Source organism: Rhodopirellula halodulae, from assembly GCF_020966775.1.
Classification (GTDB): domain Bacteria; phylum Planctomycetota; class Planctomycetia; order Pirellulales; family Pirellulaceae; genus Rhodopirellula; species Rhodopirellula halodulae.
The window spans coordinates 2,037,728-2,095,398 of the sequence record NZ_JAJKFV010000029.1; the positions used below are offsets into that span (position 1 = coordinate 2,037,728).

A 57,671-nucleotide genomic window follows, 5' to 3' on the forward strand; every position below is an offset into this window, starting at 1 on the left:
CAGGAATCCAACGAGCCATCGTTGGTTTCGAAATTTGGTTGCCCAATCGCAAAGCCGCCTCGGAAATTCTGCTGGGATTGCAACAGGAAGGTTTCGTCCGCTTGGTTCTCAAAGGAGAAACCTTTCAGTTGTCGGACGACGACCGGTCGAAAATGGCCAAACGGATCGGCACCAAAGGAGCCACTGCATTGGTCGTCGTGGACCGTTTGTCCGCCAGTTCAGAAATTTCGCGTTGGACTGAGTCCTTGGAAACGTCCATGACCGAAGGCAACGGTCGCGCGGTGGTGCTGTTCCAAGCGGAAGATGACGGTCCACATTCGTCGCTGTCAACGCAAACAGTGGATGGCCGCGAAATGCGGCAACGCGTTGCCAGTGATCGGCATCGTTGTGATCGGTGCGACATTGATTACCCCGATCCGGTTCCGCGAGCGTTCAATTTCAATCATCCGATGGGCGCTTGTCCCGAGTGTGAAGGGTTTGGGGATGTGATCGGTGTGGACATGGATCGAGTGGTTCCAGACAAGTCCAAAACGCTTCGTGAAGGAGCCATCGCACCATGGAACGCACCGTCCTATCAGCATGAATTGCATGAACTACTTGCGCTGGCGGATGATTACGATTTACCGGTCGATGTGCCGTTTTCAAAACTAAAAAAGAAACACCTCAAACTGATTCACCACGGCGTGCCTGAACGCAAGTTTGGCGGACTGGACGGCTTCTTCGCTTGGTTGGATCGCAAGAAGTACAAGATGCACATTCGCGTCTTTGCCTCGCGATATCGCAGCTATCGGACTTGCCCGGCTTGTGAAGGAGCGAGACTGAAACCCGAGTCGCTGGCGTACAAAATCGGTGGGAAAAGCATCTCTGAATTGTTGGCGATGCGATGCGACGAGCTGGACGGGTTCTTGGCCCACTGGTTCCCGAGCGATGTTTCGTCCAATTCGGAGGAAGCATTTGCGGACGAAGACAATACGGTGGACGAAGCCCAGGCGGTGGGGGAAGCCCTGATCGGCTACCAAACGCGAGCGGAACTCGCCGCAGCGGACCAACAACGTCGCAGCACCATCGCACATGAACCCGTTCGTCAAATTCGCGATCGATTGCGTTACCTCGATCAAGTCGGGCTGGGCTATCTGCAACTCAGTCGGACGCTTCGTACATTGTCGGGAGGCGAAACACAACGCATCGCGTTGACGTTGGCTCTGGGCAGCACATTGGTTGGCATGTTGTATGTGTTGGACGAACCCACCGCGGGACTTCACCCGGCTGATGTGGAGCAATTGGTGCGGGCAATCGCCGAGCTTCGTGATCGCGGCAACACGGTGGTCGTGGTCGAGCACAACGATGCGTTGATCCAAATGGCGGACCGGGTGGTGGAGGTTGGCCCGGGCGCCGGTGTGGGCGGTGGTCATATCACGTTTGAGGGAACGCCCAAGCAATTGATCGCCAATCGGAACAGCTTGACGGGGCGATACCTCGGCAAGAATCGAAAGAAGACTCTCGCATTTGACCTGGAAGACGGACGTGCTCCGTCGGGCGAGATTGCGTTGCACGGTGCCAGTGGACACAACCTGCAAGACATCGATGTTGCGTTTCCACTGGGGTGCTTGACCGTGGTCACCGGTCGATCCGGCAGTGGCAAGAGTTCGCTGATTCACGACACCTTGTTCGGTGCCGTTTCGATTCGATTGGCCGAACGTCGTGGGGAAGTCCCCTCGGCCGACGTCGTCGCGGGGACGCTGCCGTTTCGATCTTTGAAAGGCGAGCACGCGGTGGATGACTGCTTGCTGGTGGATCAATCACCCATCAGTCGCAGTCCACGAAGTTGCCCCGTCACCTTCGCCAAGGCGTTTGATCCGATTCGACAAGCCTTCGCGGCAACGGTGGACGCGAAGATAAGGAATTTCAAACCGGGGCATTTCAGTTTCAATTCCTCCGCCGGCCAGTGTTCCACATGTGAGGGCGCGGGAGTTCAGACGATCGACATGCAGTTCATGGCCGATGTCTCCATGCGATGTGGCGAGTGTCGCGGCAAACGATATCGCGAAGAGGTGCTGCAGGTGCGTTATCGCGATCGAACGATTGCGGACGTCTTGGAGATGACCGTTCGCGAAGCCAGCGACTTTTTTCGTGAAATGCCGAAGGTTCAGAACAAGCTGCAGCGTTTGATCGACGTCGGGCTGGACTATGTGGCTTTGGGCCAACCGGCGACGACTTTGTCCAGCGGCGAGGCACAGCGGCTGAAGTTGGCGGCATTCTTAGCGGGATCGAGCAAAAAGCGAACGCTGTTTCTGATGGACGAACCCACGACCGGATTGCACTTCGACGATATTCAACGCTTGCTGAAATGCTTTGATGCGTTGATCAGCGAGGGACATTCGCTGATCGTGATTGAGCATCATCCGATGTTGATGGCAGCCGCCGACCAAATCATCGAAATTGGGCCCGGTGCGGCCGAGGACGGCGGACGCATCGTCGCCGCTGGAACCCGCGACGAAGTTGCCTCGGTCAACGATAGCCTGACCGGTGAAATTCTTCGCGGGATGTTGAGCTAGAGGATTCGTCCGTTGCAACCAAAACGGCAACGGCAAACCTTGGCATGGTGGTTCCAGACGATGGACGCTGAGTTTCCGACTAGAGACGGCAATTGTTCAGCGTCATCTCAAAGATGCCCGATGCACCGATGTCTTTGAGCTTTTCCATCACTTCCACGACTTCTTTGCGACGGACCATGACTTGGACCGCACACCACTGTTGGTCTTCCAAAGAGTTGATCGTTGGTGAGTTGTAACCGGGCGTGATCTTTTCCGCTTCGCTCAGCTTCGCACGCGGCACGTTGTACTCGACCAACGAGTAATCGCGGGCGAGCACGACACCCTCCAAGCGAGACACCAAACGATCCGCGACGTCTTGGCAACGATGGGAATCGTTCTGCACCAAAACTGTTTCGTAATGACCGATCTCTTCCAAAATGCGGAGTCGATTGGCGGCGAGCGTGCTGCCGGTTTCCACCAAGTCAACGATGGCGTCGGCGACGCCCAGACGGATCATTGCCTCGACGCTGCCGGACAACGAAACCAGATGTGCTTTGGCATTTTTCTTCGCCAGGTATTGCTCGGTGACATGCGGGAAGCTGGTCGCGATCCGTTTGCCATCGAGCTGCGAAGCATCCGTGATGTCGGCGTCGTCGGGAACGCAAAACGCCAACCGGCAACGTCCCACCCCAAACGCCATTCGTTGCTCGACGTCCGCGCCGGCTTCCTCGACCAAGTCGCTGCCGGTGATCCCCATGTCGATCGCCCCTTCGGCACACAGCGTCGGGATGTCGTCCGTACGCAGGAAGATCAGGTCGATCGGCAGACCGCTGACGCGTGCGAACAAGCCGCGGTTTTGGCGGCGAAAGCTCAAGCCCGCTTGGTTCAGCAGTCCGGTGGCCAGTTCACTCAGCCGTCCTTTGCTGGGGACACCCAAACGCAGGAAACTGTTCGAGTCCGTTTGATTGCCGGGGGGGGCCAAGGTCGTCATGGAATGTCAGGAAGATCGAGATCCGAAGCGGGGAGAGGCGAAAATCGTAATCGCTCGTCCTGATTTTTGGCAGGTCCCTGCCGCAATCCCCGCGAGATCTGGTCTAAGAATCGGTGGAGTCAGAATCCTTTTTCGCGGGTCGCGAAGCTTTTTCGACCAATCCAGACGTGCCCTCACGGCGGGCGAGTTCCGCGGCGACTTCGTCCAGCTCGATGCCTCGCCACGCCATCAAGACCATCGCGTGGTAGATCAAGTCGCCGGCTTCGTAGATCGCGTGTTGACGGCCGGCTTCATCGGGTTCGTCCGCCGCTTCGATCAGTTCCTCGGCTTCTTCGCGAATCTTCTTGCCAATCGCTTCGGCACCGCCATTCATCAGCTTGGTGGTGTAGGAGCCTTCCGGTCGCTCGGCCGCTCGCGTTCGCAGGGTGGACATCAGGCGATCCAGTGGCAGCAACGAGTCAGGCATGGGGTTCCCAGAGGTCGGCGTGGGGCGAGTGAACGTCGACAACCTTACTCAGGCAAACGAAGAATCGGAACCCACCGGTCGTGACGACCCGAGGATTCCGATGGTTGAGATGCGAGGTGAGTCGCAGGCGGTTAGCGGAGACTTACGCAAAAGCTGAGCTCGCCAACCCGTTCGCTTTCGGATGATTGGATCACCAAAGCCTGTCTCACCAAGGAACGATGGGGTTCTGCGTTGGTGGGCAGTACGGTTGCGGCTGAGGCACCCAGCGGCGATCGACGGCCTTCGCGTGACTATGGCTCGACTGGCCGAACCACGAATTCGCGGTCGAGTCCGATCGGGCGTTGGCCCAGTTGCCAAGTGCCTTGGCCGTGCTGCTGCTGTTGGAGTAGCCACCGAAGGTTCGAGCGGTGGAATTGGCGTGCGATCGAGCACCATAGCCGTTGGCGATCGAACGCCCGTTGCTGATCGCAACGCCGCCGTTTGCGAAGGCGGAACTGTTTCCGCTGGCGAAGCCGCCGTTGCGACCGCTACCTCGCATGTCGGCTCGGGCGAAGCCGCCGTTGGTGGCGTAGGATCGGGCGTTCAGTCGCGTGTTGCCGCGGCCGCTGGCGGTTGAAATCGCCGTGCCTCCGTTGGAATAGCTGCTGGCGGTGACCTGGGCGTTGGCTTCGGCGGTGAACAAGCAGATGGCTGCTACTGCGACGGCGATGAGACGAGCGGACATGGTTGGGTTCCTCAGTCAGAGAGTTTCAAAGAATTTTCAAGACGTTGTTGTCTTCACCGGACCCTTGCGAGAAACCCGCGGATTGCCCCTCACTCAATCAAAATGTTTTTCCACTTTTTTCCTGACGAGATCTTCTGGGGCCGCGATGGACGACGCGAAAAGTTGGGTTTCGGGTAAGCTTCCTTCAAGCCAGAAACGACGGTTTCCGCCCATCTGCGAAGGTGCGGCCAGTTGCCACCGAACGAATGAGGACCCGTTTTGTCGAATGAGAAGCAAGCGATCGCGGAGGACATTTTCTTCGACGCCATCGAATTGCCCTCCGAGAAACGCGAGGCTTTCTTGCAGGAACGATGCGGCGACGATGCGACGCTCCTGGCAATCGTTCGCGATTTGATCGCGGCGGACGAGGCCGCCCAAGGAGATCCGTTTTTGCAGTCTCGGTTCATGCCGGCGTCGCCATTGATGCAGATGCGGGGCGAGGAGTTCGGGGATACGAGCGATGGCGTTCCAACGGAGTACGAGGCCGTTCGTGAGACCGCTCGTTTCGAGATTCTCTCTCGCCACGAAGAAGGCGGCTTGGGTGAAGTTTTGGTGGCACACGATCGACAACTCGATCGGGAAGTGGCGATCAAGCAGATACGACCTCAATGGAATGGCCACGAAGAAGCCAACGCTCGGTTTCTTCGCGAAGCCGAATTGACTGGAAGGTTGGAGCATCCCGGCATCGTCCCCGTCTACGCGATGGGAACATGGAAGGACGGACGGCCGTTCTACGCGATGCGTTTCATCGAGGGAAAAACGCTCCGCGAAGTGATTCACGAACATCGTGAAAAGTTGACTGCTTTGTCACCGTCAGATGTTTCATCGGTGAACGAACCGACTCGTGCGTTGCGAGATTTGCTGAATCGCTTTGTCGACGTTTGCAACACGATCGAGTACGCCCACAGTCGCCGGATCATTCACCGCGACATCAAACCGGCCAACATCATGATCGGGCCGTATGGCGAGACGCTGGTGGTGGATTGGGGGTTGGCCAAGCAATTGGATGTACCGGAAGTTGATGGTCAAACCGGGGTGACGGATCAGAGCATCGCAACCGACAGTTCCACCGGTAGCGGTTCGCGAAACGGGTCCAATCACACGCGTGTCGGCGGCACAGTGGGGACGCCTCAATACATGAGCCCTGAACAGGCTCAAGGAAGAACGGACGAAGTCGGTATCGCGACCGACGTGTATCTGCTGGGGGCAACGCTCTATCAAATTTTGACAGGCTCGCCGCCTCATCAAGATGATTCCGTCAGCCAGATTTTGCATCGGATTGAACAAGACCAAATTGTTCCGCCGCGTCAGATCGATTCGAATGTGCCGGAGCCTTTGCAGGCGATCTGTCTGCACGCGATGGCGACTCGGCCGGCCGATCGGTACTCAAAGGCATCTGAATTGGCCGCGGATGTGGAACGATGGCTCGCTGATGAACCCGTGTCGGTTTTTCATGATCCGCTTCCAGTGCGGATGGGGCGTTGGGGGCGAAAGCATCGAACAATCGTGACCAGTGGGGCGGTTGCCGCCTTGTTATTGATGATCGGTTCCGTGGTCGGTGCGGGTATCTGGAGCTACGAAAGTTCTCGCAGAATCGCGGTCGAACGCGAACGGAACTTGAAGGAATTGGAGCTGCGAATCGCACGATCCAATCGGCTCAATGAAATTCGCAACGCCGTGGATTCGGCGTGGCAGGTCGCGACGCGAGAGATCGAGGTGAACCGATTTGAATCCGCGTTGGGTGTTTTGCAGCGGGCCCTGGTGACGCTGGAGGACCAAAGCGAAATGGAGTCGGCACGCGAACGCATCGCCGCGAAGGCTTCGCGATTGCAGCAACTGGTGACGTTCTATGACCAAGCGGAAAAGTCCGAGCAATTCGGCATCATGAGCCGCGATACTCAGGGCATCATGGCCGCCTCGGCGGCACTCAAGTCGTTGAATATTTGGCATCAGCGAGATTGGTGGAATCATTTGCCCGATGAAGACTTGTCACCACTGCAGCAGGAACAATTGCGATGGGACGCTTACCAACAATGGATCGTCTTGAATGGTTTGTTGGTGAAAACCATTGGCACGCGATTGTTTGGCGTGATGCAGGCATCGGAATCGAACTCCGAGTCCAACGATCGGTTGTGGAAAGCGGTGTTGGCGATGCAGACCAAAGCCGGAATCGCGGAAGCGGAAGCTTCCAAAGTCGTGAGTCAACGAATTGATTTGTTCCGGCAGGCCGAAGCGGTTCGCTGGTATCGTGGGATCGCGAATTTTCGTTTGGGCGAAGGCAAGTGGGTCAAGGCGGAGGAACTCAATACCGCTCGCAATGCGGCTGACGCGCAGAAGATCGGCATGATGTGTTTGTTGTCGGCGATGGACCCGTCCTTTCGAGTTGTCTTTCAAGACTACAAACACCGTGACGCGGTGACGGCGGGGTTGGAGCTTTTCGAGCGTTCCGCTTCGCTGCGCCCCAATCACTATTGGACGCAATTGACGCTCGCGCATATGCAGTACTTTTCGGCGATCCAACAACCGAAACTCGATTGGACGAGTTACTCGTTGGCCATTCAAACGTTTGGGCGATGCATCGCCATCAATCCGGAAAACTGCTTTGGCTACGCGGACCGCGCGGCGTTGTACCGCATGCAAACGGATTTGCTGCGAGACGACGAGACATTGGACGAATCAACCCGCGACGAACGGGTGGAAGACCTGTTGCTATGGAGCATGCAGGACGCGGAGAAGGCTTACCGATTGGCCGATGAACAGCCTTGGGTCGGTTGGGTGTATGGAATGACGCTAGCGGCGATCGATCAAAACGAACGTGCGATCGATGTGTTTTTGGAAACGTGTCGGCAGTCGTTGTCGTTGGTTCCTGTGATGGATTCATCGCTCGTTGCGGCGGAAGATTTGCGTGGACGATCGGACGCGGTTCGATACGCCGAGCGGATGGTTGAGCTGCATCCGAACGAACCGATTTATCGAACGTTGTTAGCATCCATTCATTTGACTCGTCAGCAAAACGAGTTGGCGGAGGAAGTCCTTCAAACACTGTTCGACAGCCAATCAATTCAACAACTCACACCGCGTTTGATGGCACACACCTACGCGGTCCGAGGAATGATTGAACTTTCCCGAGAGGCGATCGGAAACGCGGCGGACGATTTCGAAAAGGCGATCATGTTGGATGCGCACCATTTGTGGGCGGTTTATGGATCAGCCGTTTGTCATGATCGGTTGAGGCAACAACAAAACGCTTTGCAACTGTATCAACGAGCGTCCAAGCTGGCGACGATCAGCGAACACCAGGCGGCATGTTGGTTGGGAATCGGTCGGTCACAGGCGTTCTTGAAGCAATACGACGAAGCCGCCGAATCCATTCGCAAGGCAGTCGAGTTGCAACCAGGTTGCGAAGTGGTTGCTGCGATTCGTCCGCTTTACGAGCAACTAAAGCAATGGTCCAAGGCGTCTCATTCAAAGGATGAAATGAGACAGCTTGCCAATTGGATCAAGGAGATCAACGAGTTGCCCCGAGCGACTCGGGTGTTGATCGCGAACCAACAAATGGATGAGCCCTACCACGCGGCTTTGCTCAACGGTGGATTCGAACAGGGCGGATGGAATCATTGGGCCAACGATCGTGGCATCGCTTGGATCAATTCGCCTGGTTACCAGGGCCTCGCCAGCATCACGTCCTCTCTGTCGCACGGTGGCGATCACTCGCTGCGGATCGTTGGCGATCGGTTGCCAGATGAAGCGAAGGCAACAACCGATGCCACGATTGGTGGACGCACGCGGCAGATTTTTCCCATCCCAGAAAATTCACGATGCGTGGTTTCCTTGTGGGCCAAGGCGGATGGGTTGGCGGAGGATGCTTTGACCGTGGTGGTGGGCGGCTCGGAAGTGCCTGTTTCGTTGACGCTTGATGCGGGGACCTATGACTGGAAGCAATTCTCAACGGAAATTTACTTTGATCGGTCCCCCGATCCGACCCTGACCAGTTTCGCGATGGAGATTCAAATTCGGTCTCAGGGCGAAGGTGAAATCTGGTTGGATGATTTTGATGTGATGGTTTTCGATGTCGATTGAGCGAGAGAAACACGGGGTTTTTGCGTTTTCTGAAATTTTCACTTTCCGTGAGGGGATGGATGACGGGATCTCGCATGGGTTGGTGAGGCGGCAAGAGTCAGCCGCACAAATCACCTCTTAATCTTTTCAAGCGAGAAAACCCATGTCCAACGTCATCTCTTTCAAAGTTCTCTCCGGTGTCGCCGCTTTGCTTTTCGTGGTCGCCACCAGTCAGTCCGCCTCCGCACAGCGAGCCGGTTCATTCGTCGATTTTCTGGGCGGCGGAGCGGGAGCTGGAGCGTCGGCATCCGGACAGTGGAAATTCGCGAAATCGAAGGCGAGTTCCAAGAACGGCATGAACTTCGGTCATGGTTTCGCGGTGGGGGCGGGGCCGAACGGCATCGCTTTGTCCAATTCAATCGGTGCGGGCGGTGCACCCGGTGGCGTTGGCCATAACCTGAATCTGACCATCGGCCGCAACGGCACGCATGTCAGCCACGGCGGAGTGGTCTCGCAGGGGAACGGACGAATCTACACCGGAGGTCAAACTGGAATTCGCAATGGAGGACCGCAGAATGGCCAGATCTACGGCGGAAGTACGTCCACCGGATTTGGTAGTCGAACACGAGCGTGGTCAAACAGCCGCACACGCTATTGGAATCGCTGATCGCGTTCTACCTTCCGCCGGCTGAATGCTGGTGGTCATATCGACGGACGAAGTCACTCGTCTGTTTTAATTGCGATCGCCGGAGGATCCAGCGATCGTTTTCGACGCAATCAACCACTCAATAATTTCGAATAGGTCTCGCCATGTTCATCTCAGTCAAAAGCATCACCGTTGCCGGCTTAATCGCTCTCGGAGTCTCTATCGGGCGAGCCGACGAACCCAGATCCGAGAGCCAAGCAGCGACGGCAGATCCCACGGTTCAGTCAGAAGCCCCTTCTCACTCACAATGGAAAGTTCAGTTCACTCGTGTGCCTCCGTTGCTGGCGATGCACCTACCGATGCTGGCTGGCGACCGCGGTTTGGTCGTGAAGGAAGCGGCAGACGAAAATGCCGACAACAGCCTGTTGCAGGAGGGAGACGTGTTGTTGGCGGTGGACGGTCGACCCGTCGTCGCTGGGCAAGGTGTTCCGCCCATGGCCCAAGCGAACATCGTAGTGCTACGTCGTGGTCAAACGGTCACGTTGCCTGTTCATTCCTTGGATAGGCAGATGCGTCAAAGTCACGGCCCGCAACCCGGCTTCGCTCCGTATCCATGGTTGCAGCCTCGTTTCGCGGCTCCGAGTGTCACCGCGTCTGCCTATGCGGGTGGCAACGAGAGTGTTTCGGTCAGTCAGAACGGTGATCAGATTCTGATTGAGATGGATCTGCCACAACTGCACAACGGACCACTTCGCTACCGAGGAACACGCGAGCAAATTGAAGAGGAGGTTCGCAACAGCAACCTTGCTCCCGCGGTCCGACGCCGTGTGATGGAAGCGATCGGTCAGTGAGCTTATGCGAGTTTCGAACGGCCAGCCAAATTGAGTCACCAAGCGTTATGCTAGGGCAGCCTGCCAAGAAGCCTTGGCGAGTTCAAACTGTTGTCCCGACTGATTTGATGCAGTCATCTACACCAACTTTCATCGAGATCAATTGCGTGAACCAGCCTGAAACCGAAGTCTCGATGTTGTTGCAGCAGGTCAAAGGCGGTGACGAGGCGGCCCGTGAAAAATTGTTTGTGACGTTGCAGTCGGAACTGCGTGACATGGCGGGGGCCTTGATGCGAGGCGAACGTCCCGATCACACGCTGCAGGCGACCGCACTGGTCAATGAAGCTTGTATTCGATTGCTGGACACGGAAGCACTGAAGAATGTTTCTGACCGGCGATACATGTTCGGCATGGCCAATCGGGCCATGCGACAGATCTTGATCGATCACGCTCGTCGCCGTCGAACCAACAAACGCGGTGGCGAATATCAGCGAGCATCCTTGGATGTCGTGCTGGACAACTTCGAGGCCAGCAATCGTTGTCAATACGAGGATCTCGAGTCGGCGTTGGATGCTTTGGAACAGGACTCACCACGCCAACGCGAAGTGGTCGAACTGCGTTTCTTTTCTGGGCTGACCAACGAAGAAGTCGCGAAGGTGTTGGAGATCAGCGTCGCAACCGTCGAACGTGATTGGCGAATGGCTCGGGCGAAGCTCTTCAATCAGCTTCGAGGCGAGTCTAACGATTGAAAAGGTCTTGGGGCGATGCGAGCGCTTGCTCCGCGTCCGGCGTGATGCGTGGAAGTTCGTCGTCGTGGGTTTGTTCACGTGGTGGTTGCCCATAACGTCGACGCAATTCGATCTGTTTGGAACGAGCTTCCTCCAAGTTGTGGCTCATCTCCGAGGTGCTTTGACGCGCGTTGGCGAGCAGTTTCGAGACAGATCCCAATCGAGGGTCAGCACGATTCGGCGAGACGGTGGCGATGGATTCGAGTTGCGATTGAGCCAAGGCCAATTGCTGCTCCAGCTCATTGACGCGAGCTTCTGCGTTCTCGACCTCTGCCAACGTCGTTTCATCAAATTCGACGCCCGCGAAAGAACGAATCCCCGCGTCCTGCAGCACTTCGCGAACGGTGCTGGGCGTGAGGAACAACGCCAACATCGCCAAGACCAAGATCAATTCACGAATGGCGGCGAAGCCGTCTCGGACGGACGCGAAAGACGAAGTTTGCGGTTCTTCCATGGAAGATTTCTCGATGAGACATGCACTGGAACACATTCTTTCTTTCGCGATTTTTGCGCGATTGCGTCTAGACCGAATTCGCACTTTCCAAGGTTGCCACGGACGCGGATGTCTCGCCGACGAGTAGTTGCGGTGAAGTTCCAGTGAAGCTTTGAAGGTTCAAACGCAAAAAACTTTACGGTGTGATCAGCACCTCCTACCGTGGGGGTGACGGAGAGTGTCATGAACCAGCGATCCAATCCACCGGCCCACGAGTCGACTCGCACACAGGCGACGTCCATACAGTCGACTCCCACACTACCAACTTCCACACAGGCGAACAGCCAGCCTCGGCAAACACCCATGATCGTTCTGAAATGGGACGAACAGATCAATGGTCAGTTGCCCAGGGGCAGTTTGGAGCAATTAAAAGAACGCTTGCGGCGAGGGATCGATCACGCCGAGGGAAAAGTCATCCTGGATCTACGTTCAGTCAGTGGGGTGCCATCCAAGCTGCTGTTATTCCTGGATCATGTGGTTGCCTACGCAAAAGGGCGGCGTGTCGACATTGCCTTTCGTGCGACCGATCCCGATATGCGGCGAATGCTGCGACGGTGGAGCGGGCCCAGTGCGATTCAAGAACCCGCGGAAGTGCTTTCGATCTATGACCTGCACTCGTCGACAATCGACGCAGCAACCAACGTCATCCGCAGTTCGCTAGAAAAGCGTTCCGAAACGAAGGTGGCGGATCCTCGACCGAAAACCGCCGCTTCGGTTTCCAATCCTGATCCTGCTAAGAAACGTCGCCGACGAACTCGGAAAGACTATGCCGTTTTCGCCGGAGTGATTTTGGCGGGAACCACTGTGGTCGCGACGGTGGAATACTGGATCATCTTCCACGATTCAGCACCCACCCTGGCGTCTCCCATCAAGTCGTTTGAAGGAGACAAGAATGAGATGCTGAAAGAAAGGGACAACAAGATTCGGCAACTCGAACGCGCGTTGGCCAAGGCTCAGCGCGAGCGAGACGATTGGAAGAAAGCGGCGAATGAATCTCGGTGAAACGTGCTGACAATCGTGTCAGCGTTCGATCCATTCGTTTTCGCTTTCACTGACCGGCACGTTGTCCTTGATGAACTTGGCGATGTCCGACGTGACGGAGGGGACTTCGTAAATCAATGCCGGGCCGCTGAGGCTGGTGTTGGCCATCTTCAATTCGGGGCCATCCACGCGTGCTCGTTTGCGCAGCGCCGAGAGGCGACCCTCGAGACGTCTCGCCTCGTCGCTTTCGGGGCTCTCGCTGCCCGCGACGATCATCGTCGGCAACATGCCAACGTTGCGATCACGCATGGTTGAATCGATGGTCAAACCGTGAAAGTTTTTTAGCGGCGAGATATACACCAACGCTTTGACGTCTTGCCCTTGCTTCATTCGGCCAACGCTCGGGAATCCCCAATCGCGAACGGCCCAGTGGGAAGCCATGATGGCACCTTGCTGAATGCCGACGACGGTGAGCGCGTTCAGATTTAGGCGACCTTCATTGTTCTCTTGTTTCAGAAACTGTTTGGCTTCTTCCATGTCGTACTGAATGATCGACTGGATGTCTCGTTTGCCCATGCGGCTGACATTGAAGTCTTCTTTTTCGCCGGACGGCGTTGTGTATTGCTTGCTGTTGCCGTGGCCGCGGTACTCCAGGAACAAAACTGCGAAGCCGGCACCATTCAGCGAAACGCAGAATTTCTTGTAAGGAGATGCTTGCCCTTTCCACTCGTGAACGACCAAGACAGGAATCGCGTTCTTGCCTTCCTTGGATGGAAAGTAAAACGCATTCAGCTCCACGTTGTCCTTGCTCTTTAGCTTCACAGGACGCGGTTTCAATGCCGGATCGTCTTTCCTTTTGTCACGTTGCGCGAAAGCGTTTGGGGCGAGGAATGCCAGCGAGAAGAATGCTGCGCATCCGATCAAAGTCCAGCGTTGAATGGACGAGCGTTGAGAGTGCATTGCGTGAGTGTTCATGGAATGCGGGGCTTGGGTGGGATGAGAAGAGGAGCCAATGATTTTGATTGACCAACGGCTCCATTTCATTTTAACCCAAGCGATCTGTCGATGCACTCATTCCGAGAACCGGTCCGCGTCTGACGAAGGATTGGTTCGGTTTACGCGGCATGTAACCACTGCAACAAGGCGTTCGGGCAAGTGCGAAAACGCATCGCCGAGGTCAAAGCAGATTCAGAATGTCGTTGGTGAACACGAAGATCATCAACGCCAAAAGTGCGAGCACGCCGACGAAGGTCAAACGCATTTCCATCGCTTCGTCGACCCGTTTGCCGCGAATGAGTTCGGCGGTCAAGAAGACCATGTGGCCGCCATCGAGTGCTGGAATGGGCAAAAAGTTTAGGATCGCGAGGTTCATGCTCAACATGGTCAAGAACATCAGTTGAGCCGACAGACCTTTTTCAGCTTGGTGGCTGGCCATTTGTGCGATGCGGATCGGCCCGCCAACAAACTTGGCTTTGACTTTCCCGCGAACCAACATGCCGAGAAAGCGTCCCACGTCAGCCATGCGACGTTTGCCTTCGCGAACACCAAGCGACAACGCCATCGCCAACGAGTCCGCCTTTTGAATGGACTCGACGGGGGCAAAGTTCAGGCCGCGGTCATACCAGTAACGATCCGATTCACGGACGGTCAGCGTTTGTTCCACCACGGTTCCGTTGGGCGGCCGGACGGCGGTGACCATGATCTCGGTACCCACCGGCAGCAGTTGAACCGTGTCGACGAGGTTGCTGAGCGGTTTGTTGGGGCCAATGTCCCAGCCGGTGGTCAAAGCTTCCATGGCGACATCGGACAGTTCGTTCTCGATGGCTTCGCGGTCTTTGGAGCTTTTGAACTTCACGCGAATTTCGCGGATCTCGTCACCGGCGAAAAGTTGCTTGGTGTTCTTGTTTGGTTGCTCGGTTTCTTCGCCATCGGTCGATTGCCCGACCACTTCGGCGATTTTGACGGAGGGTGCGTAGGCGAAACCCAACGAGTCGACGGCCATCATCTCGCCAAAGGCGGACACGGGTGTGACGGTCTGTTGAACCTGCTGTGGTTGGATCGACAGCTCGACTTCCTCCGCCGAATCGCCTTCGCCGCGGGAGACGGTGATTTTGACAGGCTCGTCGTATTGGACGTCTGAGAGAACCAATTGGTAAGCGTCCAAATCGCGATTGTCATTGATCGCAACGATTTGATCGCCGACTTTCATTCCTGCCTTTTCCGCAGGACCGTCGCTAATTAAGGCTTGGATTGGACCGACGCCGAATTGCAGTCCGAAGTCCTTTTCTTTCTGCGGTGGGACCGAAAGTGACGCGGTGCTTCCGTCGTTTCGTTTGAGCTTTAGGTCCAGTGGCTTTGATGGTGAGGTGTGAATGAAGGTGAGCAATGGAGTGATCGGCATGATCGAATCCGAGTCCAATGACTGACCGTTGAATCCGATGACTTGGGCACCAGCGTCCGCATCCGTCACCACATCCGCCGCAACGCTGTTGGGCATCGCCGGCAATTCTTTGAGCAACGTATCACCGGTGGCGCTTTGGATGCCGATCATCTTGCGATCGGGTTCGATGGGGCTGGCGGCCGGTACGAGGTCGTAGTTGCGCGTGTCATCAGCGTATTGAAGACGCACGGGGACCGCGGTTTCCGATGACTCCAACCCGGCTTCCATGATTTTCATCTGCATTTCGCTGAAGTGCAGTTGATTGTCATCCTCGAGCGAGCTGACCGACACGACGCGACCGCCGGGCTGGATGCCGGCCTGCCATGCTGGACCGCCGGGCGTTACTCCGCCAACGATCGCGGGTGTGTAGCCGACTCCGTTGAAGAACGCGAAGGCGGCAAAGAGGACTCCGGTGATGACGTTCATCACGACACCGGCGCTGATGATGATCATTCGCTGCCAAACCGGTTTGGCAGGGTAGCTTCGTGGATCGAGTTTTTCTGCTTCGTCGGCCGCGCCACCGGATTGGCGGATGCGTTTGGCTTCTTCTTCCGCTTTTCGCGGATCGTCGTCTTGGCCCAGCATCTTCACATAGCCACCAAGAGGCAAAATGCCGATGCCGTATTCGGTTTCGCCGTAGGTGAACTTGCCCAGCGTGCGAGGGAATTTGATCGGGCCAATGCTGATCGGCACGTCGAAGCCCACATAAAACTTCTCGCACTTCACGCCAAAGGTCTTCGCCGCCAGAAAGTGCCCGAGTTCGTGGACAAAAATCACCAAGCCGATGCCCAGGGCCACTTGGATCCAGACCCAGGTCGATTGCAGGAAAGACATGATGCCGCCAGCGTCTTCGGTGGCCGCCAAAAGGGATGGCAGAAGGAACCAATCAACAGGCAACGACATTTCAGTGATGGGGGTATCGGGGAGACGGGCGACGCGGACTGCGGTGTGATGAAAAAGTGATTTCCGCAGGGGGACCTAACGCGGCCACGTTGAATGTATGGGAGTTTGATGTTGGAAGTTCATTGGAGATCCGGTGTTGTGGCACGCACGCCCGTGATGAGGCGATGAATTGACCAACCGGATTTCGCGTTCCCGAACGGGGAGCCTATTTGGACCCAGCCAGCTTTTCAGCGTGCGATCGAGCCCAAACATCCAATTTTAGCAGTTGATCTAGCGTTGGTGAGGATTCGTGATGATGGTCCTGCAACGTCCTGCGGCACAGTTCGGGGATGTCAGTAAAGCGAATTTGACGCTGTAGGAACAGATCGACTGCGGTCTCGTTGGCGGCATTGACCACCGCACCGGCGGTTCCGCCGACGCGAGCCACTTCGAAACCGAGGGCCAACGCGGGAAAACGTTCGGGATCGGCGGGGCAAAGCGTCATGTCCCACGGCGAAGTGCGGTCCAAGGACGGCGACGGGCACGGCAAACGACGCGGGTAGGTCAACGCGTACTGAATGGGCATTCGCATGTCAGGCGGGCTGATTTGGGCGATCAGACTGCCGTCTTCAAATTCAACAAACGAGTGAATCAGGGATTGAGGGTGCACGACGACCTCGATTTTGTCGGCCGGCACGTCGAACAACCATTTCGCCTCGATGACTTCCAATGCCTTGTTCATCATGGAGGCCGAATCAATCGTGATCTTGGCCCCCATTTTCCATGTCGGGTGGGCGAGGGCTTGTTCGACCGTGGCGTCACGCATTTGTGCCGTGGTCCAGTCGCGAAAAGGGCCACCGCTGGCCGTCAGGATCAACCGACGAACGCCGGGCCAATTGGTTGTCGGGGCTGGCTTTGCGGCGAGATCCGTTGGGGCGTCGGAGCCGGCGGGCGTTTGCGATTTGCGGGCGCGGGATTCGGCCAAACATTGAAAAATGGCGGAGTGTTCGCTGTCGACCGGAAGCAACTCCGCTCCGTTGTTCTGGACCGCTTGCGTGACGACCGGTCCGGCCACCACCAATGTTTCTTTGTTGGCCAAGGCGACTCGTTTGCCCGCATGGACGGCGGCCAAAGTGGATTCCAGTCCGGCTCGGCCGACGATGGCGGCAACCACCACATCGACGTCTTTTTCCGTGGCGGCTCGAACCAACGCCTCGGAGCCCACGTCCAACCCGCAGTCGAGACCGGATCGGTTCGGTGAGTCTTCGCTGTTGGTTCTGATTTTGGCGGAATTCAGTGCCCTGGCGGCCTCCGCCTGTTTTTCAGGATCGGAAACGACAATCCGTTCCGGTGCGACGTGACAATCCGCTGCCAAACTGACCAAGGAATCGATTTGCGAGTGACCCGACAGGCTGGCGACTTGCCAATCGTGGACCGGGTCACACCGATGCAGATTTTGGATGACGTCCAACGTCGCCACGCCGATGCTGCCCGTCGCTCCCAAAACCGCGACGCGTTGGACAGGCCGAGGACTGGAGATGCCGGAGGAAGAGCTGTTCGCTTGGACGCTGGATTTCCGTGAATCGTCTTTGCGGGGATCGCGAACCTCGCCGGGCTTTTCGGCTGGAGACGTTTCGCCAGTCGAATTCGAATCCATGGGGCGAGCGGTGGGGTGCGGGGATGTCACGAGAATGATTGTCCAGGGTGTCAGGGGCCGTATCATGGGGGAACGGACCTGCCAGAACAATCCGAATAAGCCACCCAGACGTGTTGCATCGCGAGATTTTCACGGGCGTGAAAGTGGGGTGGTCTGGGATCTGCCGGGGCAGAATCGATAGTGGAACCTCTGTCTCGATCGTGAATCCTCGGTCCAGCAGCCAAATCTTCTTCAAACGGAAACCATTGGGACGCAATGAGCAACGAACCAAAGTCGAAACGCGGGGGATCTTCCGAGAATCGCAGCGGAGGCAATGTCTGGCTGGTTTTGTTGGCCGTGACCGCCGCCGTGGTCCTGAGCGCGTTTTTGTTCAGCGACAATCGTCGGCGTTTGGCCTACCCCCATTTGAAGGAACTGCTGGCGAAAGAAGCCGAATTCCGCACCGACAGCAACGTAACCGATGCCGATGCGTCTGGTGAAACCAACGTCTCCGACGAAACCATTGTCTCCCGTGAAACATCAGACGCCATCGAAACGAGTTCGGATGAGTCCGCCAACTCGACTGAAGACGACGCCACGATTCCCGCTGTCGTGGTTGAAAGCAGCACAAAAGAGAACGTGTTCCACGAATTCAGTCGTTTGAGCAACGTGTTGGTGGCCGATGACCGGATCACCGGGAAGGTCTTTTTCCGTGCGTTCACCCCGAACCATCCAAGCGAAAACGCCGCGGCAGAAGAAGTCAATTTCGTCACCATTCGTGGCTATCCCAATGACGTGATTGCGGCCGAGCTGCAGGGACTGCTGGAAGCTTCCGGGGTCGATTGGGACAATGACCGGCCGAGCCGCTTTCTGGAAAATCATTGGCCCGAGCTGTTGATGATCGGTGTGCTGGTCGCACTGGGGATCGTGATGTTGAAACGCATGGGCGGTGTTGGATCGCCGATGTCTTTCTCGCGAAGCCGTGGCAAGCTGTACAGCGAAGATGATCTGCCCACCACGTTTGAGGACGTGGCCGGGATTGAAGAAGCGGTCGATGAAGTCCGTGAAGTGGTCGATTTCCTGAAGAACAGCGACAAGTATCACAATCTGGGCGGACGCATTCCCAAAGGTGTCCTGCTCGTTGGCCCTCCGGGAACGGGAAAGACATTGTTGGCCAAAGCCATTGCGGGCGAAGCCGGGGTGCCGTTCTTCAGCCTGTCCGGCAGTGACTTCGTCGAGATGTTCGTCGGTGTCGGAGCGGCTCGCGTGCGAGACATGTTCCAACAAGCCGTCAATCGAGCTCCCTGCATCATCTTTATCGACGAGTTGGACGCTCTCGGGAAAAGCCGCAGCGGCAGTGTTGTCGGGGGTCACGATGAACGCGAACAAACCTTGAACGCGTTGTTGGTGGAGATGGATGGATTTGATTCCAACTCTGGCGTGATTGTGGTGGCGGCGACCAACCGGCCGGAAACGCTGGACCCCGCCTTGCTGCGACCTGGGCGTTTTGATCGACATGTCTTGGTCGACCGACCCGACGTCGCGGGACGCGAAGAGATTCTCGGTGTGCACGTCAAAAACGTGAAGCTCGATGAGTCAGTGGAACTCAAAGGCATCGCGTCGATCACCAGCGGATTTGTCGGTGCGGATCTGGCGAATCTCGTCAACGAAGCGGCCTTGCTGGCGGCTCGGAATGGCAAACCGGCCGTGGCCATGGAAGAATTCAACGAAGCCGTTGAACGCGTCACGGCTGGGTTGGAAAAGAAGAAACGCGTGATGAACGAAGACGAAAAGATTCGTGTCGCCTACCACGAGTCAGGGCATGCCTTGGTGGCCGCCGCGTTGCCTAACACGGATCCGGTTCACAAAGTCAGCATCATTCCGCGAGGATTGGCTGCCTTGGGCTACATGATGCAGCGTCCCGAAACCGAACGCTTTTTGATGACGAAGAGCGAGCTGGAAAGCCAAATGAAAGTCATGTTGGCTGGGACGTTGGCGGAAGAGATGATTTTTCAAGACATCAGCACCGGAGCCCAGAACGACCTGGAACGTTGCACCGAAACCGCTCGCAGCATGGTCATGGATTATGGCATGAGTCGTCTGGGACGAATCAATCTGCGTCGCAACACGCGTAGCCCGTTCTTGGCAGGTTCCGGCGGTGGCGAATATCAGGTCATGCACAGCGACGAAATGGCCAAGATGATCGACAAAGAAGTCTCGCGAATTGTCGACGACATGCTGGCTCAAACACGCGAAATTTTGGAGCAGCGGCGGGATGTGCTGGAAGCCGTGACGCAGCGATTGTTGGAGGTTGAAGCGATCGACAGCGACGAACTGTTGCGGTTGATTGAAGAGCACAGTCGAGGTCCATGGCTCGTTCCTGGCACGGTCACCGAGAAGCCCAAAGCGAAGATCGTTCACCGCGAAGAAGCTCCCCTTTCGGATCGCGGCTCCGCCAACCGAAGCTGAGCAACCAAGGCTGGATTCATCGAGGATCCAAGTTGGTTGGGAACGACTCGATTTTTGAGTGGTCCAGTGTCCGAGCAGGTGTTTCCATCTGAAACGCCTGCCTTGCGGCATTTGCTTTGAGCGGGAGCTTTGAATGAACGACTGGGAATGTGGATTCCGGTCTTTCGAGAAACTTCGCAGTTTTGTTAAAGCCCGAGGAGGTAGCGGACGAGATACGCTCGTTTTGCTAATTCTCTGCATCAGATCTCACGCAATCGGGCGTTCCCAATGCGATTCAATTGGACAGCAAGACTCACCCTCGGGCGAACGTGTGTCGGTCTTTCCGCGTTAGCGACGCTCGGCCTGTTGGCGGGATGCCAGCAAACCAGCGGGACGACGGCTGCACCAATCAGCATGCTGCAACCTGGGCAAACGCCAGTGCAAAATCCGACCTTGCCCACGCTCGGGCCGTTCGGTGCTTCGGCGCGAGTCCCACCGCCGGCCACGGGATCCTACGGCAGTGTGACCGGTGCGACGTCCGCATCCACCTACGCACCGACCATGCCATACAACTCTTCCGCCAGCGGCATCGTTCCGATGAGTCACACGGCGGACAGTGCAGTGGGTTCCGGCGTCATGCAAGCCGGTGGCACCTTTGACAGTTCTTCGTCGGCGAGTCCTACGCCCCAGTGGGTGGAAACGAACTCGGTCCAACCGACTTCGGCTGTATCGGCTCCATCAACGGGGCCTCGCAGCGGTGGCATGCCAGTGATCGACTTGACCACAGCGCCTCCTCCTCCAGGATACGTTCCTTCGGGAACAATGCCCTCGGGTGCGATGAACTACGGCAATTCCACCGCCATGAACATGGCCGCTGGCTATCCGGCAAACACGCAGATCAACGCGGGGAGCACGGTTCAACCCGGTCAATTGCCGGTCAGTCAACTGGTGCCGATGCAGCCAACCCAATCGGCGTCCGAAAGTGCCCAGTGGAACACAGCGTCGGCGCCGGTTGCCGGGGCGTCGGATTCGTTCCAAGCTAATACGCCCGTTGCTGCGACCACAATGCAAAACAATTCGGTCGGCTCACAACCTGCCGCGAATCAGCCAAGCTTCTCGACGGCTGATCGTCCGGTTCAGTGGCGAGCACCGAATCGCTGATCTGACCAGCGTCTGAGACTTCGCGGCTTCGAAAGCGGAGCCGACGATCAGGCTGCGTCGATCGCTTCCCGGAGCGTCTGGCAGAATGTTCCGGCTTCATCAGCGGCGGCTTGGACGGGATCTTTTCCATCCGCTTCAGCCTGTTGCACCGCGGAGGCAACTCGACGAACGATGGCGGATCCGACGATCAAACCATCGGACACGGGAGCTAGCTTGGCAGCCGTTTCGGGACCGCTGATTCCAAAGCCGATGCAGATCGGCAAATCCGTTTGCTCTCGCAACCAACCGACATTGTCGACCAAGTTCGTGGGCAGCGTTGTTCGCTCGCCAGTGATTCCCGTGACAGAAACGTAGTACAAGAAACCACTGGAAAGCTCAGCGATTCGACATTGGCGATCTCGCGTGGTGGTTGGGGTTACGAGCTGGATTAGGTCGAATCCGGCTTTCTGACAATGGCCGCTGAGCTCGTCGGCTTCTTCGACCAACAGGTCGGGAACAATGGCACCGCAGTATCCGGCTTGCATCGCTTTTTCGATGTAGTTTTGCATCCCAATGCGATAGATGATCGAGTAGCTGACCATCGTGACACGAGGCATGGGTTGCGTGTCGGAATTCTTGCTCAGCCGGCCGCCCAAGTTCCACAGGTCTTGCAGTTTGAAACCAGCGTCCAACGCCCGTTGGTAGGAAGCTTGGATGACCGGACCGTCCGCGATTGGATCGCTGTAGGGCACACCGACTTCGCACAGATCCGCTCCGTTTCGTCGAGCCGCCGCGATGACCGCTTCCGTCGTTTCGACGTTCGGATCACCCGTGGTCAAAAACGGCATCAGAGCTTTGCGATTTTGGCCACGCAGAGAATCAAACAGGTTTTTCAGCGGCGTCATGGATGGAGGATCGGCTTCAAATTGGATGGGAGGGCAGAATTGCTGGAATGCTTGTCGAATCGCTTTGCTAGCGTTGTTACGAATTACGCTTCGCGTCGAGAACGTGACGTCCGCGATCGGTGCATTGCTAGGCAAAGAGCGATTGCAATTCGAGCAACACGCGGTGGACAGCCGCCAAGCCTAAATCCCAGGCTGCGGATCGGCAACCAAGCCGGTTCCAAACACGGGACGTGTCGGAACGGGATGAAAACGGGGCCACGGCACTTCGGGTGGCTTTTCCTGCTCGACGAACCGCTCCCCGGTTATTGGGTCCAGGTCCATCGGCGAAACGCCGTCGAGGACACCCGAGCCGGCGACAAAAGATTGAGAGGATTCACATCCGCCCGATTCGCAAAGCACTCCGTGGCCGTCGGTGGGCACAATGACCGCTCCGTCTTCGATCAGATTTTGGGTGTGCTGGGCGTTGCTGTGCGGGCGACCTCGCCGCCAATCGCCGAAGAAACCACCGTGATCGTCGGGATCATGCAAACGCTCGCTCGGGACCCCCAATGCCACGCAGCCGCCGAAGCAACTGACACATGCCAGCACCATCAGCATTCGCACGGCTGCGGCGACGATGTTGGCGGTTCGGAAATGGGAATGGATCGATCGCATGAAAGCATAATCGACCGTTACCGGTTGTCTCTTTAGAGAAAATTGCCCAACCGTCAAAGTCGCCGCAGTGTTTGAGTGCAGCTTCGTTTGAGTCTCATCGAGTTCCAACCGCGATCAGGTACTCCTGGCGATTCCCGCCCGTTCCGACCGCCGTTCGCAGTAACAGACGATCATCAATGGGAACTGGCGTGGCAAAGAAGGAATTGCCGGTTTGGTTGGTCGCCAACAGATCGAAACGGTCGGGGCTGGCTTTGAAGACAAAGATCTCTCCATCCTCCGATCCAACATAAACCCGTCCATTGACCAACGTCGGCGATGAGCTGATGCCTCCGCCGAACAGCCTGGATTGCCACATGCGTTTCCCATCCATGGTCCGCCAGCAATACGCGACACCCGAGTCTGCGACTCCGAAAACATAGTTTGGAATCGTGAGAAGTGATTGCTCGTAGCACTTGACGTTGTTTTCCCATTGAACGTCGTTTGCGCTGCCGTCGCCGAGCACGCACCAAGTTCCGGATCCAGGATTGCCGCCACTGGTGATCACGCGACGATCGTCCCAGACGACAGTCCCGCAAATCGCCGCGGTGGCGGTGTCGACACGCCAAAGCTCTCGTCCAGTTTGTGGATCGTAGGCGTTGATCATGTCCGCACCGGAAATCAGCACCATCGGTTGGCCGCCGATCGTCGTGGCGATGGGCGTCGCGAAGTTCAAATTGGATGGCCGGTCGACGCGCCACCGTGTCTTTCCGGTGCGCGTATCCAACGCCGCCAAACAGCTTTCCGATCCATCATATTCTGCGGCGACGATCAGCAGGTCATCCACCAGGATCGGGCTGGCGCCATATCCGAATTGGAACCGTGAGGGACGATACGCCGAAACACGTTGTTGCCAATTCTGTTGTCCGTCGGTTGTCACAGACGTCACGACGATTGCATCGTCCGTGTGGAAGGAAACGTAAACGTTCTGACCGTCCGAGGCAGGGCTGGGGGAAGCATGGGAGTTGTTCGAGTGAATGCGTCCGGGCAGGGTTCCTTGATGAATGACCCAGTTGTCTAGCAAACGACCGGTGCTGCGATCAAATTTCAAGAGTCGTTGTGTCTCGTCGTCCTTCACGGCGGTCGTCAGGAAAATCGCGTCTGCGACCACGATGGGTGTTGAGTGGCCTCGGCCGGGAATCGCGGTCTTCCAAACCACGTTCTCGCCGCGGTCGATGTTCCAACGGACGGGAGCATCGGCACCATCGGGTGCGTGGTTATTCGCTTCGGGGCCACGCCACTGCAGCCAATCCTCCGCGTCGACCGAATGCACCAAGCCGAACCCGCTTGTGAGAATCATCAATGCGAAGAGCAGTTCGCGAGTTGTAAAGAGCGTGTGGGATGCGGTGAAAATCCGTTTCATTCGTTGCATGCGAAGAGCCACATTGAGAGAAGAGAGTGCGAAAAGTGGGGCCACGAAACACACCATCGAGGATTGATGCTCTTGGCGTGGTTGTGACATTCACGGCCTGGCGCAGCATGACGTTCCCCCGGCATCCGTTCAAGATCTCGGCGTGATGTCAGGCTGCGAAGCTTTGGATCAGACGGGGCTGTGAGGGGGAGTCAACAATGAAGCTCGCGGGCGTGGGAACTTCCCGCCAACAAAAAACGCTGGCCCATTTGGACCAGCGTTCTTTTTCAAATTCAATTGAAGCTTTCTGCCTTTAGTTCACACCGGGCAGGCCCGCTGCAGGGGCGGCTCCGGGAAGCCCGTCTTCCGCTTCTGGCAAACCCGCGTCGGGCAAGCCAGCACCGGGCAGACCAGCACCGGGCAGTCCAGCATCGGGCAGACCAGCTCCAGGAAGGCCGGCACCGGGTAAACCAAACACAGGCAAACCACCATTCAGCGGTCCCATGCCGTCATCGCCCAAATCGTTGTCCGCATCTTCCAGCTCAACGCCGGCGAGATCGGCTAGCACAATGCGTTGTTCTTCGAGCGATTCGATCCACTTCTTTTGGTCATCCAGTTGATCGTCGTTGATTGCGTCTGCGACGGGTTTGATGTCGTTGATCCAATCTTGAACGATCTTTTTGTTTTCGTCCGATACTCCGGCGAGCAATCCAGAAGGATCTTCGGGAACTTCGGCCAGTGGTGTTCCGGCGGCTCCACGAAGCACCTGCTGCAGAACCTTTGTAATACGTCGTCGGGAAAGAGACACTTCGGGTGGTTGAGGTTTAGCGGCCGGCATGCGGCCCATCATGCCCATACCGCTCATCATCATGTCTTCCATACCCATGTCCATTTCCATGCCGCTCATCATGCTGTCTTCCATGCCCATGTCCATTTCCATGCCACTCATCATCATGTCTTCCATGCCCATTCCCATGCCGCCTCGCATGGCACTGCTGCGGGCTTTGTCTTTCTTTTTCTTGCTCTCCTTCAGACCCAAGAATGATTCGGGGCTTGGGGGTTGTTTCACAGCGGTCTTGCGAGTGCGGTCCAACGCTTTCAATCGTTGGAGTTCCGACTCGACCGTGTCGAATGCTCGTCGAGTCCAACTCTTCAGCACGCCATCCACGTCAGCGACCTGTCCGTCCAATTGACTGGTCATTTGACCGATCTGCTCGGCCGAGTAGAGAGCAATCAGATCGGGCTTCTCTTCGTCCGTGCTGATGGAGATCAGTTGCTTGCCCAGGTCGGTGTCTTGAGGCGTGCTCAAGTAATGCAGAATGTCGACCGCGGAACGTTGCAGGTAAGCATGAGCTTTCGGGTCGCGGCCTTCGGGTGCGGGTGATTCCAGCAGTTGCGTCATCAGTGTGGACAGCTTGGCTTTGGATGCATCTTGCATGTAGGGAAAGCCGTACATCGTTGTCCGGTGCAGCGATTGCAATGCTGCGGCGCGGACGCCGTCGACTTCTTGTTCGTTTTCATACAGTGCGACCAACTGATCAAATGCTGGCCCGACGCGAGCAGCCAAAGGAACCGGTGGGCGTCCCGTCGTTCCGTCATACGGTGTGTAATCCAAGCGTCCCAACACCAAAATGGCGTTGATCCGCGCTGCCGGGATGTAGTTGCCTTTGGCAACCTTTGACATCCCAACGTAAAGATGCTTCAGGAATTCGCCCTTTCCAGGATTGTTGATTCTCTGTGCCGTGTTGAGGGACTTTTCCAGCGAAGACAGCATCGGCCCGATTTTGTTGAGGTTCTCTTTTCGAACCATCAAGTACGGAACGATGTGTTGCATGTAAATCTCGGCATTCTTTTTTTCGCCAGCCGACATCTGCTCCAGTTTGCGAGTGGTCGCCAGCGTCTTTGCCGCCCGCTCACGTTCGGCGATTCTCTCGGGCGTCACTTGTTCTGCGGGCAGGTTGATCGTCGCGTACTGCTGTGCCGAGGCGACATTGCTGAGTAACCAGCAAATGACAACGGCGGCACACAAGATCCAGATCCGTTTCACGCGTTGCGATTGGGCACGTGCATCGCTGGATTCCGCCAATGCGATCGCAACAGCACGTCCAGATGCGTTGGAGCCAGATGCATAGGAATTGGATGATGTGGAGGTGGCGTGTCGCAAAAGAACACCCTCGGTGAAAAGAGTCGGGCCGAAAAGGAGCGAAACGATGGCGTTTCACGGAGACTCATTATTCACCGGATCATCACCGTTCGTCAACGAAATTCCGGGATCAGCGGGGTTTTGAACGCCATCCAAAGCGTCCAGGCCCACCCTCGCATGACTTCGTGCGATTCGGCAGACGCTGGCCGTGCGTCGCGTCAGCTGTAAAAAAAGGCGAGGCCGGCTCCGAAGAACCGACCACGCCTCGCACGGGGGGACGCTTAATATTCGGGTAGATCATGGTGCAGAGTGCGTCCCTCCGACACAACCAACCATAGTTTGGATCCCGCGAAAAACGAGCAACTGAAAGTCGGAATCATGACTGTCTCAGCAGTTTCAGGTTGGCTGTAGCGATCTGACCAGTTCTGTCGGTCGTGAAGGTTGGAAGGCTGGTTGGATCCCGCCACGGTGGCGGATCTTCAACAAACTTTCACCGGCAATCAGGTTCCGATGGAGTCCGAGGAAGAATATGCCGATTGTTCCGGTTGGAGGGGGGCCTCCGTCATGGATCATCGTTTCGCCCACGGCACTGTCGTTCTGGCCGCGATCCATGTCCATTTCAATCCTGTCGGAACGGAAGTGACGGACGTAGCAATGAGCAACATTCAATGTTGGGCCAACCGATTCGCAACGCGGATCATGGAGCCGGTGGACAACCAGGAGCCGGTGGTGCGTCGATGGCGAACAGCCATCTTCGCTGGTGTTGCGGCGTTGACGGGAGTCTTGGGGGGAGACACCGTCAACGCGCAGCGTCCTGTTGTGCCAGGCACAGGCACGGAATTGGTGGGTGTCGCCGACGACTTCGAGGATGAGTCGTGGAACTACATTCCCAACAATCCCAAGAGTACGGAAGACATCGACGAGAACCAACGTGCCCCGATGGGGAAAAGCACGAACGGTCGTTGGTACGAAGGAATCAAACGCGGTCACCCCGATGTGGTTCAGCGTGTGCCGACTCCCGCCGGAGGTTTGCCCGGCAGCGAAGGTGCTCTCCTGATGCGGAGCAAGTTCACTGGCATCCCCGGGAACGCCAGCGGAACGATGCACCAAGACGATTTCATCGCCAACGTTCAATACCGTTTGAAACGAAGGATCGACGTGGCCGAAGTTCCGAGCGTGACAACGCGAGTTTTCTTGCCACCGGTGGCCGAGTGGGAGCAACGCAGTGGGCCGCATTTCGGATTCCGTCTGGCGCTTGAAACAACCGCGATGATCGAAAAAGAAATCGGGTTGTTCAAACTCAAACGCAAAGAGCTGGGCAACGAAATTTACTGGCCCGGAATGTTCGTCGAGTTCGAAAGCAAAGCCGACAGCCGCAAGCGAACGGACGACTACGCATATCTTCGAATTCGCGGCAATCAACGCGGTGCCGATTTCCGTGGACCGCAGATTACCACGACCGGTTGGTGGACCTTGGGGATGAGTGTCACGCCTGATGGGATGGTGCACTACTATGCATCGCCCGGCATCGACGAACTGACAGAAGAAGACTACATCACCAGCCAATTCCCCTACGGTTACGAAGCCGAGCGGATGCGGACCTTCTTCTACAACATTTGCAGTGCGGACGATGGTCGCCGCTGGAGCACCTCGTTCATCGTGGACGATCCCAAGGTTTACTTGGTGCGTCCTCGCGGAAAGCAAATGGCCCGTCGCTCCACCAGCGAACGACGTTAATTCGACGCATCGGCTACGTGTCCAGTCGCTCGACGCGACAGGGATAAAATGGCCGCGACTGGTCCACCCATTGCAACATCGCTCGACTCCCCGTGGCTTCGGTCACGGGGATGTCTGCGTTCTGGACGGCCTTGCGGTACAGGTTCAGCAACTGTTGGCGTTGATTGGCTGAACCGAATTCGCTTTGCACGATCGATCGGTTGTGCTGAATCACCGAGGGATCGAGCGGCTCGGTGAGCCAATTCACCAGATCGCGGTTGCGCTGGCGGACTTCTTGGGCAAAGCCTTCGTCGCTGGCAAATTTTCGAAGCACCTCGATTTGCAAGTCGGGTGTCAAACGTGCGAAATCAATCCAGTCATGTTGCTCCGCAGTGGGCTGAGTCACTTGAGAACCGAGTTCTGCTTCGGTAAGCACGCCCTGCCAAGCCTTTTGCTTCGCTAGCTGAAACGCTTGTTCTGCTCCGGCTAACCAATCCGGTGAGCCGGGGATGCGAACGGAATCATACAGACGATCCAGCAGCACGCCCCGATCGATGAAGTCCGCTGTTACCCCCGGAAGATTTCGAGCGACCACGGAACGCGATGCCAACCACGGTTCCAAAAACGCCATGCCGAATCCTTCCGCGACGCTGGATGATACAACGGTGGTTGCAGCGGAGAGGTTGTCCGTAAATTCGATGTCGGGGTGATGTGCCGCGTCAAACACAACGTTGTCCACGCACTCATGGGCGATCGATCGCCAACGTTCGTAGGAGCGTTTTTCAACCGGAGTGGTTGGCATCAGCGTCATCGCCCCAACCGCCGGTCGACCGGCGAGTTGGCACATCAGCAAAAACTCGCCCAAGTTCTTACGGCGAATCCCACGCACGGGATACAGCATCCACTGAAAATCGCTGGGAAGGTCAAACGCTTGGCGGACCTTCTGCCGGGCGGTTTCGAATGCTGGCAGCTCACTTGATGGCAATCGCACGCTATTGGGCAACACGTCCACCCGCGAGCGATCGATGCCGTATTGCACGAGCGTCCGGGCATCGCCTGTTGTCAGCGTCGCATAAGAGATTCGCGGACCGGTGGGGTAAAGGATCGTGTCGAGTTCCGTTGCAGATTGGCACGGCAGGGTGTCTCGCAAATAGGCCCAATTCTCAGGGCGTTGGTCTTCCGCGAAATCATGGATGTGCAAAACGCACGAGTACCCCATCGCAGCCAAACGCTTGACCACCAGCGGCGAAGCGGCGTTCTTGCCAAGGCTGTGATTGTGCCAATGAACCACGACCTCGTTGGGATTCCAATCCGATTGTCGACAAAGTTGATCGATGTCCTCGGCGGTTGTCCGGGCATCGGTCTCAATGTCGTTCTTGATCTCGCGGTGCGAGTCGTATTCCAACGATTGAAGCGACCAAAGCTGAACTGCATTGCGTGTCGACTCTTGCAGCCCTGATTGGCGAGGACCGCTGAGCAAAGCGATTTCGGTAATCTCATCCGCGTCACGCAAGCAGTGCACATGGTTGTCGACCACCTGAGTCACACCGCCACGTTCAAAGTGGCAATGAACGATGAGGATTTTCAACGAAGGATTCGTCATGAAATCAATCCGCCGCCTAACGATGATCCGGTGGAGCCGATCGAAGCAGACTTCGGTCGGAAATGAAAAACGCCCGAATTCGCGTTCGCGAACCAGGCGTTGAATGTGAGTGAAACGCTACGTCGATCAGTGAACTCGCTGACCTGGTTGAGCGCCTTCGTCGATGCCCAGAACGAAGACTTCTTCACCGCCCGGGCCTGCCGCGGTGACCATGCCTTCGCTGAGGCCAAATCGCATCTTGCGAGGTTTTAGGTTTGCCACCATGACCACCAAACGTCCGACCAGTTTCTCTGGATCGTAAGCGGCTTTGATGCCCGCGAAGACTTGGCGAGTTTCATCACCACCGAGTCCCAGGGTCAGCTTCAGCAGCTTGTTGGCTTCCGGGACTTGCTCCGCCGACAAAACCCGCGCGACGCGAAGGTCTACTTTCATGAAATCATCAATGGTGATTTCGTCGGCGAGTGGTTCGTCTTTCAGCGGCTGATCGCTGTCATTGAATGCGTTGGTCGGAGCGGCGTCGGCTTCTTTGGCCGCTTCTTCTTTGCTTTCTTCCATCATGGCTTCGAGATCCTCGAGTTTGACACGGTCCATCATACGTTGAAATTTATTAACGCCACGGTCGACCAGTGGCGTTTGGCTTTGTTCCCACGACGTGATCGGTTCCCCGAGCAAGTCGCCACATTTGTTCGCCAGTTCGGGAAGCACGGGGGCCAGGTAAACGGCCAACTGACGAAATAGATTCAGTGCCACCGTGCAAACGTCCCGAAGTTCATCTTGCCGGTCGGCGTCTTTGTTCATTTCCCACGGCTTGGCGTGTTCGACAAAAGGATTTGCCGAATCGGCCAATTCCATGATCAAACGCATGGCCTTGGCGTACTCGCCGTCTTCATAGGCAGTTGCGATCTCATCGCCTTTCGCCGCCGCCGCCGCGAATAATCCGCCGTCGTCCGGGTAGCTGGTCGACAAGCCGGTGCGGTTTGCAAACTTGCCCACGCGACTGGCAAGGTTGACGACTTTGCCCACCAAGTCCGAGTTGACCTTTTCAACGAACTCGTCGACGCCAAGATCGAGGTCTTCCACACGTGACGACAATTTGGTCGCGTAGAAGTAACGCAGCGCCGATGGGTCGATGTGCTTCAGAAATGTTTCGGCTTTGATGAAAGTGCCATCTCGTTTGGACATCTTCTTGCCGTTCACATTCAGGAATCCGTGAATGTGGACCTTCGTCGGCAGCGAGAAGCCCGCCGTCTTCAACATGCCTGGCCAGAACAGCGTGTGGAAATACGTGATGTCTTTGCCGATAAAGTGATGGACTTCGCAGTCATCACTCTTCCACCAATCCGCGAGCTGCTCGCCGTTTGCGTTGCACCACTGTTGCGTGCTGGCGATATATCCAATCGGCGCGTCGAACCAAACGTACCAGTAGTTGCCGGGGGCGTCGGGGATTTCAAAGCCGAAATAGGGAGCGGGGCGACTGATGTCCCAATCCCGCAATTCTTCGGCCAGGAAGTGGCCTTTCAAATAGTTGGCGGTTTCCGGTTGCAAGGCACCACTGTCCGCAACCCATTCATTCAGAAACCCATGCAGTTTTTCTAGCTGCACGAATAAGTGTTCGGCTTCACGAATGACCGGCGTCGCACCCGTGAGCGTGCTGACCGGATCGATCAGTTCGGTGGGGCTGTAGGTGTGACCGCAATTGCAGTTGTCGCCAGCCTGATCTGGCAAACCACATTTGGGGCATGTGCCGCGAACAAAGCGATCAGCGAGAAACGTTTCCGCCTCGGGGTCGTAGAGTTGTTCGACGCTTCGCTCGACTACTAAGTCCGCGTCGCGAAGGGATTGCCAAATCTGGTGACAAAGGGTTCGGTTTTCTTCGCTGTTGGTGCTTCCGTAGTGATCGAACTCGATTCCGAAGCCTGCAAAATCTCGCTGGTGAGCTTCGCTTGTTTCTTCAATCAACTCAATCTCGGATCGCCCCTCGCTGCGTGCACGGATCATGATCGCCGTGCCATGGGTATCGTCCGCACAGATATACAGACACCGATTGCCACGCAGTTTTTGGAAGCGAACCCAAATGTCCGTTTGCAGGTATTCGACCAAGTGCCCAATGTGGATGGGGCCGTTGGCGTAGGGCAAAGCAGCGGTAACGAGCAGACGACGCGACATGGATGTTGTTGTCATTGAGTGAATGAAGGACTCCAGCTTCACCCACGACTCCGTTTCGTGACGTGGGGTTCACCGTCGGACCGGCGATTGTGACAAACCACGCCGGAATCGAACAGCACCAGCCCCAACTCTGAACCGAAACATGAATCGGAGTCGTTGGGACGCGGATTCAGACGCTCATCACCGTGCGAACGAGATCGCTGACTGAATACGGATGCGCCGACGCGAAGGATTCGCCGGCCCAGCAACCCGCTTGGGATCCAGTGACCAATGCCGCCGCGCGAATACGATCGGCGATCTTCGGTTTGTGGTCGAACTGGGATGCGTATGCCGCGATGGAAGCCAATTTCTGTTCCAGACAGTCCCCGATGTCGACGATCAGGTGGTGAGACTCGCCCGGCATCACATCCGATTCGAACGCCAATCGGAAATAGAGTTGCCGGGCGACCGCGTGCACCGACGCCCCATCAAAATGCTCGTCCCAGCGACACAAGCGGCTGTAGAAAACGGCGGCATCGGTGATCTGCATGGCTTGCCAATGATCCGGGGACGCCATGGGAGTCTTCTGGCCAAACCCCATCACGATCCGAGGCCGGAAACGGCGGAACTGACGTGCCAGTGCAATGCGAGCAACAAACCCGTCCATCAGCGTCCGATTGGGCAAATTCAACTGCACGCGAGCATGAACGCCCAAGCATTCGGCCGCGCGGACGGATTCAGCAAGCCGCGTTGCGACATCAGGGCAATGCGGGGTCGGTTCCCCATCGGTGAGGTCGATGATGCCAACCCGATACCCCTGGCGAACCATTTTTGCCAGCGTTCCTCCACAGGCCGTTTCCACATCATCGGGGTGTGCCCCCACGGCAATCACGTCGAGCGCAGATTCCGCGTCGGTGGGGAGCAACAGATCAGTCGGCAGCGGAATTGGTTCGTTCATATCGCCAGCTTACCAGCGGCAGGTCAATTCGTCCTGACGTGATTACGCGTGTTTCAACCCGGACTCAGGTTGCAGAGTTGTTGTGATTGATGGCGTTTGGGATTGGGGCTCTTGGGGTTCAGGGAATTTTTGCTTAGCCTGCGAAGCCAGCTCCGAACCATCTCACCTGTTTGCGAAACTTCCCGGCTGATCATCCCAAGTTTGCCATGTCATTCACCGAGTACATCGCACCGTTCGCGGAGTTCCCCGTTTTGCAGCAGCGGGTTCTGCATGTCCTGGAGCAATTGCCGGAAGATGTGCAGACGGACTTTTTGAGCGATGAACGCTTTCAAGTCGAACTCGACAATTACGTTCCCGGTGTTGGTTGGTCGTTCCTGATGCCCGCACCCGGTATCGGTGGGAACGGCAGTCGTTGTGTGATTCTGCGAAGCAAGTTGGCCGATTTGCCGGAAGCATTTGCTCACTATGTGATCGCTCACGAATTTGCCCACGCGTTTCTGCGAAATGGTGGCTGGGGCGATATCACGGACATTGAGGAAGCGGCCGACGCTTTGGCTGCGTCTTGGGGTTTTGAACGACCCTCACGCGCGTGACTTGGCCACACATTTTGTGATCCATCACGAAACAAGGCGTCGCCAAGAATGAACTCGGCGACGCCTTGGATGCGATCGGATATCGATTCATCATCAAGTGTTTGAATAGCACGGTTCGACCGGCCGAGTTGAGCTCGCCCGGTCAGAGCCGTGCCACGCGACACTTGTGTGTGAAGGCTTAGAACAGGTCTCGCAGAGCTGCGTCCAATTGCGATTCGTTGGAGTCCTCTTCCTTCTCATCTTGAGTTTGGTCACTCGCGATGAGATTCAAGACATCCACTTCCACGCCGGAGTCGCTGTTGTCGATCCATTTCGATGCACCGGACGAGACGCCTTCCGAAGCGGTGGACGAGGAAGCTCCCAGTCCGCCGGTCGTGACGTTGTCGCTGGCCAGCAAGTTGCTAGTGGTTCCAATCGGTTCACCGAAGCCTTGGGTTTGACTGTTCAGTTCGTTGATGACTCGCAAAGCGTCCAGGGAAGAGATGAAACTATCACCGCTTTGGTCGTAGTAGAACTGCTCATCCACTCCGTTGTTGGTTCCGATGCCGTAATCGTCATCGGTCACTGGAATGCGTTCGGCACTGGAGCTGCCGCTGACTTCATTCAAGCGGTTGATGATCAACAACGCATCCAAAGCCGTGACTTCGCCGTTGCGGTTGACATCCGAGAAGCTGACAGGGTTCTGCAGACGACTGGAGACGGTGTTCAAGTTCAACCTGGTAGGTGCACTTCGGTTTCCATTCTCATCGGCCACGGTGAAGACCAAGAAGTCATCCCCGGTGTAACCCGCGTTTGGCGTGTAATGGATCATGCCATCAATCACATCAGCCGTCCCGTTGCTTGGCTGGGTGATGATCTGGATGGTTGAAAGATCCAATGCGAACGCGGTGGTGAAGCTGTCTGAAATATCAATGACACCGGTGCGTCCGACAGAGGTACCGCCCATGATGACATCAGCGGTGGGACGCCCCTGCAGTTCGACGGTGGCTTGAGCACTGGCTTGGCCAAGGTCATCCGCAATGGTGTAGGTGAAGTTGTCCACACCCGCGAAATCGGGGCCTGGCAGGTAAGTCAGCACACCATTGTCGTCGGACAGCGTTCCGAACTGAGGCTCCACGACGATGGTCAATGAAGTTCGGTCCAAAGTGCCGTCGATGTCAGAATCGTTCGCCAACGGATCGCGGTCTTGATCCAAGACCGTTGTGCCGACGGATTCGATGAACAGGCGGTCATTCACCACGACGGGAGCGTCGTTTCGACCTTGGATCGTCAGCGTCACATTGGCGGTCACAATGTCCGTCAACGCACTGTCGTCTTGCAGCCCGTATTGGAATGTGTCCGTCAGTGTTTCGCCCGGACGAAGTGCTTGAATGGCATCTGCATCCAGTGGCGAGTAAGCGATCTCGCCCGTGACTTGATTGATCGTGACGGTCGCACCCAACGCGGTTGTGGTGTCCAACTCGACGAAGTTCAAGCTGTCTGCAAGGTCAGGATCGCTGTCGTTGGCGAGCAGATCATCGATGCTGAAGAACAACACGGCGTCTTCGGTCGTCGTGAACGAATCGTCATTGGCGACCGGGAGGTCTGCCGTCTCCGTGATGGTGATCGGCAGGATCACCGGTTGAGAGCTGCCAGCGAAGACGCCGTTGTCGAAGTCTTGCAGAGTGACCGTCACGTTGGTGCTGCCCGCCGCGTCGTCCGCGACGGTGAAGGTCAAGACGCCGTTTTCGTCAATCGCAGGTTGTACCGCGAAGAGGTCTTGGTTTTCGGCGGGAACTTGAACCAAGAAGGCGACCGTTTGACCGGCTTCGTTGCCAGGGCCGGCGGAAATATCCGAGGCCCAAGGTTGAGAGTATGCACCGCTGTCTTCCAGCACCGTCACCGCGGGACCGGCAGTGAAGGTTGGCAAGTCATTGACATCTGCCACCGTCAAAGTGAACTCGACCGGGGCACTTTCGCGAACGTCACCATTGGCAGCGTCGTTCGGACCACTGTCGACGGCGATCAACTGATAGGTTGCCGAGCCGCTGTTTTCATCCGAGGTGGTGAACTGGAGTGAACCGTTCGCCAGGATTTCCAAGCCAGTTGGATTCCCGACGGAAGTCTGCAGCAGATCGGTGTCTCCGCTGACATAGGCAAAGCGATACTCGGTGATGGTTTGAGCCGCAGCCGTGTTGGTTCCATCAAACTCATCCACCGCACGTCCGCCAGCTCCGGTTCCCGGAGGACCAACGAGCACGGTACCAAGCCAGTCAGGCAGGGTGACCTGTCCTTCACTTTCTTCGACCACAATCGGTGCCAACGGCGAAACAATCGGAGCGTCGTTGACCGGTGTCACCACCAACGAAATGGTGGCAGGCGTGGTTCGTGAAAGATCGCCGTCGCTGACTTCGTAAACGAATTGGTCGGTGCCAACGAAGTTCAATGGTGGCGTGTAGACGTACGCCGTCGCACCAGCCCCGTTTGGAGTTGGCGTCAGCGTTCCACCCATCATTGTTTGCAACGGAACGTTGATCGCTGAGAGCACTTGCGTGTCGTTCTCGCCCGGCAAGCCGTCGACGGGCGAGTCAGGGCCTGCGATGAAGTTGCCTAGCAACGATCCGTTGATGGCTCCATCGACAGGAATGTTCAGTGCGCTGTCTTCACGAGTGGAAATCGTGATGGTGTCGCCCGTTCCGTTCGCTGGAATTGGAGCGTCGTTGACAGCCGTCACGTTGATGGTGATTCGGCGAGCCAAAGACTCGTTCAAATCGCCTCGGCCCAGAGCCGGCCCTTCGCCGTTGTCGCGTGCGTAGACGTCGAAGACAAATTCGCCAAAGACGCCCGGTGCGGCTTGGAAGGTCAGGTGACCGGCCGGCACGATGGTGGGCAGTGTGCTGAAGGCTTGGCCGGCCTGTGTTGAGGAGATGTTGACCGGTTCAATGCGATTGAACGTCACCGTTTGAGCCGACGTCAAGCTGAACTCATCGCTAGCGGTTGGCGTTGGCCCACCGAAGATGTTGAACGCAAAGTCGTTTCGAACAAACATATTCGCGTCTTCGCTGACATTGATCACGGTTTGTGCAACGTCGAACTGAGGACGATCGTTGACCGGATTGAGGACGAACTGAATGCGTCCAGTCCGAGTCAGCGGCGAGGAATCCAACTGCTGATCGCGGATGTTGAAATTCGTGCCGTCATCGATCACTTGATAAGTGAACGAGTCGGGCAGGTTGTTCAGCGAGTTGATGTTGGTCGGCGGTGTGTACTCCAGCGATGCCGGCGTGCCACCGTTTTCTGGAATGTAGGTGACCGAACCGCCAAGCGTCGTTGGCAAGGTCGTGAACGGAACCAACTCTACCGTTTGTCCGCCACCCAACGTGCCATCGGCTTCGTTCGCAGGTCCGGGGGTGTAGATGTCCAGCAAGCCTGGTCGTGAATTAATACCTGCAGAATGTAATAAAATCGAGTACGGCATGCCTGTCGTGCCATCGCTGGCGGTGTTGTCCTCTTTGATGGTCAACACAAGCGTGCCATCGGCGAGGATTTCATATTGGTCATCGGCCAGACCGGTCAACGGTGTGGGAGCCAAATCGGACAGACGCGGCTGATCGTTGACCGGCCGAACGTTGACGGTGACGGTCAATTCGACCGACTTCGGCGAGAACGGATCGGTGTCAGAGACTCGGTCCGTTGCCAACATCACGAACACGCCCGTGCCAACGGCATCTGGTGACGGATAAACCGTCAACGTGCCATCATCGGAGACTTCAGGAGTGAAGCCAGGACGGAACAAGTCCGGCACGCTTTGGCTGACATATTCCTTGAAGGTGAAGAACACGTCCTGACGGGTGTTCTCGTCCAATGCGGTCGATTCGGCCGGATCTCGACGTGTCGCCCAATCAGTCAGACTGGTGCCCCGGTTGTCATCGCGTTCGCGAATGTCGACGGTTTCGCGGTACTCAATTCGTGGTGCATCGTTGACCTGGATCGTGCGGATCGTCACGCGTCGAGAATCGGATCGGTTGTTGGAGCCAACACCACCGACGGTCGTGTAATCCGATTGCTGGAACCCAGCGACAGGTGGATTCATTTGACCGTTGATGTAGTCCGTACCCGGGATCGAGGTCGCACCGAAGTCTTCGACGATGTACGAGAAACGCTCAAACGGATCGAACGGCGATTCTTGGTTGTAATCCACGTTCGGCACGTACTGACCATCGGTGAATGCACCCGATGCGTCGAAGTTGAAAGTGACCGTTCCGGTCGCCAATGGAATGACCATCCCATTGAGGTTGTCACGGTTCACGACGGTTGGTGTGCCACTGGCATTGGTCACCGTGAACTGAACGACACGCAGACCTTGTTCGTCTTCGTCGAACTCGTTGGTTGTCACAACACCGTTTGCGAAGTCCGCTGTTTGTGCGTCTGGAGTGCCTTCGAGGAACGTTTCCGGAGTCAGGTTGAGGACCGCTACGTTGCCCGTTGGCAGTCCGGTGATCGGGGCGAACTCTTCGACTTCATTGACCGTCAGTTCGCGATCGTAAGCGACGGGCTGATCGTTCACCGGAGTGATGTTGACGGTCAGCGTGCGAGTCACACTACGAGGCGAATCTTGCATCAATCCATTGATGTAAGACTGACCATCATCCGTGGCCGTCACGGTGAACACCGCGTAGCCGTAGGCGTCGGCATTGGGTTGCAATTGCAACACACCGAATCGATCCAGGATTGGATCGCTGGCGAACATGCCGCTTGGTGCCGAAACCACGTCCACGCTGAAGCTGACTTCCTGAACTGATCGTTCATCCAGTGCCGTCGCCCGAGATGGATGGATCGCTTGGGGCAATCCGTGAGCCAACGGGTTGTTGGTGCTGATGACTTGGCCAGCATAGATGTCATAGAAGACGGTGTTGAACGCGGCGCCTTCGTCGTTGATGTCTTCCGCGAACGTGACGGTGTTGAATTCGGGGAATTCAGGCACGTCATTGATCGCTCGGACCGTCAGCGTCATGTCGCGAGGAGCCGAACGGTTGTTCGATCCAACCCCAGCAACCGTTGTGTAGTCGATTGTGCCGGTTGCATCTGGTTCTGGACGATCGGCACCGGGGATCGAGGTCGGGGCGAAATCTTCCACGATGTAGCTGAAGACTTCGGTCGGTTCAAATGGCAGTTGATCGTTGACGTCAACGCTCGGCAGGTATTCGCCTTCGATGAACGCACCGGTGACCGGATCAAACTCGAAGGAAACGGTTCCGCTGACCAACGTGATCGGTGTGTTATTCACATAGTTGGTCGCGTTGACCGTCAATGGATCTCCGTTGGCCAATCGAACTTGGAACTCGACCACACGCAGGCCTTGTTCGTCCTCGTCGAACTCCTCAAACGTGACCGTCTCGTCCGAGAAATCGCTGGCGGTGGCTAGCGTCGGATTCGCGGTTGTGCCACCCAAGAAGTCTTGAGGTAAAAGCGGCAAGCGTGCGACGGCGCCGGTGGGCAAGTCGTCTGGTGCCGAGAATTCCTCGTTTTCGGTGACTTCCAAATCACGATCAAAGGTGACCGGTTGATCATTCACTGGAGTGATGTTGATCGTCAACGTTCGGGTGATGCTGCGAGCATCGCTCACGAGCCCACCCGCACCATCGTAGCTGCTGCCGTCATCCGTTGCCGTGACTTCAAACACAGCCCAACCGTAGACATCAGCCCGCGGGGTCAACGTCAGGACGCCGAAGTCATCCAGTGTTGGCAAGGTTTCAAACATGCCGACCGGTGATGAACTCGCGAGCGACGTGAACGTGTAGCTCAGCGATTGAGTTGGTGCGAATCCGAGTCCATCGCCACGTTCGTCCAACGCGGTGTCACGGCTGACGAAGATCGCTTGCGGACGCATTGGGTTGGCCGGGTCATAGCTAGCGACCACATTGCCCGAATAGATGTCATAGAAGACGGTGTTGAATGCGTCGCCAGTATCGTTGATGTCTTCGGCGAAGGTCACCGTGTTGAACACCGGGAACTCTGGAGCATCGTTCTGTGCTCGCGTGGTGAGCGTCATCGTCCGCGGAGTCGAACGATTGTTCAGTCCCACCGGCGGCGAACCACCATCGTTGGTGTAGTCGACTTGCTCGGTGGTTCCGGTGACATCCAACGAACCAGGGATCGTTGTCACGCCGAAGTCTTCGACCACGTAGGTGAATTGCTCGTTTGGTGCGAACGGGCTTTCCTCGTTGTAGTCCACGTTCGGGAAGTAAATACCGCCGGTGTAGGCACCGCCCGCAGTGATGTCGTCGAAGTTGAACGTGATGCGGCCAGTTGCCAGCGTCAGTTCCACGCCATTGTTGCTCTCGGCGTTGACCACTTCAGTGGATCCATCGGCCAGGGTAACCGTGAACTCAACCACACGCAGGCTCTGCTCTTCCTCGTCGAATTCATCGACCGCGTCGATGTCATCGGTGAAGTCACTTTGCTCGGCCAGTTCGGTGTTCTCGGTGGTGCCACCAAGGAACTGTTCCGGTGTCAAATCGATGGAAGCGACCGCACCGGTTGGCAAGTCATCCGGTGAAGAGAATTCCTCGACCTCCATGACTTCCAGTGCTCGGTCTTCGGTGACGGGAGCGTCATTGACCGGTGTAATGTGGATGGTCAGCGTTCGAGTGATGCTACGGAAGTCGTCGACCAACATTCCGGTGTTTGGATCGTAGGACTGCCCGTTGTCGGTCATGGTGACTTCGTAGAGGGCGTATCCATACGCATCGGCATTCGGCGTCAGCGTCAGCACACCGTACTCATCCAGCACCGGATCGGAGTTGAACATTCCCGCTGGGACGTACAACGGGTTGTAGGTGTAGGTCAGCGTTTGAGTCGCAGGAGCCCCACTGCTGTTACCACGTTCGTCTTCGGCCGTGTCACGACTGACAAAGATGGCTTGCGGCAGGTTGTGAACGGCTGGATCGGCCGACGCGATGACTGACTCACCGTAGATGTCATAGAAGACGGTGTTGAAGGCGTCGCCCGCATCGTTGATGTCTTCCGCGAAGGTCACCGTGTTGAAGACGGGGAACTCGGGAGCGTCGTTCTGTGCCCGTGTGGTGAGCGTCATCGTCCGAGGTGTCGAACGATTGTTTAGTCCCACCGGCGGCGACCCACCATCGTTGGTGTAGTCGACTTGGTCTGCCGCACCGCCGTTGATGAACTGCGACCCCGGGATCGAAGTCACGCCGAAGTCTTCGACCACGTAGGTGAATTGCTCGTTCGGTGCGAACGGGCTTTCCTCGTTGTAATCCACGTTCGGGAAGTAAGTACCGCCGGTGTAGGCACCGCCCGCAGTAATATCGTCGAAGTTGAACGTGATGCGGCCAGTGGCCAGCGTCAGTTCCACGCCGTTGTTGTTCTCGGCGTTGACCACCTCGGTGGAGCCATCGGCCAACGTGACCGTGAACTCAACCACACGCAGGCTTTGCTCTTCTTCGTCGAATTCATCGACCGCGTCGACGTCATCGGTGAAGTCACTTTGCTCGCCCAATTCGGTGTTCTCGGCGGTACCGCCAAGGAATTGAGCTGGCGTGAGGTCAATTGATGCGACGTCACCAGTTGGTGAATCATCCGGTGATGCAAACTCTTCCACTTCATCGACCTCGAGAGCTCGATCGAAGGTGACGGGAGCGTCGTTGACCGGTGTGATATGCACGGTCAACGTGCGATTGATGCTGCGAGGGTCGTTTGGCAGGTTGTAGCTACCGCCATCGTCGGTCAGCGTGACAACGAACACCGCGTAACCGTATGCGTCGGCACGCGGCGTCAACGTGAGCACACCGTACTCGTCCAAGGTTGGCGTGGTCTCGAACATTCCGTCTGGTTCGTAGACCGTCGCAAAGCTGAAACTCAGATTCTGAGTCGGAAGTGCACCGCTGTCGTTTCCACGTTCATCCTCCGCTGTCGCGCGACTGACAAAGATCGCTTGTGGCAGGTTGTGAACGGCTGGATCCGCCGACGCGATAACGGCTTCCCCGTAGATGTCATAGAAGACCGTATTGAAGGCATCGCCGGCATCGTTGATGTCTTCGGCGAAGCTGACCTCTCCAAAGATTGGGAATTCAGGGACATCGTTTTGTGCCCGTGTGGTGAGCGTCATCGTCCGCGGAGTCGAACGATTGTTCAGTCCCACCGGCGGCGAACCACCATCGTTGGTGTAGTCGACTTGCTCGGTGGTTCCGGTGACATCCAACGAACCAGGGATCGTTGTCACGCCGAAGTCTTCGACCACGTAGGTGAATTGCTCGTTTGGTGCGAACGGGCTTTCCTCGTTGTAGTCCACGTTCGGGAAGTAAGTACCGCCGGTGTAGGCACCGCCCGCAGTAATGTCGTCGAAGTTGAACGTGATGCGGCCAGTTGCCAGCGTCAGTTCCACGCCGTTGTTGTTCTCGGCGTTGACCACTTCGGTGGATCCATCGGCCAACGTGACCGTGAACTCAACCACACGCAGGTTTTGTTCTTCCTCGTCGAATTCGTCGACCGCGTCCATATCGTCGGTGAAGTCACTTTGCTCGGCCAGTTCGGAGTTCTCGGTGGTGCCGCCGAGGAACTGTTCCGGTGTCAAATCGATGGAAGCGACCGCACCGGTTGGCATGTCATCCGGCGAAGAGAATTCTTCGACCTCCATGACTTCCAGTGCTCGGTCTTCGGTGACGGGAGCGTCGTTGACCGGTGTGATGTGGATGGTCAGCGTTCGAGTGATGCTACGGAAGTCGTCGACCAACATTCCGGTGTTTGGATCGTAGGACTGCCCGTTGTCGGTCATGGTGACTTCGTAGAGGGCGTATCCATACGCATCGGCGTTTGGCGTCAACGTCAGTACACCGTACTCGTCGAGCACCGGATCGGAATTGAACATTCCGTTTGGTACATACAACGGGTTGTAGCTGTAGGTCAGCGTTTGCGTCGCAGCAGCCCCACTGTCGTTTCCACGTTCATCCTCAGCCGTATCACGACTGACAAAGATGGCTTGCGGCAGGTTGTGAACGGCCGGATCAGCCGACGCGATCACTGATTCACCGTAGATGTCGTAGATGACCGTGTTGAAGGCGTCGCCCGCATCGTTGATGTCTTCCGCGAAGGTCACCGTGTTGAAGACTGGGAACTCAGGCGTGTCGTTCGTAGCATGCGTGGTCATGGTGACCGTCGCCGCTTCGCTAGTCAGGCTGCCGTGACCAACACTATCGAGTGATTCACCTGGGAAGTTGCCCGCACCTGGAACTGGGATCTCCGAGAAGTCTTCCACGAAGTAGGTGAACAGGTCCGTTGTGTCGAATGGTGATTCTTCGTTGTAGTCCACGTTGGGTTCGTAAGAACCGCTTACGAATTCACCGCTGTCCGCGATGAACATGCCCGGGTTCATTGGGTCGGCGACCAGGCTGAACGTTAGCGTTAGAGTGCCATTCGCGGTCGTCAATGTTTGAACCGGAGCCAAGCCGGTGACTGCATCGTAAGTCAGCAAGCGTGCATCAACCGAAGCTCCCGCGGGATCCGGCAAGCCAATCTTGATGACTCGCAGATCTTGTGCGTCCTCGTCGAAGTCCGCCGGGAAATCGGCTGGTGGAGTGACCTCAAGTGCTGATCCGGAACCACCGAGGCGGAGCAAGTCGTCTTTGGAGAAGTTCTTGAATCCAACGCCATCGCTCTTGGGATCTGGGTTCGCTCCACCGGTGACATCTGCGTCCTCTCGATATTCCAGCAGATCAAGTGACAGGTCGTTCGCTTGCGGCGTGTCGTTCACCGGCTTAATGAGGATGCGTACGGTCGCGGTGTGGCTGAGAGGGTCCGGCTCTTCCATCATTGATCCAGGCATCCCTTCGGGACCAAGATCAAACGTGATGCCACTGTCGGTCACCGTGTAGGTAAAGGAGTCTTCCCCGTAGGTATTCTGTGCCGGCGTGTAGACAATGTCGCCATTGCTGTCGATCGAAACCGTTCCACCAAGTGCACTGGTGGCACTCACTGCGGTCACGGTCAGTCCCGCGTCGTTGGTGTTGTCGTTCTCGTCAGCTGCCGAGTCGCCAGCTTCCTTGTCATTTGCGATCAGATAGGCCTGAGGAATAACCAAAGTTTGGTCTTCGGTCGGAACAGGGACGGGAGCCACGGGATTCATCGGGTCGGGACCGATAAAGAATGCGTTCCAATCCGCGTTGTTTTCGCTGATCACGTCTTCCGCAGCGACAGGAGCGTCGTTCTTCGGTTTGACGTCGATCTCAGCCGTCGCGCGAGCGGTCAGCTTCGGTCCTGTCGAAGTGGTGTCGTCGGACGAATCCACCAAGTCTTGACCTGGGTTGATCAACTCGCCGTCGTCTTCGATCGTGAATTGGAAATCATCACGCAACAGCGAGTTTCCGTTCGCGTTGTCCTGGTTCAGGTCGGTGTCAGCGAGATAATTGACATCCAGCAAGTAGCCCGTCGTCATATCCCAGTTGGGAATGATCCGGCCGCGAGGAGTCTTGAATCCTTGGGTCGGAGTGGTCGTCGAGGAGGTAATGTCGGTCGTGACACCGCCCACCGTTGTGTGCAACGCAATCACGTTGAACGTTTGGATGGATTCATCCCAAGGTGCCGACTGAGTGGAGCCATCGGGCAAGGTCAGCGTGAAGTCGCGGCTTTCGTCACCAAACGCACTGTCCTTCAACTGTTCGGCCGTGAAAGTCCGCTGCGTATCCTCCAGCGCCAGCAGCGTCAGATTCTCCACCGAAGGCACATCGTTGACGGGCTGGACATCGATCGTGACTGTTCCATAACCGATCGGGTTACCCATCACATCATTCACGGGACTAGCCGCACCAGTCGCTTGGTCATAGAGGCGATAGGTGAAGGTGTCGATGCCGGCGAAGTCTTCGACGGAGTCGTAGACAAACTCACCGGTCGATGGGTCCAAGGTCAACGTGCCGTAGGATGGACCATCGACAACCACCGCAGTGATCGGCATGAATTGAGCCGCATCAAACGTGTCGTTGCCGAACACAGATGGATTCGATCCCAAGGTCGACGAATCCAAGACTTCGTCCTCGTCAACGATATAGCTGTCATTGACCGGTTGAGGCAAATCAACATTGACAATGCTGACTTGATAATCTTCCACCTCACCACCGATCACCAGTCCCGTCGGTGTCGCGTTGCCTTCTGGTGATAAGCGGAAACGAGCCCAGGTCACACCCTCGGTCGCATCATCTGGGGTGAAGATGGTGAAGGTGTTTTCGCCCGCTGTTACCGGCACCGAGTCTAGGATCGTTTCTGTCGAGGCAGCGAAGACTCCATTGCCATCGAAATCAACCCATGCGTCAACAAAGCCGTCGGACGTTGCGTTGATAACGATCGTCGTTCCACGTGGATCAGCCGGGTTGAGGTAGCCGGACACCTGGCTTGGATCGGTGAACGTCTCGTCTGATACCACCATTGGGTCGACGAAGACGTAGTGGTTGTTTGCTGCAAGTGGAGGGTTTGCACCCGGGGCACCTGCGGTTTGGAGTTGAGAAATTCCGATACCGTCTTCGTCATCAAATTTCGACAGAGTGATAGTGGCTGGAGTGCCCGCACCAGAATCGCTCGTTTGGAAGTCAAGCTCAACATCAGCACCAAAGTCGACGAAGACCTTTGCGATGGCATCGCTCAATGTCACGCCCAATTCGTCGGTTGTCCCCAAGGGATCAAATTGCACGGCGATGTTGTCACCCGACGGGGCAGTGCCTTCTAAGACGAATTCGAAGGTGGCTTGGTCACCGAGCAGTTCAGTGACTTGCAGGATATCGCCAGGAAGTGGCAACAGATCAATCCCGAGCGATTCCACACCAACGCCGACGGTGGTGATGGAGAACGTTCCAGGAGCGGCATTCGAAGTGAACGTGATGTTGCTTCGGTTGTCATCAAACTGGCCACTGGCCCGCCAAGATTCGGCTTCGTCGTCAATGCGTGAACCCAGACGCAAGTCGCCTTCATCGATCACCGCATGACGGGCACCATCGTTGACAATGTTGGTCCCGTAGCTCGCGGGGGCATCACCAAAGTCGAGCTGAACGGTGGGCAAGATAATCGTGAAACGGGTGGTTCCATTTTGACGATTCGGACGCAGTAAGTTCCCTGCACGGTCCGCGATGAACGTGTTGTCTAGCCGGATTTCGTAGACGCTGCTTGGCTCCCACAAATTCGAAACTGGTGTCAGTCGCAATTCGCCAGAAGAAGCATTGAAACCGAGGGTGAAATCTTCTCCCTCTGTCAAGTCTCGTCCATTGCGACGGACCACCACGCTTGCTGCGTTTACCGTTGCTGGATCGATTCCGGTGCCTTCGAATTTGGAGAAGATGTTCTCACCATCTGACAGCAAGATGGAGAATGCATCCAACACAGGATCAGTCAGTCGCAAATTGGTTGCGGTCGGATCCGTGTCTTGGCCGGCGTTGTCGTTGTCCGTCGGAATCAGTAGCGTCGCGAATGGGCGTCGACTGTCGACGCGATCAATTGCTCCAAGGTCGACGGTCCCTGCGGTGGTGCCACCCGAGTTGGCACGGACTTGACCCAGTGCGTCGCGATCTGGGGTCAGTACGGGAGACGGTGGAATACCTAGCAGAGCTTTAAATTGCGAATGAAGCGAACGTTCGTTGGCATCTTCTGAATCATCCAAAGCAACGGATCCCGCTGCCAAGTAGAAATTCGATTCAAGAATTGCTTGTGCGGGAGTGCCAGCAGCAAACAGTGTCGTGGCAGAGATAATGAAGTTGGTGCCCTGGGTGCCGTCGTCGCCGTTCCCGTGGAACAAATTGTTTTCGATTTCCGTTCCGGAATCTTCGTTGTTCGTGACAATTCCAACACCCAAGTCAGCAAAAATATTGTTCAGAACGATGGGACTAGCGTTGCTCGAGACGGTGAGTCCGGTGCCACTGCCATCACCAACGATCGTGTTGTTGATAATTCTCCCGTAGGGAAGAGGTTGTTGCGGATCAGTGCTATTTGGACCATCGAATTGAATTCCGTTGCCGCCGACAATCACGTTGTTGAGAATGACGACGCCCGGGACGAGCGATGTGCTGTCTTCGATCTCGAAGTTCTTGAGGGCGCCCGGATAGGTCACTCCATTTCCGTCGCCTTCTGTTCGGCCTGGTTGCACATGAACCCCGACCACGGATGAATCCCGGATGATGTTGCTCTCGAGGAGGAATACGCCTTGCGAGCGTTCGCGATTCTGGTCAGCGAGTAATAGGGTTCCGCCACTTTCCATCGTATGGCGAGCGTTCGTGTCGAACGTGTCGAGAATCACGATTGATCCGTTGTCGCCGAACGCATCGGCGTAATCACCACCTCCGACGCCATTCAGGTAGATAATGTCGTTTCGTTCGATAACATTGGCTTCGTTTCCACTCAAGCCATACAAAAAGCCTTCACCATAATCGGTGCGTCGAATCTCTAGTTGGTACTCACCATTCAATTGAGGTCGACGTGCCAATTCGGTCGCATCCAGGTTGGTTCTCGGATTGGCAGCGAGATTTGTGAAAGCGTTTGCAGCTGAATTGCTAGGTGCCGCGGTGACCATTTCCCCACGTTCCGCGAAACCAACAATGATATCGTCGACATAGAAGCCTTCTCGATTGTTGTCACGAGCAAGCGTGCTGTCGGGTTCGTCATAGATGCCATATTCATCACCTTCCAGGTCATCCAATGAGTTACCAGTGGTGCTGAAACCGAAGCGGAGTTGAACGTTTGTGTCCCCGGCGAATGTCGACAGGTCAATTCGGGCCTGTCTCCAAAGGTTGCTGTTTTCGTGCAGTTCCTGGACGGTGCGTCTCGTTTGTGCCGCTGGGTTGACACTCGACGAATCATGAGGATTCGAAAGGTGCGAAAGGTGCTCAGGCAGTTCGGCGTCGTAGTCGCCATCGTCTGTCAGTGTGCTGTTGTTGGTCGCGACCAGTTCCCAGCCATTGCTTTGGTCGCTTCGAGCGTAGACACGCGCACTGTCACGGAAGGTCGGGTCTTCATCCGAGTCGACTCCGGCGGAATTCTGGGTTTCCAAGAAGTAGTTGAAGTACAACGTTGGACGATCCTCTGAACTCACTCCGCTTAAATCGAACGTGCCAGAATCAAGCAGTCCTCGAGCACCTCCAGGGAGATCATATGAGTTGTTCAGCAAGGGGTTGCTGGACAAATCTGCATGCTGCACTTGGGTGATGCCGAACTGGTTATTGTCTCCAGCGGGATTGAGGTACTTGTTGGAGCCGTTCGCCGGCGTACTATCCCAAGTCTCCAGCCCAAAGTACCAACTGGCACCGCCATTCGCTTCGGTCGGGTCGTCGTCACCGGTTGCAAGATCGCCTGGGATCGCGTGCCGGGTCGTGTTTCCGGATCGGCTTCCGTCCGGTGCTTGGTTGACTCCATGCCCCGCGTCGCTGCCGCGTCGCATTGTCGGATGCCAAAGGTTGAAGTCCGACGGGCTAAAGGCGACACCCACGGCCGATCCGCTCAGGCTCTGCGTGTTGCCGTTAACATCACGAGTGATGGATATTGAATTCGCGTTGCCCGCAAAGATAGGAGCCGGAGTGTTTTTTGCTTCGAAACCTCCAACATCTGCTGTGCCCCTACCCAATGTGTCTTCGGGGTCAAACGCAAACAGTTCACCTGATGTCGTTGTAGCGAAAAGCATACGACGATAACGACTGTCTTCCACGTTCTCGGGTCCGAGCGCCAATCCTGCGAAACTCACAGAAGAGTCTTGGTAGAGTATCGTCGCTTCACCGGTAGATTCATTGATCGAGATGAATTCCCCATTTTCTGTCACGCCATATAGGTCGCTGGAGCCAAAACGAGAACTGAACGAAAGGCCGGTTACTCGGCCCATCGGTGTCCCAACACCAGGAGTGTTTATCGGAGTGGTATTAGCTACAGCCTGAGTTCCATTCGCTCCATCACTGTTGGCGCCGTTTCCACCCGCAATGACCGCGATCACCATCTGGCTTACGTCATCGTGATTATTGATCAAGTCGACGATCTGCTGTGCAGAAGGACCACCCGTGGCTGGTGTCCCAACGATGTCCAACTCAATGTTTATCACTGAAGCCGAACCATTGTGCATGTTGTTTGAGAACGAGGTGATTTCGGTGGTGCCGTCAACTACCCGTTGCAGGTTGATGACGATATTTCCATTTTCACCTGGTAGCTTCGAACGCACGAGAATGTCCGTACGCTGCGCAGGATCTGCCGCATTCACGAATGAGAAGGTTGACGTGGATGTCGTTACCCCTGCCGGCTGAATTTCACCTTGGAAGCCATAGTCGGGGCCGTTCGCAGATGTACGTGGCGAGGCATCGCCATTTTCTCGACCCAGATAAAGTCGAGAGGTCGTGAAGTGGGTCGCACTCGTACCTGTGCCTCGTGTTGCCGTTTCTCTGACCGAATAGTAGGTCAAGTAATCAGGAACATTGTTCGTGGAACCAACACGCTCAAATGTCAATGCATCGACGTCGTCAGAATCCATGAACTCTTGAGCGCGAGCGCCATGGCTGCCAGCGTCATCGTCGATGGTCGATGTGTTTGGGGTGGGACCAACACCTAGAATGCCATCGTTTTGACTGGCGATGATCGCCCCTGTGTTTGGATCGATTTCAACAAGCGTGCCGACCGATCCATCGTTTCCGTCAAGTCTTGCATAGCCAAACATGCGTCCATCGCTGCGAATCACAATGTCCTGAATGTCATTGTCGCCGGCATTGAGGTTGGTGTTGTTCGCGGGGAAGTAGTTCCGGTAAGCGTTTCCACCATTGAAAGGATCGGCCAGATAGAAGTTGTCGTCCGAACCATTCGACAACTGTGTCACACGATCGGTGATCATGAACAACGGAACATCGCTCAGTGCCAATTCGCCAATGTGGGTTTCCAATTCGACAGTTGAGTCAATATTGAAGATGGCGGGTGTGGTCGGAAGGATCCGCACTTCCTCGTTAATTGGGGTGTCGCGGTCGTCAGCGTTACTGGTGTATCCGCTGAAACCGATGTGGTCTTCGACGATTCGCTGAACTGAGTTGACGGGTTCGAGTCTGGTGAGACGCGCATCTGGCCCGCCATTCGGATTGGCCGTGTAAAACTGAACGGCTGCCGATGTTGGAACCATCTGGTCACTCATCACGGCCACGTAATAAACGCTGCCGGGTGTCAAATTCACTGGACCGATGTAGGGGTCGCGGTCGCCAACGGTGCCTCTCGAAAGATCGTCCAAACCTCGTCCGTCAGCGGCACTTGGGTCGGGCCGGTCGTCGTCAATGTTTGATTCGCGGCCGATATAGATCAACTCATTGTTGCTGTTGAAGACAGCGATGGTGGAATCCAGTCCCGAGACTTGATCCGCGTAGTCGATGTCGAATACGAGAGCAATCGTCGATGCCTCTGGAGAAGGCTGTCCCATATGGGTCAAGTCGACTTCGTAGACGTCGACGTCCGCCGCGTTTCCAATTTCGCCCGCAATCGAGAGGGCCACGGAATCGCTTCGAAGCAGATTGATCAGTGCTTGTCCGCCACCGAATTCGGCCGCGGCATCGCCAGCTTCTGCTGCGTCACCTGTTAAAAAACTGTTGCTTGGAAGTCCTTGGACATCAATCGCGGTCGTTGCGTATCGAATGTCTGCGAAACGAACGGTTGATCCAGGGAACTCGTCAATCTGCTGCATGCGGATCTGCAAGCGGTAACCGCCTGCTGTCACGCCTTCGAGCGATCGAACGCGAACAAAGTACTGTCCTGCACCAGTTCCTGGCAATTCGATCCGCATCCCAGGATCTTTGTGGTTCAACGTGTAGGTGTCTCCACCCAGGTTGAAGTTCTTTGTCAATGGATTCGCAGCAACGCTTCCGCTCGTGAACACATTGGGATCGGAACTCGCCGCCAATACGTTGCCAAGGTTGTCGATCAGTTCCACCACACCATTCAGCGATGAACCGGTTCGGTCGAGGTCGATCCAGACTTCCGTGCCGCCTGTTGCTCCGAAGCTATAAACATCCACGTCATCCGGCGCATCGGGGCTGATGTACCCCATGACCTCAAATCCAAGTCGACGATTCTCGTCGCCGCTCTTCATGTCGGGGGCTAGGGTGCCAAGGTCCTGGGCGCGGTTGCCACTTGGGCGATCGTTCAGTTCGTTGCCACTGGTCAACGCCGGTTCCAGCTCACCGATCAGTGCGACGTTTCGATCGTTGCTGAATTCATCGAAGACAAAGCCACGCCACGAGCCAGATGTGCCGTTGCTTTGTCCATTGTTTCCAGTGTCGAAAACGATGTCGCCCGACGGTGTGTACCCTGCGCCGACCGTGTCGTCGTTGATGTCGGTGATGATGACGGGATAGCCGGGTTGCCCGATGACATGAATCGTTCCACCGATGCGGTCGTTGATGTCCAGTGGAGATCCAGTTGCCGTGAATCCCGAATCCGCACCGTTGACTTTCACGACCAGACTTTCCGAAACGCTGCTGAGCATTCGGATACCGCCGTAGGTCGACAAATTGCCACTGGACAGTTCGCCGTTGACCACATGAACGATGTCGGTGTCGTCCCAAATGATTTCCGTTGTGATATTGGAATCGTTTAGGACGCTTGCCGCATTAAAATCTGGATCGTCAAATCCCGAGCCATCAAAGCGGTCGATCGGAGTTGTGTTGTTTCGGATGTCAAGGCCGTTGACCGCGTTGTTCTCGAGTTCGTTGATTCGAATGAGGGGACCGCGATTGTCGTCGAACTCTTTGAATTGATCGTTGAGTCCTGTTTGCCGGCCTGGATCGGCAAAGTACTCGTGTCGCAGCGCATTGACGTTGATGCTGATGGCAGGTCCAGCGTTGTCAGTGATTTCGTTTCCGATGATGGCGGGTTGAGCGCCACGCACGTAAATCGTCGCTGGGCTGTTGGCTCCGATGCCCGCACGAATCACGTTGGCGTCATCCGTGGGATCTTGCGGATCGTCAACGAGATCTATCGGATGCCCATCAGCGTTCAGCGTGATTGAGCTATTCGCAATTCTCACGAGTGCTTGATGAACTTCGATGACATTGAAGTTCGATAGTCCGCCCGATACCCCGGGGACTTCGGCATCGCCACCACCATAAGAGATCAAGGCATGATCAATGCTACCTGAGGACGCTTCGCTGAAGATGATCCCAGCCCAATCCCCTGGCGAACCGGTGCTCCCAGGATTGCGGTTGAGATCGAATGCCCCACTTCCACCGAAGCGATCATCCAGCACGGAGGTGAAGATGATCGGTTCATTCTCTGTTCCTTCTGCGATCAGATTGGATTGACCACGCTCGGCTTCAATCCGGGACCCATCCAGTTTGATGATCATGCCTGGATCGATGACCAATCGACCAGATGGTCGGGCATGCAATACGCCGGCGATGATTTCTGGACCACCAGGATTTCCCTGAATGATCAGGCTTTCATTGATGATGTGCGGAATATCTGTGTCATCGAAACGGCCAGAAACGGTCATCTTGTCGAGTACACGACCCGAACCATCGGTTTGGATGAAGACTAGCAGGCCGTTCGATCCATTGTCCTGTAGGTAGTTCCCCGAGATATCAGGACCGATTCGATTCAGAGAATCCTCAAAGCTGTCAGGTGTGGCCAACATGGCGACATCAGCACTTTCGGTGATGGTGCTGAAGGTTACCGTCGGCCTTGCATTGAGGATGTGAATAGGAGCAAAGTTTGACTCGACCGAATTCACAAAAACTTTGCCGCCGCCCTGTTTGATGTCGGCATAGTTGATGGAGTTGAGGAAAATGCCACGGCTCTCAAGGTCGGAGTCATCGCGGATTACGATGCCCCCAAAGTCGCCGCTGGTTGGAGCAAAGGCATCATTGCCGTCGCTCTCGCCACCTGCCGTGTCGTCGTGGTAAGACCGCAAGTAGACCGGGATGGTTGGCGTTCCAAGCAATTGGATGGCTCCGCCGGATCGATTGGTGTCCGTACTTGCAACCGTTCCAATGTCGATGTTCGCCGCTCGCATTTTGAGAAGCACCCCCGCATCGATCATTACCGTGGTGTTGCGGGGAACGCGAAACTGCGCACCATCTTCTAAGACATTGGCATTGGGATCGACTCCAACCAAGTAAGGCGTCAATTCACCCAAGTCGTTCACCAATGGGTCATCGGTTGCAAAGGTTCCACTGACCCCTGAGTCGACTGCATTGCCGACGATTCGAATGACCTTGGGTGCCATCTCCAAGGAGGGGGCGTTGTCCAGAGATAAAGTGTTCTCTGCCGCGACCGAGAGTGTGCCGCCGGCGCTTGAAGCAATCGTCGTTCCTGCGACCGTATTGATTCGGCCCGCAATGATGGAAGCAGCATCGGCGGCATCGGTGGCAGTCGCCAAATTGATTGGGTTGGTGCCGGATGTCCCGAACGTGAATGTCAACGTGACGCCAGCGATGGCGACCGACAGTGTTTGCCCTGTTAGTTCGGCGAAGTTTGTTGCCGATAGATCCTCCACGACTACTTCGTCATCACGATTCTCGGCGTCTGCCAAAGCTGCGTCGATTGTGTCATAAGGAGTTGCCAGACTACCGTCACCGCCAGCGGCCGAAAGCTTGTCGACAAAGATCGTGTCTGGCGTATCGGTTGCCTGGAACCAGAACGAATACGTTCCACCGCTTTGCCCGTCCGCATCGCCATCGATTGGGGTGCCGCTGACATCTCGAAGTTGTTGCCCAGCAACCAACGATGGTTCAAATGTCAGTTGCAGTCCATATTCACCAAAAGTTGAGCCGCCAAATCCACTGTCGGGGGACGCTGGGTTGTACTGGTCGTTGCCCGCACTGGAGACGCCGACGAAGTATTCTCCAGCTTCCAATTCAACGTCAACGTAGGAATCGCTGCCAAAGAAACTGTAGTTGCCAGCGATCTCGGTGGAGCGGTCCGGGTGTAGCGGATCTCGTTTGAATAGACGCAGATGAGTATTAAGGAGACTCGGCGTCGATAGACGCTCGGCGAACGTTTCGATCTGGACCCGTCCTGGCGAATCGAGATTGAATCGGTAGACGTCTACATCCGTACTGACAGGAGGTGCAACTCGTTGGAGATAGACCAGATCAGCTTCACCCGGTTGCGTGTCAGAGATAGGGGCGATCCCCATCGTCGTGTGCTCTTCGTAGGTGTGCCCTAATCCCAACGCATGCCCTACCTCATGGAACATCGTTCCCGTAAAGCCATCTCCGAACGTGCTGATGTTGTCGAAATCTTCGAAGTCGAGAACGATTTGACGCGAGTTGGCTAGACCGGCAGTCCCATCAACTTCAGAAACCTCGTCTGGGTCCGCGGCACGCAAATCTCCACGCCCAATCGTCAAGGCTCCGCCTGTGTCCTGTTCAATGAATTCGTAGCCGAGTTGCTGGGCATAAATTTCCAAGATGCCCCGGGTAATTTCTTTTTGCTCAGGCGTGATCAGGTTTTGATAGATGTCGCCGATCGCGTTGGCTGGAAATTGTGATGGGAATGAATAGGTCACCACTTTTTCAGAAAAAACGTTCGGAGCTTCTTCCTGAGTGCCAATCGCTGATGTCAACAGGTTCGGAAGCGGTGGAAACTGTGGGAACGGCGGTTGAAGATTTCCCGCTGCCGGCGAGTTCGGCTTGTAGTGATTCTGGACTTGGACGTTCCGGTGACTTGGGTAATCAAGTCCGCCTGGGTACCTTGGTTGAGGTACAAGAAATTGAGGTTCAATCTCGCCCGAGACCCGATAGATGCCTTTCGCTATATTCCCCGAAAGATTGTCGATCTGAGTGGCTGTGTCCATCGAACTATTCAGGTCGTTCGATGCCGTGAACGCCGTTTGGAGAATAGGGGTGTCTTCACTGGTACCGACGTCCAAACGAAAGTTGCCATTGCTCAGAACTCCTGGCGCGAACGCCAGTTCGACACGGTTCTGGTTTGGGTAATAGGTAGCATCGATTGGATTCGCAGAGAAGGAACCGTCGTTCGCATTGATCAAACGATAGAAGTCTTCGTTTTCGGCGTCGTTTAAGTCGAGCCTTTGATCATCAAAATAGACATCGATCCGGTCACGAAGATGTGTGAGCGAACCGTCACTGTTTCGCTCCACCGGTTGAGGGACGACGGCGACGACTTGTGCTGCGCGGTCCAGGGTGAAGGTGGAGGCGAAATCGACGCCTCCGTTGAAGGCCACATTGCCGCTTGCTTCTTCGCTTTCGAGGCTCGCTGTGATCTCGATGCGGTAGATGTCATCGGGCAGTGATGCGGACGGATCGGTGGCGTTGTGGATTGCGTTGCTGGCCGGACGCATGACGATGCGCTGACGTCCTTCCAAAGACGTGTCGCCGGGCGTTTCCAAACCCAAGTATCCGAGGCTCACTTCGACTTCATTGCCATCGCCGAACGTGCCATCGCCACCGGCACGAACCAGACGCACGTTTCCGTCGATCGTGCTTTCCACCAAATTCGCATTGCCGTTGAACAGCAAATTCAATTCGCGGGGAGTGTTACGAAGCGTGTCACCGTCGGAAATCAATGCGCCAGCGTCAGGCCGAATGGCCAAGACTTCCGCGGCTAGCAGTTCACGTTTTTCGAGGGATTCGTGGCGGAGGCGTCGGTCGGCGGTCTGCCATTTGCTTCGTCGGGAGAGGCGATCGTTGCGGAGGCGGCGATTTTTCGTGGCGCGTTGGCCATTTTCGGTGCCTTCCATGGCGGAAGAAGTGTCTGTAGCAGCGTTGCCTAGCAATGAATGAAAACGGCGAAGCGTCATGAGAAACTCGAAAAATGTAGGGATCCAGCCACGGTCACCGTGACAGCGAAGCGAATCGAATGAACCAGAAGAAAAGAATGAATTTCGTCGTGGGAAACAGACGTTGACCCGCCGTTTGCGGCCTCAATCGAGGCGCAGCGGGGGCCCGTCGGACCTCTGAAGATAATTGGATAGTCAACTCGAATGCGGGAAAGTGCTCAGAAATTCCATCAAATTGTCGCCCCAATCGTCGCAAACCTAACGACCTGAACTCACCGGATGGACTCACCCAGTCAAAAATCAGTTTCACAGGGCGATTTCAGTCGCAGCATTTTGGGAAGACCTGCTCAGTAGAGGCGATGCGTGATCGCCGTCGTGCCGCCAACGCGGGAAACCGAACCCCGGGAATGGGAATGAGAGAATCCCGACTCGGCCAAGTGAAGTGCGGCTCGCTAGAATTGAGCGTCGCGGAGACGGGCGTTCCGGGAGTTGAGCGGGCTAGGGACGTGTGCATTTGGGAGCGTTCGTGCGGACGCCTCCGTTGCTGTTGGACTGGCTCGTTCGATCAGGCCCACACGCCGTGACTGGCGAGTTCACCGCTCATCGATCTCGCTGGTTCGGGGATGGATGACGCATCGGGCTACAAACAAAGACGAAACTTCTGGGCTGGCTTGGGGTTCATTTCTAGGTACGCTTGAGAGAATGCCCCCAGCGGGCTCCTTCCATCCCTTCCCACCTTCCCGAATGTTTCGATTCATGACGCTCACAAACCCTTGTTGTGCGGTTCGTCCCTCTCGCCAACGTGCATCGCTCGTGTGCCGAGCTTCTCGACGTGCAACGGCTGGCTCGCGTGCTGGTTTCACGCTGTTGGAACTGTTGTTGGTGCTCTCGATCTTGGTCGTGATCGGCGGGATCGTGCTGGTCAACATCACCGGGGCACAAGCCGAAGCGAACGTCAACGCAACCACGACGCAGTTGAATTCGCTGAAGAGCAACATCCAGATGTATCAGATCCGAATGAACTCGTTGCCGGAAACGTTGGAGCAACTTCGCGACGGACCGAGCGACTCGGCAAAGAAAGCCAAATGGGTCGCTCCCATCATCACGGAAATCCCCACCGATGCATGGGGCAACGCATTGACCTACAGCGTGAACGGAAACACGTTTGAAATCCGCAGCGGCGGGGTCGATGGTCAGGTCAACACGGATGATGACATCATTGTGTCAGGCTGATCGCCATGACACGGTCGTTTCGCGTTGAATTCGCTGCTCGTACCGCCTTCACCCTGTTGGAATTGCTTCTCGCCATGGCGGTCTTCGCCGCAATGGCGGCCGTGATCATTCCATCGGCGGGTGCGTTGCTGTCTGACCGTCGGTTGGTCCGCGGAACCGATCAACTGGTGGCCGAGATGACCCGACTTCGCGTCCGGGCGATGCGTGATGGGCGAGTGATGGTTCTCCGCCCGGCGGAAGCCTCCTTCGTCGACGCAAATGGAGCGAGCCAATCGGTGGCGTGGATCGTGTCTCCGTTGAGTTCTTCCGCCGATGCGACACAGGCCTTTGACCAAACGGGCTCTCAGTCCTCGTTGATGTCCGGAGCATCGCAGACTTTGGATGCAACCACGGCAACCCCGGTCGAGGCTGACTCACGCGTCATCGAAATGCCAGAAGGTGTGACCATCACCAGCGTCGCGACCTCGGCCGTTGGAGGACAAAGCGTTCCGGAAGCGGCCACGTTGTTGATCAATGCGAATCAAGCGACGACGGCAACCGTTCCCAACACGGACGGCGAAGTCACCTTGTCCGCGTCAGCCGATTTTCCGGCGATCTATTTCTATCCCACGGGCCAAACCAGTAACGCGCGAATCACCTTGGCGCACGTTGAGGCCGGTTCCGCATCGGTGATGTTGCGGGGATTGACCGGCGACGCCAGCGTGGAGGTGACTCCGTGATTGACTTCGCCAAAAAGGTCACGCCGCCAACATGTTTTACTTGCAGTATGCGGCAAGCGTCTGGGTTTTCGCTGCTGGAGATGATGCTCTCGCTTGCGATACTCGGGATGTCGCTCGCGATCCTGGCACAGATCGCCGGCACGGGAACCGACGCCGCACGAGAAGCCAGGGATCTCAGCCAAGCTCGGTTGATCGCGTCCAGCAAGATGTCGGAGATCCTCGTTTCCGCGTCGACCGGGATTTCACCCGCTGGGGCACCCGCGATGCCGGTTGAGTCGATGGACTCCGCCGCGACGACTCAATTTCAAGTGCAAGTCGACGTGGTTCCAGCACCCATGGACGGAATGTTGGCAATTCGCGTGGGCGTGGAAGCGCTCGATCCGGACGGTGGTCCTCCGTTGGCCACCTATGCGTTGACTCGTTGGATGATCGATCCGCTTTTAGGGTTGAAGGAGTTGGCCGAAGAAGAGGCCGCGTTGCGAGAGGAGGCAGCCAATGCTGATTCAGCAGCCATTGAATGATCGATCCAATCGCCCTCGAGTCGCATCGGGGCGTCGACTCACGTCTCGGCTGGGCTTCACGCTGTTGGAAATGTTGCTGACGCTGGCCATGAGTGTTGTCTTGATGGGGCTGATCAGTTCCGCCATCAACTTCTACGCTCGTGAAATGGACAACGCCGAACAGGAGTTCCGCGAAGCCGAATTGGCATCGGCGTTGTTGCAATTGATCGAAGACGATTTGCGAATGACGTTGGTGACTCGTCCTGTCGAAACGGATGGGCTGGCGGATGTCTTGGCGTCGGC

Annotated in this window: 29 protein-coding genes (2 of these 29 running past the window's edge); 14 read left to right on the forward strand and 15 right to left on the reverse strand. The window is 56.3% G+C overall.

Features of this window, described 5'->3' with window-relative positions; genetic code table 11:
- Positions 1-2,555, forward strand: partial view of an excinuclease ABC subunit UvrA gene (gene uvrA, locus LOC70_RS20375; protein ID WP_230255810.1) — the 3' portion only. It extends 472 nt beyond the left edge of the window; 2,555 of the gene's 3,027 nt are visible here — the last part of the coding sequence; the start codon falls outside the window, past its left edge; it ends in the stop codon at positions 2,553-2,555.
- A 79-nt stretch (positions 2,556-2,634) separates the two neighbouring features.
- On the opposite strand, the gene hisG is transcribed toward uvrA, so the two are convergent.
- From hisG to LOC70_RS20390, 3 genes are all read right to left on the reverse strand, one after another.
- Positions 2,635-3,525, reverse strand: coding sequence for an ATP phosphoribosyltransferase (gene hisG, locus LOC70_RS20380; protein ID WP_230255811.1), 891 nt, complete (start codon positions 3,523-3,525; stop codon positions 2,635-2,637).
- Positions 3,526-3,628: 103 nt separating this feature from the next.
- Positions 3,629-3,991: a phosphoribosyl-ATP diphosphatase gene (gene hisE / locus LOC70_RS20385; protein WP_230255812.1), complete on the reverse strand. Its 363-nt coding sequence runs from the start codon at positions 3,989-3,991 to the stop codon at positions 3,629-3,631.
- A 205-nt stretch (positions 3,992-4,196) separates the two neighbouring features.
- Positions 4,197-4,715, reverse strand: a complete 519-nt coding sequence (locus LOC70_RS20390; protein ID WP_230255813.1) for a hypothetical protein — start codon at positions 4,713-4,715, stop codon at positions 4,197-4,199.
- A 258-nt stretch (positions 4,716-4,973) separates the two neighbouring features.
- Here LOC70_RS20390 and LOC70_RS20395 point away from each other — a divergent pair, with 258 nt between their 5' ends.
- The 4 genes from LOC70_RS20395 to LOC70_RS20410 all read left to right on the forward strand — a co-directional run bounded on the left by LOC70_RS20395 (position 4,974) and on the right by LOC70_RS20410 (position 11,038).
- Positions 4,974-8,834, forward strand: coding sequence for a protein kinase domain-containing protein (locus tag LOC70_RS20395; protein ID WP_230255814.1), 3,861 nt, complete (start codon positions 4,974-4,976; stop codon positions 8,832-8,834).
- A 142-nt stretch (positions 8,835-8,976) separates the two neighbouring features.
- The gene (locus tag LOC70_RS20400) at positions 8,977-9,480 is read left to right on the forward strand and encodes a hypothetical protein (protein WP_230255815.1); all 504 of its coding nucleotides are present in this window, start codon (positions 8,977-8,979) and stop codon (positions 9,478-9,480) included.
- A gap of 143 nt (positions 9,481-9,623) precedes the next feature.
- Entirely contained in the window at positions 9,624-10,310 is a 687-nt protein-coding gene (locus LOC70_RS20405; protein ID WP_230255816.1) for a PDZ domain-containing protein, read from the forward strand.
- A 107-nt stretch (positions 10,311-10,417) separates the two neighbouring features.
- A complete protein-coding gene (locus LOC70_RS20410) occupies positions 10,418-11,038 on the forward strand; it encodes an ECF-type sigma factor (protein ID WP_230255817.1) in 621 nt (206 codons plus the stop codon).
- On the opposite strand, the gene LOC70_RS20415 is transcribed toward LOC70_RS20410, so the two are convergent.
- Positions 11,028-11,531 (reverse strand): hypothetical protein, encoded by a 504-nt coding sequence (locus LOC70_RS20415; RefSeq protein WP_230255818.1) that lies wholly within the window; start codon positions 11,529-11,531, stop codon positions 11,028-11,030. The genes LOC70_RS20410 and LOC70_RS20415 overlap by 11 nt on opposite strands.
- Before the next feature lie 342 nt (positions 11,532-11,873).
- On the opposite strand from LOC70_RS20415, the gene LOC70_RS20420 reads away from it, so the two are divergent.
- The gene (locus LOC70_RS20420) at positions 11,874-12,572 is read left to right on the forward strand and encodes a hypothetical protein (RefSeq protein ID WP_230255819.1); all 699 of its coding nucleotides are present in this window, start codon (positions 11,874-11,876) and stop codon (positions 12,570-12,572) included.
- A gap of 18 nt (positions 12,573-12,590) precedes the next feature.
- On the opposite strand, the gene LOC70_RS20425 is transcribed toward LOC70_RS20420, so the two are convergent.
- The 3 genes from LOC70_RS20425 to dxr form a co-directional block, all read right to left on the reverse strand.
- Entirely contained in the window at positions 12,591-13,526 is a 936-nt protein-coding gene (locus LOC70_RS20425) for an alpha/beta hydrolase (protein ID WP_230255820.1), read from the reverse strand.
- A gap of 202 nt (positions 13,527-13,728) precedes the next feature.
- A complete protein-coding gene (locus tag LOC70_RS20430) occupies positions 13,729-15,894 on the reverse strand; it encodes a site-2 protease family protein (protein WP_230255821.1) in 2,166 nt (721 codons plus the stop codon).
- A gap of 205 nt (positions 15,895-16,099) precedes the next feature.
- Positions 16,100-17,560, reverse strand: coding sequence for a 1-deoxy-D-xylulose-5-phosphate reductoisomerase (dxr, locus tag LOC70_RS20435; protein WP_390889063.1), 1,461 nt, complete (start codon positions 17,558-17,560; stop codon positions 16,100-16,102).
- A gap of 225 nt (positions 17,561-17,785) precedes the next feature.
- Here dxr and ftsH point away from each other — a divergent pair, with 225 nt between their 5' ends.
- Both ftsH and LOC70_RS20445 read left to right on the forward strand, forming a co-directional pair.
- The gene (ftsH, locus tag LOC70_RS20440) at positions 17,786-19,978 is read left to right on the forward strand and encodes an ATP-dependent zinc metalloprotease FtsH (protein ID WP_230255823.1); all 2,193 of its coding nucleotides are present in this window, start codon (positions 17,786-17,788) and stop codon (positions 19,976-19,978) included.
- A 267-nt stretch (positions 19,979-20,245) separates the two neighbouring features.
- The gene (locus LOC70_RS20445; RefSeq protein WP_230255824.1) at positions 20,246-21,118 is read left to right on the forward strand and encodes a hypothetical protein; all 873 of its coding nucleotides are present in this window, start codon (positions 20,246-20,248) and stop codon (positions 21,116-21,118) included.
- A gap of 47 nt (positions 21,119-21,165) precedes the next feature.
- Here LOC70_RS20445 and trpA read toward each other — a convergent pair whose 3' ends face one another.
- The 4 genes from trpA to LOC70_RS20465 form a co-directional block, all read right to left on the reverse strand.
- Entirely contained in the window at positions 21,166-22,002 is an 837-nt protein-coding gene (gene trpA / locus LOC70_RS20450; RefSeq protein WP_230255825.1) for a tryptophan synthase subunit alpha, read from the reverse strand.
- Between the two features lie 180 nt (positions 22,003-22,182).
- Positions 22,183-22,656 carry a hypothetical protein gene (locus LOC70_RS20455; RefSeq protein ID WP_230255826.1) on the reverse strand — a complete coding sequence of 158 codons (474 nt, stop codon included), beginning with the start codon at positions 22,654-22,656 and terminating at the stop codon, positions 22,183-22,185.
- A gap of 94 nt (positions 22,657-22,750) precedes the next feature.
- Entirely contained in the window at positions 22,751-24,055 is a 1,305-nt protein-coding gene (locus tag LOC70_RS20460; RefSeq protein ID WP_230255827.1) for an outer membrane protein assembly factor BamB family protein, read from the reverse strand.
- Positions 24,056-24,356: 301 nt separating this feature from the next.
- Positions 24,357-26,090, reverse strand: a complete 1,734-nt coding sequence (locus LOC70_RS20465; protein ID WP_230255828.1) for a hypothetical protein — start codon at positions 26,088-26,090, stop codon at positions 24,357-24,359.
- Positions 26,091-26,750: 660 nt separating this feature from the next.
- Between LOC70_RS20465 and LOC70_RS20470 the strand changes: the two genes are divergently transcribed.
- Complete coding sequence (locus LOC70_RS20470) at positions 26,751-27,923, forward strand: hypothetical protein (protein WP_230255829.1); 1,173 nt, start codon at positions 26,751-26,753, stop codon at positions 27,921-27,923.
- 13 nt (positions 27,924-27,936) lie between these two features.
- Here LOC70_RS20470 and LOC70_RS20475 read toward each other — a convergent pair whose 3' ends face one another.
- From LOC70_RS20475 to LOC70_RS20485, 3 genes are all read right to left on the reverse strand, one after another.
- On the reverse strand, positions 27,937-29,505 hold the full coding sequence (locus LOC70_RS20475; protein ID WP_230255830.1) for a hypothetical protein: 1,569 nt from the start codon (positions 29,503-29,505) through the stop codon (positions 27,937-27,939).
- Between the two features lie 126 nt (positions 29,506-29,631).
- The gene (gene metG / locus LOC70_RS20480; RefSeq protein WP_315857288.1) at positions 29,632-31,713 is read right to left on the reverse strand and encodes a methionine--tRNA ligase; all 2,082 of its coding nucleotides are present in this window, start codon (positions 31,711-31,713) and stop codon (positions 29,632-29,634) included.
- Between the two features lie 127 nt (positions 31,714-31,840).
- Positions 31,841-32,608: a PIG-L family deacetylase gene (locus LOC70_RS20485; protein ID WP_230255831.1), complete on the reverse strand. Its 768-nt coding sequence runs from the start codon at positions 32,606-32,608 to the stop codon at positions 31,841-31,843.
- A gap of 206 nt (positions 32,609-32,814) precedes the next feature.
- Between LOC70_RS20485 and LOC70_RS20490 the strand changes: the two genes are divergently transcribed.
- Positions 32,815-33,201 (forward strand): hypothetical protein, encoded by a 387-nt coding sequence (locus LOC70_RS20490; RefSeq protein ID WP_230255832.1) that lies wholly within the window; start codon positions 32,815-32,817, stop codon positions 33,199-33,201.
- Positions 33,202-33,379: 178 nt separating this feature from the next.
- Here the strand turns inward: LOC70_RS20490 and LOC70_RS20495 are convergent, their stop codons facing one another.
- Positions 33,380-54,937: a tandem-95 repeat protein gene (locus LOC70_RS20495; RefSeq protein ID WP_230255833.1), complete on the reverse strand. Its 21,558-nt coding sequence runs from the start codon at positions 54,935-54,937 to the stop codon at positions 33,380-33,382.
- Positions 54,938-55,672: 735 nt separating this feature from the next.
- Here LOC70_RS20495 and LOC70_RS20500 point away from each other — a divergent pair.
- The 4 genes from LOC70_RS20500 to LOC70_RS20515 all read left to right on the forward strand — a co-directional run.
- Positions 55,673-56,149 (forward strand): type II secretion system protein GspG, encoded by a 477-nt coding sequence (locus LOC70_RS20500; protein ID WP_230255834.1) that lies wholly within the window; start codon positions 55,673-55,675, stop codon positions 56,147-56,149.
- Positions 56,150-56,154: 5 nt separating this feature from the next.
- Complete coding sequence (locus LOC70_RS20505) at positions 56,155-56,868, forward strand: prepilin-type N-terminal cleavage/methylation domain-containing protein (RefSeq protein ID WP_230255835.1); 714 nt, start codon at positions 56,155-56,157, stop codon at positions 56,866-56,868.
- Between the two features lie 47 nt (positions 56,869-56,915).
- Positions 56,916-57,389, forward strand: a complete 474-nt coding sequence (locus tag LOC70_RS20510) for a type II secretion system protein (protein WP_255716512.1) — start codon at positions 56,916-56,918, stop codon at positions 57,387-57,389.
- 70 nt (positions 57,390-57,459) lie between these two features.
- Positions 57,460-57,671: the 5' end (the start) of a prepilin-type cleavage/methylation domain-containing protein gene (locus LOC70_RS20515; protein WP_315857321.1), read on the forward strand. 805 nt of this gene lie beyond the right edge of the window; only the first 212 of its 1,017 coding nucleotides appear in the window; its start codon is at positions 57,460-57,462; its stop codon lies off the right edge, out of view.

Coding starts and splice junctions, on each gene's coding strand:
- LOC70_RS20490 (WP_230255832.1), top strand. CDS start 32,815: ATGTCATTCACCGAGTACATCGCACCGTTCGCGGAGTTCCCCGTTTTG.
- LOC70_RS20510 (WP_255716512.1), top strand. CDS start 56,916: ATGCGGCAAGCGTCTGGGTTTTCGCTGCTGGAGATGATGCTCTCGCTT.
- LOC70_RS20455 (WP_230255826.1), bottom strand. CDS start 22,656: ATGCGATCGATCCATTCCCATTTCCGAACCGCCAACATCGTCGCCGCA.
- LOC70_RS20405 (WP_230255816.1), top strand. CDS start 9,624: ATGTTCATCTCAGTCAAAAGCATCACCGTTGCCGGCTTAATCGCTCTC.
- LOC70_RS20505 (WP_230255835.1), top strand. CDS start 56,155: ATGACACGGTCGTTTCGCGTTGAATTCGCTGCTCGTACCGCCTTCACC.
- LOC70_RS20410 (WP_230255817.1), top strand. CDS start 10,418: ATGCAGTCATCTACACCAACTTTCATCGAGATCAATTGCGTGAACCAG.
- hisG (WP_230255811.1), bottom strand. CDS start 3,525: ATGACGACCTTGGCCCCCCCCGGCAATCAAACGGACTCGAACAGTTTC.
- hisE (WP_230255812.1), bottom strand. CDS start 3,991: ATGCCTGACTCGTTGCTGCCACTGGATCGCCTGATGTCCACCCTGCGA.
- LOC70_RS20390 (WP_230255813.1), bottom strand. CDS start 4,715: ATGTCCGCTCGTCTCATCGCCGTCGCAGTAGCAGCCATCTGCTTGTTC.
- LOC70_RS20420 (WP_230255819.1), top strand. CDS start 11,874: ATGATCGTTCTGAAATGGGACGAACAGATCAATGGTCAGTTGCCCAGG.
- ftsH (WP_230255823.1), top strand. CDS start 17,786: ATGAGCAACGAACCAAAGTCGAAACGCGGGGGATCTTCCGAGAATCGC.
- LOC70_RS20415 (WP_230255818.1), bottom strand. CDS start 11,531: ATGGAAGAACCGCAAACTTCGTCTTTCGCGTCCGTCCGAGACGGCTTC.
- LOC70_RS20485 (WP_230255831.1), bottom strand. CDS start 32,608: ATGAACGAACCAATTCCGCTGCCGACTGATCTGTTGCTCCCCACCGAC.
- LOC70_RS20400 (WP_230255815.1), top strand. CDS start 8,977: ATGTCCAACGTCATCTCTTTCAAAGTTCTCTCCGGTGTCGCCGCTTTG.
- LOC70_RS20470 (WP_230255829.1), top strand. CDS start 26,751: ATGGATCATCGTTTCGCCCACGGCACTGTCGTTCTGGCCGCGATCCAT.
- LOC70_RS20500 (WP_230255834.1), top strand. CDS start 55,673: ATGACGCTCACAAACCCTTGTTGTGCGGTTCGTCCCTCTCGCCAACGT.
- LOC70_RS20445 (WP_230255824.1), top strand. CDS start 20,246: ATGCGATTCAATTGGACAGCAAGACTCACCCTCGGGCGAACGTGTGTC.
- LOC70_RS20460 (WP_230255827.1), bottom strand. CDS start 24,055: ATGAAACGGATTTTCACCGCATCCCACACGCTCTTTACAACTCGCGAA.
- trpA (WP_230255825.1), bottom strand. CDS start 22,002: ATGACGCCGCTGAAAAACCTGTTTGATTCTCTGCGTGGCCAAAATCGC.
- LOC70_RS20425 (WP_230255820.1), bottom strand. CDS start 13,526: ATGAACACTCACGCAATGCACTCTCAACGCTCGTCCATTCAACGCTGG.
- LOC70_RS20495 (WP_230255833.1), bottom strand. CDS start 54,937: ATGACGCTTCGCCGTTTTCATTCATTGCTAGGCAACGCTGCTACAGAC.
- LOC70_RS20475 (WP_230255830.1), bottom strand. CDS start 29,505: ATGACGAATCCTTCGTTGAAAATCCTCATCGTTCATTGCCACTTTGAA.
- LOC70_RS20430 (WP_230255821.1), bottom strand. CDS start 15,894: ATGTCGTTGCCTGTTGATTGGTTCCTTCTGCCATCCCTTTTGGCGGCC.